Origin of the sequence: Kitasatospora sp. NPDC056273 (assembly GCF_042268845.1) — a bacterium.
GTDB lineage: Bacteria > Actinomycetota > Actinomycetes > Streptomycetales > Streptomycetaceae > Kitasatospora.
The window spans coordinates 1-57,671 of sequence record NZ_JBHJSJ010000025.1 but is presented as its reverse complement, the minus strand read 5'-3'; the positions used below and the strand labels follow the sequence as shown (position 1 = coordinate 57,671).

Here is a 57,671-nt window from a genome sequence, read left to right as displayed (position 1 = left end):
AGGTTCTGTGACTGGTGACACTGGGTGACGGGTCATGGGTGCTGGCGGGGGATGGAGATCGTCCGGAACTGGTCGTCCGAGTCGCCTGGACGGCTGACAGTCGGCGGGTGTGTCGCAATCGTGGTCGTGGCTCGGTGAGTTGCTGTCCCCGTCGCTACCTCAGGTGGAGGTCGTCGGTGTCGAAGCGTCCGGTGCGGTGGTGCGGGTCGCGGCCCGCGTGGCTGCTCCGGGTGCGTCTTGCCCGGACTGCGGGGCGTGGTCGGAGCGGGTCCACGGCTCCTACCTGCGCTACCCGTCGGATCTGCCCAGTTGCGGGCGGCCCGTGACAGTTGTCTTGCGGGTGCGCCGCTTCGCCTGCCCGGCCCCGGTGTGCCGACGGCGGACGTTCGTCGAACAGGTCGGCGGACTGACACGTCGCCACGGGCAGGTCACCGAGCGGCAGCGTTCGTCGGTCGCCGGACTGGGTCTGGCGCTTGCCGGGCGGGCCGGAGCGCGGATGGCCTCGCTGCTGGGCATCTGGGCGAGCCGGAGCACGCTGCTGCGGCGGGTGATGGACCTGCCCGACCCGGCCGTCGGGGCCCCGGTGGCGGTCGGGGTCGACGACTTCGCACTGCGCAAGGGCCAGACCTACGGGACGGTGATCACGAATGCGGTCACCCACAAGGTCCTGGACCTGCTGCCCGAGCGCGACGCGGCGACGCTCGCCCCGTGGCTGACCGGGCACCCGCAGATCGAGGTGATCGCACGTGACCGTGCCAGCGCCTACGCGGAGGCGGCCGACCGTGCGGCACCGCAGGCCCTGCAAGTGGCAGACCGCTATCACCTGTGGGCGAACCTGGTCCGCGCCGTGGAGCGCGTCGTCACCGACCACCGCGCCTGCCTGCGCGTTCCCGAGTCCGAGCCGGAGCCCGAACCCCGGTGGGAGAACCCGTTACCCGCCGAGGCCGGCAACGCCGATGATGCCCAGCCGGTGAACCCGGCCGGGCGCGTCGCCGAACGGCGGCGCGCCAACCACGCCCTCGCCCACGGGCTCCTGAACAGCGGCATGAGCCAGCGCGCCGTCGCGAAGCACCTGGGCTGGAGCCGCAATACCGTGCGCCGCTACGCGGAGGCCGAGAAGTGGCAGGACCTGATGAAGGGCCCGCAGGCCCCGCGCACCGTCAAGCTCGACCCCTACAAGCCCTACATGCTGCGGCGCTGGGAGGAGACGAGCGGCAAAATCAGCGGCATGGCGCTGCTCGGTGAGATCACCGCCCGGGGCTACCGCGGCGGATACACCCAGCTCGCCACATGGAAGCAGTGCGAACTGCTCCCGGACGGCCCGCCACCACCGCGCCCGCCCACGGTCCGCGAGGCCACCGACTGGCTCACCCGCCACCCCGACGGCCTCACCGCCGACGATGCCCTCCGGCGCAAGGCCCTCCTGGCTCACTGCCCCGAACTGGACACCACCGCCCACCTGGTCACCGCGTTCGCCGAGATGCTCACCCTCCTCGACGGCGACCGCCTGCCCGAGTGGATCACCGAAGCCAAAGCTGCCGGCCTGCCCGGGATCAGCACCTTCGCCAACGGCCTGAACAGCGACTACGCCGCCGTCCACGCCGGACTGACCACGCACTGGAACTCCGGACACGTCGAGGGCGCCGTGAACAGGATCAAGATGCTCAAGCGCCAGATGTACGGGCGCGCCAGCTTCCCGCTCCTACGAAAGCGGGTCCTGCTCGCCTAGTCGCTTCGAGCAACCGACATCCTTCTCACCGACCGATCCGGCTTGAGAGAATTCAGACATGTCGAGTCGACTTGGGACCCTCAGCGCAGGCCCGATGAGTTCGGACGGCCGTCACCTAATGATCTTGCCCGGAGATGCAACCGAACTTGTTGACCCGAGCCTCACGCCAGAGGATCTCGCTGAACGCTACGGGCTTGATGAAGTTGTGCGCGCTCCCAAGATCAACTTCTGTTCGGCGGTCTATCTCGATGGGCCTTTGGCTGGTAGCACGACCCGTTACGCCATCAATCAGATCGGATCCAGGATCGACTGCGCTCTGTCACCGCGGCCGGGCGGTCCACGGGGGACCTACAAACTCGTCAAGCTCGCGGAAGGCGATCGACCTGCCGAGCTCCGCCTCGTCCTCGAACTCGACGAGGACGAGACCTTAGCCAATCAGCCTGCATCTACGTAGCGTGACTGTTCCACAGAAGTTGGGTCAGAACCTACTTCACCCCGATGAAAACAGCGGGTGCGTCGGCTCGCTGGGGCCAAACTGCCGCCTGGCTGACCCCCGCGCTTGCGGGGATTGCTCCGCGGCGTCGCACGGGAAGCCGTCCAACCGAGTCTTGGAGCGACGGGGGTGTTCCCATGGACTCCGACTGGCCGGAGGCGGCCGTGCCGGGGGTGTGGCACGGCTTCCCTACCTGCCGGCCCAGAACGACTGTGGTGAGGCCGCCTTGGCGCAGACGCTACGGTCCGTTCGGCGGGAGCTGGCCGGCGCAACCGGGGCGAGCCAGTGGGCGTAGTGGCGGGGCGGGCCTGCCCCGCCGCCGCCCGGGTCACCGGTGGTTGCAGTGTCGCCCTCAGACGGTCTGGTCGATGACGGCCCGGGCTGCGCGCAGCAGTGCATCGTCGTCCTTGACGCTCCCGAAGAAGCCGCCGCTTCGGCGGGCGAGGGCGAGTTCGGCGTGGATCCGTGGAAGGGCAGGTGCGGCGGCGGGTCCCATCCGCTGGAGGCAGTCCACGACGGGGCCTGCGGTCGAGTCGTTCTCCTCCCATGCCTCCAGCAGCACAGGCAGGACGGCCTCGGCCGGGCCGCCGATGTCGTGGATCGCAGCGACGGAGTGGACCCGGATCCCGATATGGCCGGCTTCGTACAACTGCCGCAGGCAGGGCAGTGCTGCGGCCGCAGGCCCTCCCATCCGGCCGAGGACGTCGGCGGTCCTGGTCCTTGCTGGTGTCGAGCAGGGCGATCAGCCGCGGCACGGCATCTGCAGGGTCGCACTCGATGTCCCACAGGGCCTTCACGGCCGCGAAACGTAGGTCCGTGTCCTGGGCGTCGACGAGCGGCCGGACCGTCGCGGGACTCTGACGGCACTTCTCGACTATGGCTTCCGCTGGTTCCGCTTCGACGGATGAAACCGGCACCACGTTCCCGGGCAATCGGCCGGCCCGCCCGAAGACTCGGCGGGCCGATACTTGCTGCCACGCGCAGGTGTCGAGCTTCTCGACGAGCGCGGCCCTCTCGGATGTGGTGGTGCTGAGGCCGTAGAGATACTTGTCGACCCACGGGAGTAGGTACACCAGTACGACCGGAGCGGCGGCCGCCTGGCGGCCGGCCCCTTGTCGGCCTTCGCACGTCTCCCGGAGGTGGCCCGTGTCACCGGCCTGGTCAACGCCGGCTGTCTCCGCGGTCACGGTGGCTGGAGCGCACCCCCACCATGATGTCTATAGATCGTTTATATGCGTCTTTTGTGTTCTCGGCATTGCCTGCGAAAGTCGCTCGACGTGAAATTCCAGGATCACCTGAGGTCATTCCTCCCGGGTCGGTCCTCGCACGCCGTCGAAGAGCCACCACCGGTCGCTGGAAGCCCCTCGCGCGCAGGCACCGGCCTGACAGCATGTCGGCGTGACTGAAGAAGTGCACAACCACACCCACAACCACAACGAGGGATCGCCTCAGTACCTGCTCCAAGCACACAACGTCTACGGCGTCCATCTGGGCTCTGCCCCTGCCTCTCGGGACAGATGGTCGGCCTCCACCGACGCCGAGAGCGACGCCCTGGACCGATTGGCCCGCGAGGTTCTGGATCAGTGGCGCGACGAGGCCAGTGTCCGTGGTCTGCACCACCGAGTTCCGATGACGATCCCCTGGGAGCTGGAGCAGGCTCACTGGAGCACTCCGAACGCAGAGCGCCCCGAACTGGCCGGGCTTGAGGATCTGGTTGCCTGGGTCCGGTCGCTCACGCCACGCCAGCTGGTGGTCACCGGTCCCCGCGAAGCGGGGAAGTCGTCCTTGGCCGTCCTGTTGGTGGTCGAGCTGTTGAAAGCCAGACCCCCCGGCTCCCGGGAGAGCGTGCCGCTCATCCTGTCGATGCCGGACTGGGAGCCGGGCGGCAGCATCAAGGAGTGGGTCATCAGTCGCATCGTCAAGGAGTACGGGGGCCGCGTCAAAGGTCTGGACCGGCCGACCGTGGAGTCGCTGGTGCAGGATCGACGGATTGTTCCCGTGCTCGACGGTCTCGACGAAATGCCACCGTTGGCTCGCGAGGACGCGGTGAAGGAGCTGGAGCACGCACTCGGCGCGACGGACCCCGTGATTCTGACCTCCCGGCCGGAGGCCTATCAGCCTTTCGCGGACGAGTTGCCGGTGCTGCGCAATGTGCCCGTTCTGCGTCTCTGCCCGGTGCCTCCCGAGGCCGGAAGGGCTTACCTCGCCCAGATGTGCCACCCGGATCGCCTCGGCCCCTGGCAGTCGCTCTTCGATGCGATAGAGGAAGATCCCGAAGGCCCGGTCGCCGCCACCCTCTCCTCGCCCCTGATGCTCTGGCTCGCGGCAACGGTGTACGCACCGAAGAACGCCGATCCTCGGGAACTGCTCGATGCGACACGGCTGCCCACCCGGACGGACATCGAGCGCCACCTCCTCGACAAGCTGATCCCGACCGTCTGTACACGGGGACCCCGACGGCCCGACCCCGCCAGGCCGGTGCGCCGTTGGAAGTCCAACAGAGCACCCGGATACTTCCAGTTCCTGGCCGGCGAGCTTCACCGCCGACGCACCCAGGACATCGCGTGGTGGCAGCTGCGGAGCCGACTGACCGAGCCGGGTATCTGGGGAACCGTCGTCATCGTCGCCGTCGGCGTCTACGGCACGTCGGTGAGCTATGCGATCGCCGAGCTGGCCGCCCTCGCGGGAGTCGCTCCCCCGCGGCCCGGGCTCGGGGTCCAGGGAGTCGGCCAGGTGCTCGGGGCCGTCGCCGCAGTCGCCATCATCGCAACGGCATTCGGGAGGACGCTCACACGGCACCTGTTCAGCGGCTTCGACGATCGCCCACGACGGCCGGCGCCCGGAAACAGTGGCTGGCTGTTCCTGGCAATGGCGGCCGCGGCCACGACAGCCGTCGGCATGGCCCTGCCTGGCAGCACGTCGGCGAGCGTGTGTCTCTTCCTTCTTCCTCTGCTCTCCGGTGTGCTCCTGACCCGGGCGGCAGATTCCGACATGGCGGCCGAGCCGAGGCAGTTGCTGCGCGACGAGCGCAGGATCGCGCTTGTCGAATCCGCAGTGGTCGCACCGGCCGTCGCGGGAACCTCGCTGGCGTTCTTCCACTGGCTCAACGGCAATCCACTCCTCATCGCGGGCGGTCTCGTCATCAGCTGGTCATGCTCGGCTGCGGTGCTGATCGCCCTCAGCCGATGGGGTCGTTGGACGGCCGCACGCCTCATCCTGGCGAAGCGTCGATGCCTGCCACGCGATGTCCTCGGATTCCTTGAGGACGGCCGCCGACTGGGCGTACTCCGGCGGTTCGGCGGGGTCTACCAGTTCCGGCACGCCGCATTGCGGTCGCGGCTCATCGGTGAGGTTCCAGCCGGGCCGCCGGAAGGTGCCCCAGGACCACGCGAAGTGGTGCTCAGGAGCAGCGTGCGGAGCATCGGGGCCCTGCGGACCTTGGCATTCGATCTGTGGGGGCTGACCGCCGTGTTCCTCCTGGTGGTCTCCCCGGTGTCCTCGGGATCGGGCTTCCAAGGCGACTTGCGCCAGACCTGGCTGCTGACGGTGCGCTGGTGGCCCCTGCTGCTGGGCGTGCTCGGCGTGCTTCTCCTCGGGTCACTGGCCTTGCGGGCGGTCGCGACGCGGCTGCGCGTCGACAGCGAGGGCATGCAGATCAACGAGGGCCGCAAGCTACGGCTGCGGTGGGAAGACGTGGCGAAGGTACAGGTGATCAGAGTCGGATCCCATAGGGACGGAGGAACCGGCTCCCCTGGGTTGAACGTCTCGTACTGTCTCGCGATCACGCGGGTGGCCGAACAGGAGACCGGCCGTTCCCTCACCGGCTCGGACGACTGGATCCGGGTATGGGACCTGGGCCCCACCGAGGTGGTGCCACTCGATCTGGAGGTCGCGCTGACCCGGTTCGCCGGCGATCGCTGGCGCCGTGACGTCTGAGGTCTGAGGTCTGAAGGCTGTGGCCCGCGCCAGGAGTGCGCCGGCCCGCCTTGATCGGACGCCCCGCGGAACCGACGGCGGCGGAACTCCCGCAGCTCAACCCTGACCGTCCGCACAGCGTTCTGCGGCTGCTCGGGCCGTCTTGCCTCGCCGCCCTCCGGATGCCTCAGGATTTTCCGCGGAAAATTCTGAGGCATCCGGAGGGGCCCGGGCAGCACCGGGCTGTCGGGGTCCCGGTTCACGCGCCCGTGCGGGGGAGGCTGGACACGTCACTGCCGTGGTCGCACCGGGCACGAGGAATTTTCCGCGGAAAATCGTGCCCGCCTGCCGAGAGCCGCCCGGCAGGGCGATCCGTTCGGTACGGCTTGAGCAGCTGTTGCCGCGTGGCTCTGTCGTACGGTCGGCGTCTGCGAGGGCTGGCGCTTGGACGGCCGATCGCTAAGGGCCGGGGCATTCGGCGGACGTGTACTCGTCCGCGATGTTGAACACGCTGGCACAGCGTGGGCATTCAGCACGGCCGAAGAGATACCTGATCCCGGCCGCGAGTGCCTCCTGCCCGTCCCGGACGGCAGTGTCGTGCATCCATCGACCGCTCCCCGAGAGTTCCTCACCAGCCGCTGGCCGCAGGGCGCGTCGCTCCACGTCGCCCAGGTTCCAGTCCCGGATCGCCGAGTAGCGCCCGTGGTCACCGATGGCGATCGTCACCTCCGCACCGCAGTGGGGGCAGGCCAGGTGGTAGAAGTCGTCCGTGAAGTCCCCCAGGGCGGCGCTCCAGTGGTACTGCGCATTGACCGCCAGCAGGTCACGGAACGCCGCGAGGTAGTCGTCCGGCCGCGACCTCAGATACAGGTCCAGCAGCACACGGAACTCGGCGACAGCCTCGGCACAGTCGGCGAACAGATCGTCGCAGCCGTGGTGCCCTGCCGCGCGCCGAACGATCGTGCCGGCCAGTGCGCGCGCCCGCGGATCGCTCGACGCGAGCCGCACGAGGCGGGGAAGGGCTGCGAAGCTCGCGGGGAAGACGAGGTCGCCTTCCAGGCACAGCCGGTATCCGAGTTCCGTCCACGCCTCGGCATCGCCATCCTGTTCCACGCGGTCCAGAAGCTCGGGAACGCGATCAGCGTCCCCATAGCAGTCGTACATCCGTGTCCAGTTCGCCACCCGGGCATTCAATCGTCTGAAGGCCCGAGATGAATCCCCCGGGTACCGGCCGGCTCTCCTGGTAGCCGATCGGCGGGCCGACCGATGACAGGGACGGACAGCTTCGACCGAGCAAGAGCCGCAGAATTTTCTGCGGAAAATCGGTGAGGCCACGAAACGGCCGACCCCTCGGCGCCGGGAGTGGAACCGCGTCCTGCCGATCCGGGCCGGGCACGCATCGCGGCCTGCGGGCACTGTCCGTGCCCGTCCTTAGAGTGGGCTGATGTGAGATCACCTGAAGAGCTGCACACGATCGACTGGCCATCTCTGGGGCACTTCTTCGGCGACGGCCGTGACGTCCCCGGCTGGATACGCGCCCTGTACTCCGACGACGGGCACCTGGCGGACAGGGCGCTGTCCGAGTTCTTCGGCCGGGCGTTGCACCAGGGGTCGGTGTCCTCGGCCGCCGTGGCGGCCGTTCCCTTCCTCGCGCACGCGGCGGTGCACGCCCGCCACGAACGGGCGGACGTGCTGGCGGCCCTGGCCGGATGCGGGGGCACCGAGGCGGAGCCGGTGCACGAGGACGAGGTGCGGGGGTGTGCCCGGGTCGCCGCGGAGGTGGCGGGGCTGCTGCACCTGTTGCGCGACGAGGACCCGCTGGTGCGCCGCAACACGGTGCGTGTTGCCCGCCGGGCCACCGGCGAGACCGTCCCCGTGGTGCTGCGTGAGCTGACCGCCTGCTCCGTGTCCGACCCGGCCGCCGCTGTCCGCGCCGAGGCGCTCACCGTCCTGACGCTGCTCGACCCGGACGGCGGCGCGGCCCGCCGCCGTCTCCGGTCGGCCCTGACGGATCCGGTGCCGGCTGTCCGCGCCGCCGCCGCTCTGGCTCTGCTGGAACGTTCGGAGGAGCCCTACCCGGTCGACGTGGTCGCCGTCCTGGCCGAGGCCGGAGGCGACCCCGGATTCGACCTCGGCAGCCACGAGTTCGCGCCGGGCATCGGCAGCACCGACGAACGCATCTGGATCCTGACCGAGGACGCGGACGCCCTGGCGACCGTGGCCCGTGGCTGGATCGCCCAGGGGGACCACCAGCGCCGGGGCACGCGCCGCGCCCGACACCTGTCGGAGATGTGGCGCGACCGCGAGGACGAGACCATCAGCCTACTCACCGAGGCCCTCCGCCACGGGCACGACCTCCGGGACCTCGGCAGTCTGCTCGACGTGATCTCCCAGTGCCTGTTCGGGGTTTCCCGCCCCGACCCGGCGCTCGCCGACAACCTCCTCCCCCACGTCCACACCGACACCCTCACCGGCCGCCGCGCCCAGATGATCCTCGGTCAGCTCGGCGATCCGCGCCTCCTCACCGATGTCCCCGAGCCGGTCCCGGAGGCGCTGGCCGCGCTGGCGGTCCGTACCCGCGACCCTGAGCATCAGCGCCTCGCCCTACGGCACCGGGACGCCACCCACCTGGACAGCCTCTACACCGCTCTCTCCGCCGAGGAGGCCCGCACCCACCTGCCCGACCTCACCCGCCTGCTGCGCGACCGCCCCACCCAGACCCTCGTCCGCCGGTTCGGCGACTGGGCGATCCGGGACGCCGGACTCCTCGACCGCCTGGAAGCCCTCACCCGCGCAACCGATGACGAGCTCGCAGTCGCGGCAGCCGTCACCACCGCCCTCCTCACCGACGACCCCGCCACCGTCCTGCGCCTGCTGGCGCACCGGCTCGCCGAGAACAGCCGACAGCTGGAGGAGGCCGGACGCCTGGGTGATGCGGCCGCTCCCCTGCTGCCGCTGATCGAGTGCTACCTCGACGACGGCTACGACTGGACCCGGCTGCACGCCGCCGAGGCCCACTGGCAGATCACCGGCGACCCGTCCGTCGCGCTCCCCGTCCTGACCGCGCTGGTCGACCCGTCCCGCCCCGTGGGCGTACGGGCCCTCCAGGCACTCCACCGGATCGGACCGCCCTACCCATCCGACCTGCGACCGCAACTGCCGCACTGGGCGGCCAGTGAGCGCCGGCTGCTGCGCGAGTACGGCACCGGCTTCCCGGCCCAGAGGCACCGCGACGACCAGCTGCGCGAGACGGCGCGCCGGATGCTCGACTGACACCGGCACCAGGGGAGACCGAGCCCGACTCCCCGAGGGAAAGCCTGAACACCGGGGACGCCCTCCGCATCCGCCCGGGTCCGCCGGGAGTGCCCTCGACCCGCACGGAGAATTTTCCGCGGAAAATCCGCGACCGCCGGTAGTCGCACCTGAGGACGTACGTCCTGCGGAGAGGCGGCACACTGCGGACGGCCAGTCGTACCGAGTTCCTCACAGCTCTCCGCCCCACGGAATTTTCCGCGGAAAATCGGAGGCCCTTCCCTGAGATCGCCGCCGCGCCGGTACGCGACTGTTGTCGTTCGCGGAAGCTGACGGCCCGCCGTGGCGGGAAGGACAAGGGAGGGACGGCGCGGGGGAGGCGCAGTGATGCGGACGGCGCGGGTGGCGGGGCAGGCGGCAGCAGCGGTGGTGTTGGCCCTGGGAGCTGCGGCCTGTACGGGGCATGACGATGGAGGCGGCGTCGGTTGGGGTTACGGCACGGTGCACTTGCCGGCCGTCGTCGTGCTGCCGACGCCGACGGGGCACGGGGTGACACTGTCGGAGCCGGCCCCGGCGTCGGCGCAGTGGATCGTGGACGCCACGGTCGAACCGGGTGCCAGCCCGGAGGACTGTCCGGTGCCGTCCCTGGCGGACATGATCGTGCTCGACGACGAAGCGGGACACAGCCGCGCGGCCGCGGTGTGGCTGGGGGACGGCGGCGTCGAGTGCCTGGTCACGATCAGCGATCGCGACGGCATCAACCAGATCGTCCTCGCGACATCGCTCGACTCCCTGGCGGACAGACCGGTCCCGCTGTGGCTCGGAGGATGGGCGATCTTCACCGTCTTCCCCGGTGACGCGGGACGAGTCGTGGTCAAGGACGACGACGACCGCGTCTTCGGCCCGCTGCACCAGCGGCTGGTGGACTTCGGTGGCGGCCGGGAGTTCACGGTCGTCGAGTACGCCTACCTCCGCACGGGCCTGCAACCGGACGATCCGGCCCTCTCCGCCCGGGCGCGGGTGTGCCCGGACGGCACCGGCCCGTGCCTCCCGGCGCGCTGGATCGCCCCGTCGGCCTCACCGCTGCCGCTCCGGTCCACTTCCGAGGACGCCCGCGACGGCACGTAGGGGCGGCGGTCCTCATGCGGAATGTTCACGGTGGACCGTGCCGGTGAACGGGTTCCGAGAGCGCGGTCCACTCGAAGGTGGGGAACCATCGGGCTGCGGAGTGACGCCGTTGACGACGGCACGGCCGTCCGGAGTGGCGGACGGCGGTGGGGGTGAGCTGCCGGTCGATTCGACGCTGGCGGTGACGGCCGGTCGCCGGCGGCGCACCGCTCTGCCGGGTGGCCGGTCCACTCCTTCGTCGATTCCGGCGAACAGGGCAACCACCGGATCCCAAGGGTGACAGGATGACCGTCCACATCACGTTCTGGGAGGGGAAAGTGACACTACGTTCGGACGAGTGGGCAGTACTCGAGTCCCTCGCTCGGAAGAAGCAGGGCTGGACGATCGGCGAGCAGCCGTTGGAGGCCCGGTACCGGCCGAGCAGTATCGTGCGGACCCTGTCGGAGAAGGGCTTGTCCAAGCTCGCCACCGACCGCCGTCTCGACGCCCTTGCCAGGGACGGCGTCCGGCCCCCCTGGGCCGCGCGCATCACCCGGCTGGGCCGCAGCGTCCTGGAGTATCGGGCCCATCAGGCGAGCCCGCCCGAGCCGGTGCCGCCCGCCCCGACCTCCGCACCGGGTTCGGAGATCAACGTTCGCACCGTCGACATGGACTTGCTCCGGACCACCCTCGCGGCCGCCGAAGCCGGCTCTCTCACCGACATCGACGTCACCGCGCTGCAGAGCGTCGTGTCCAAGGCCCGGCCGGTGCCGGGAACCCACCGCCATGCCCTGGCCCCGGACAAGGCCGAGCTGGCGGTGGTTCTTCACGTGCTCTTCCTGGAGTCCCTGTACCGGGATGCCTCGGGTTACCACCAGCTGCTGCGGGAGCTACCCATGTCGTGGCGTAGAGGGAGGCGGCAGGTCGTGATTCGGACGCCGCTCGACCGTTCCGCCGCGATCACGGCCCTCTGATGGAATCAGGAAGCGCATGACCTTCCGGGGCACAGGTACCTCATCCGCCTTGGGCGCCCAGGCGGCTACCCGGCAGACGAAAGCGCGGTGGCCGTCAGGTCGCGACCGGCCGACCACAATCGCGCCGCCTCCGCCTGGACGGACGGGCGGGCCAGGAACGGGCGTCCTTGTGCGGACCGACGACGCTGTCTCCCTGAGGCAGTGGAATTTTCCGCGGAAAATCATCCGCCCCCAGCCTCAAAGCACCATCTGCAGCACGTTGCCGGGCTGGAAGTCCCACTGCAGGAACCGCCCTTCGTAGCGCGGCGCGGGCCTGCGGATCACGTCGATCGCGGTGGCCCAGACCGCGGCGTCGGCGCCCTCGGGGTCACGACCGTGTCGGCGGTCGTCAGCGCCACGTACTCCCGGGGCCGGACGGCCGGCCGCACCACGTGGATCGCCACGAGCTGACGGGCCAGCAGGGGCAGTCGTGTCGCCAGCCCTCCGTCATCGAGGACCATCCGGCCCGGCAGGTGGGTCATGAGGAGCGAGGGGTACTCGCAGTGCGCGGCGGTCGGATCGACGGCGACGAGTCCGGGAGCCGGCACGCCGGTTCCGGCGAGCGTGGTCAGGGCGTCGGCCTCCCTGTGTAGGAGTTCCTCGGCCGGGCCCTGCCGGGTCGGGTCGACGAAGGAGCGCAGTACCAGGTACCGGGTGCCCCCGTCCCGCGTGCCGACGGTCAGCCTCCGCATGTCGGCGGTGGCGCCGCCGTGCAGCACCTCGGCTCCGACGATCCGCTCGCCGGACTCCAGGTGTCGGCGCACCCAGGCCAGTGCCAACGGCCGGACGGTCGCCGCCTCGTCATGATCGGTCACCGTGCCACCTCAACATCCGGACGGCGGCACGCGCGAACCCTTCTGGGCCCGTCCGCACGTCAGTGCCGGTGGTGGGTGGGAACGTCAGGCGAACAGGACTGTCCGCACCCGCAGCGAGGGGTGGGGAACCTCAGGGCTGTCCACACATTTCGTGAAGGTCACGGGGGTGAGGGCGAAGAGGTGATCGAGGGTCGTCCAGGCCGCCGGTTCGGAGCCCCGGGGCTGCTCAGACCTCCGCACTGTGTACCGTCCATCGGGTGAATCGTCATCTTGCCGATGCGCCTGATGGGCTCTCCCGCCGGGCTCGATCCTTCGTCTCCGCGCACGGCCTCCGAGTCGGCAGCACGGGGGTCGAGCAGTATCGGAGCCACTGGCTGGAGTGCGGGATTCCGGCAGCGGAAGTCGACCGGGCCAGGGCCTTCGAGGAACGTTGGGGTGGCATGCTGCTTCCCCCGGCGCCGATGTATGACGGCGGACCGAGAATCCTCCGCCCGGACACGCCGGAGCGGACGCCGACGGACGGGTGGTGGTTCGAGGCTGGAGACCAGCGGACCGCGGTGCCCTTCTCCTTCATGATCGGCCCCCGTGGCGAGTTCGGAATCCACGCCGAGAGATGGGTGCCGCTGCATGCGAGCGTCGAAGGATGGGTCGAGTCGGTCGCGCTCGCACATCACGCCGCCATGTGGGCCATGCAGATCACCAAGGTCACCGGCGAGGACGTCGACGCCCTTCGACTCGGGCTCTACGAACCGGTTCCGGAGGTAGGAGCACTGGCCGATGGATGGTGGCGAGGCACGGACTCACTGATCGCGGTCTACACGGGCGAGGCCGAGTGCTTCGCCGAACCCGGGTACCGGACCGCCGTCATCTACTCCGGCCTCGACAAGTGGGGCCTACACGGCTGAGCTTGTGACTTATCCGGTGCGGCGTGGTTTGGTGCCGACCTTGTGGTGCGCCGGTCGGCGGTAGGACTCGCCGGTGGCCAGGAGCAGGCCCACGTCGTAGCGGTTTGCGGGGCGGTGGTTCTTGGAGCCGGGCGGGCGCCCGGGGCCGGGGCGAGCGGGTTTCGGCACTGCGGCCGGCGTTGAGGTTCTGGCGTGCAGGTGTCGGAACCCGCGTCGGACTCGGGCTGGGGTGAGCTTGTTCGGTTCGGCCGGCTTCTCCCACGGCCGTCGCAGGTCGGTGGTCAGAGAGCGGACGAGGCGGAGCTGGGTGCAGGCGGTGATGATCAGCCAGGTCCATCGGTCCGCCGCCTCGGCTTCCCGCAGTCTCGGAGCGGTCCAGCCGAGTGTCTGCTTGATCATCCTGAAGAAGTGCTCGATGTCGAAGCGCCGCAGGAAGGTCTGCCAAGCCAGATCGGTCTCCGCTGGGTCGGCCGCGGGCCGTGACCACCACAACCACAGCGGCTTGGGGTCGCCGCCACTGGGCAGGTGGTCGACCTTCAGGCGGATGACGGTGCCCTCGATGACCGGGAGCGGGCTGGGGTGGTCGCGCCAGGCGGCGCGCCCTTGCAGCTCGGGGTGGAGCCGGTCCCAACTCTGGGCGTGGGCGGTGCCGTAGCGAGTGGTCGCCGTCTTCGTCTCCGCGTCCGGGGCGCCCCAGGACCTGGCGTCCTTGAAGATGAACTCGCTGCCGTGCTTGGGCGGCCGCCCACCAGCCGGGTTGGCCCGGGCGAACTCCGCGCGGGCGGTGCCGGGCGGAGCATCACCCGGTCCGAGCGCAGGCGTCCCAGGATCTCCACGGGCAGGTCGCGCAGCAGGTAGGCCAGCCGCATCACGTCGTAGCCGGCGTCGGCCGCGATCAGCACCGACGGGTCACCTGGGCTCCACTGGTCGACGGCGACCAGGCGCTCGACCAGGTCCCGCAGCTGTGCGGCGGTGACCGCGGCGAGATCGTCGCCCGGCCTCAGCCGCACCGCGTCCAGCGGGGCGACCCACAAGGTCCGGCCCGACTCCAGAGCGACAACCCACGAGTACGGCCAGCCCGGGATCATCTGGTGCCTGGCGTCGCCCCACCCGTAGGTGTGGCAGAACGAGCGGGCGTCGCTCGTGTCGGCGTCGGGCCGAAGCCACGGCAAGACGTCCACCGCCAGCACCAGGCGGCCACCGGCGGCACGGGGCAGCGGCAGACTGGCCAGCTCGGCCCGCAGCCGTTCAACGTCCAGGCGGCCCCGGTTCAGCGCGCCGTACAGGGCCCCGTGGCCGCGGCGGTGCTCGGGAGCCAATGCCAGGCCGACCAGGGTCTTCACCGGGCCGTCGGTGCACAGCACCGCGTCGGTGAGCTCGAACAGCGCGTCACGCCGCCCGGTCAGGCAGTCGTAGAAGACCCCCCGGAAGCGCGACAGCTCCGCAAACGACTCGTACTGCACGCCCTGTTCCACCACGGTCACCAGCACGGCCTTCGCGTCGAGCCTCTGAACCTCTTGGAGGTCCAGAATTAGGCGGGGCCGGGTCCGCTGTCCTGGAAATCCCCATGTGGGTGACCTGCGCTCGCCGTCGGACCGCTACCGCGGCAGGTAAGGATCCTCGACCGTCGGCCTTCTCCGATCACCCTCGGGGGTGAAGGTCAACGATCCACGGAACGAGCCGGCGCCGAAACGCACTGCGAGAAGCAACGGTTGCGCATGCTCGGGCGGCCACGGTTCGCTCCCCGGTTCGCTGCCGTTCCACAGATGGAAGACCACCATCGGCTGCTGCGGATCCCCCGAGAGGTAGCCAAGCGTCTTCCCGTACAAGGGATTGTTCCCTCCGAACAGCACAGAGGGAGGGCCGAACTCCGCCGTCACGTCAGCCCAGGTGCGGTCAGCCGCGGCCCACCCTCGCACCCGGTCTGTGACAGCCTCGTACTCCTCGGCTGTGAGAACCCGATCGGGCCCGAGCCAACCGCGTCGCTGCGCGAACTCCGCGTATACCGAGGCGACTTCGTAGCAGTCACCCTGCGCGGGGAAGACCTCCTGGAAGGCCCCGCTGGGGCCGATGGAGGTCCAGAGCCCCTGCTCTTCCCAGCTCTGCTTCAGCTGATTCCACGCCTCGGGCTGGCGCTCGACGAACAGCAGGTGGTCAATCAGGATCCGGAACGCCACCTCACCCCCGTACATCCCGGGCCGGCGCAGGGCGAGGTTGAGCTGATCAATGAGGTGATCACGGATCTCCTCAGCAGCGGCAAGCGAAGTAGGAAGGGTCACGCACACAGTCTTCCGCAGGAAGATCAGCTCGATCACCCGTTCCGCCGACGAAGACGAGTGGATAAATCACAAGCTGAGCAGTTGCGATCGAGCCCTTGGTTCTGTTGCCGGACTCCGTGGCTGGTTGACGGTCAGTCACTTTCGATCATTGTTCCGGGAGGTCTCCGCAGAACTGCAAGCGTTGGCTGCGCGTGGGACGTATGCGAGATCCGGAGCCTGGTCTGGCCCGAGGTCGAAGACCTGGTGGTCGTGGTGCGTAGATACGTCGCGACCCTGCGGGCCGGGACCGCCGTCGAAGAACCGCGTCCGATCCCGCGACCGCACCGGATCGCGGCCTGGATCATGCGTCTTCCCGATTCCCTGGCCACTGGCGAGCGCACCCGGCTCGACCGGGTCCTGGACGCCTGTCCAGGACCCGGTCGTGGCCGCCGAGCGGGCCGCGACTTCGCCGCCATCACACGTGAACGACGCGACACCGAGCTGCCGATCTGTATGGCGGTGCCCCGGCCACTGCTGTCCAGGGCACCGGAGCTGATCGTCAGCAGCGGGTTCACGACCGGCCGCACGCGGTACTGCCGACCTGTCGTACACGGGCCCGGCCCCGCGCCGAGTGGGGATCGGCCCGAACGAGGCCCTACACACGGCGCGCCGGCAGACCCTCTCGGGCTCGCCAGAAGTCTGCGTCGCGAGGGTCGGCCAGCCAGGCCGTCATGCGCTCGGCGCAGGCTTCGAAGGCCTGGGGCAGCGAGATCTCGTCACCGACGGCGAGGGCGAGGACGTCGGCGTCATGGGTGCCGTGGTCGGTCTCGCACCAGCAGCCCACGTTGACCGAGGCGCTCACCTCGTGCTGGCCCTGGTCCGTCCAGCCCACCTGAAGCTGGAACTCCGGCGAGTCGCTTCCACTCACCGGCTGGACAACGCACAGGAGGAGGATCACGCAGGCCCGGGACTGCGGGCCTGCGAAGACCGCGTGGTCCGGCTTCCAGTCCCACGTCGCGGCGGCGGCCTCGGACCGAGCCTCGCCGACGCTGCGAGCCGCGCGCCGCAGTGATCCGACGCCGGCGGCGGACAGCCGGGGGAACAGCGTGCTCAGGGGGACATCGTCGAAGGTGCCTCGGCTCATGGGCATGAGCTGATCATCAGGTCTCTCCAGCAGGAGAACAAGGGCTCTCCGCTCTCAGCGCGCCAGGAGACATGCGCCCTGACACATCACGCGGCTGAGCACGCTCATCTGTACCGCCCGAGTGCTTCAACGAGTACGCCGGAGCCTGGTCAGCTGGTGTCGGTGAACAGGCCGTTGAGCTCCGGGTAGTCGATGGTCCGCCGGAGGGAGTCGTAGCCGCCGGCGCGGTGCAGGTCGAGTGCCGCCTGCCGTGCGGCGGCGTAGGCGGCCTGTGCCACCCCCGAGCCGAGGCTGACCCGGGCCACGCCCAGGGCCCCCCAGTTCGTCCACGGGCGCGGTGCCCGGCCCCGCCATGATGTTGAGGGGCACCGTCAGACCCGCGGCCAGGTCCTCGATGACGCCGGGGTCCGTGACACCGGGGACGAAGGTCCCGTCCGCGCCGGCGTCCACGTAGCGGCGCGCCCGTCCCAGCGTCTCCCGCAGCCGGGTGGCGGGGGCCCCAGCACCGGGCCCCGGGGGACGCGGTCCCCGTCCGGGGCGCCGAGCGACCAGGCCACCCCGGCACTGGTGGTGGCGATCGCGGCCGCCCCCGCGGCCTCGATGACACGGGCGCTGGCCACGTCCCAGGCGTTCGCGAGCGCGAGCGGACGGACGGGGGTGTGGAGGGAACGGAAGACCGATGACTTGCTGGCGTTGGACATGCTCCCCAAGGCAATCAGCGGGTGGCCGTTGTCCGGCGGGAAAACGACACGAACGTGCGCAAGCCCGGGCCGCATCGGACCGACAGGCTTCGTGGCCACGAGACGCCGTCCGTCCCCGTGAGCAGAGCCGCCGAGTCTCATCCGCCGGGTCTCACTGCGGTTCATGGGAGAGGGGCGGCTCGTTTCCGATCCGCCCCTCTCCCATGAACCGCGTCCCCCGGGCTGTCAGGCCTTCGGAAGCGTTATCCCCAGTTCGAGCATGGCGGGGGAGGCCGGGCCGCCTTCGGAGCGCTCGGTCTTGTAGCCCTTGACGCCCGGGGCGACGGTGCGCGGGTCCACGGCCTCGGAGGGGGCGCCGGTGGTGTAGAGGCCTTCGGGGTCCTGGTCGCGGTCGTGCGGCAGGAGCCAGAAGACGCGCCGGCGGAAGGTGCCGGAGGCGCGCGAGGACTTGGCGTCGGGGCCGAGGATCGCGTAGCCGACCATGCGGCCGTCGCGGTGGTAGGCCGGGCGGCCGCGGCGGGTGGTGAGGCGGTCCAGCGACTGACGGACGTAGTCGAGGTCGGAGGTGTCCTCCAGCCAGACGAGGTCGGTTTCGTGGGCGAGCTCGGCCGGGTCGATCAGCGCGCTCACGCGTGGTGCTCCTCTGTGTCGTCGGTGATCAGGCCGATGCCCGGGTAGTACTTGCGGCTGTTGGACAGGACCATCTCCTTGGGAGATGTCATACCCAGTGTCTCCCGAACTCGTGCGGCGAAGGCACGCCCGGATACGGGATTGGCCCCCTCGAAGCCGCACCAACGGGTGTAGGCGCCGAAGAGCTGGGACTGTTCGGCCCGCATGCCCTCGCCTGTGACGCACGCCTCCTTGAGGAAGCGGCCCACGTGGTCCTCGGTCTCGGCGTAGGCCGTGGTCGCGGTCTGGACGGCCTGGGGGCCGGCGAGGTCCTTCTCCCCGGCGAAGTAGCGGCGGGCGCCCTCGATGAGCCAGGCCAGGATCCCGGGCCCCTCCTCGGCGACGAGGACGTGGGCCAGGTTGTCGATCTTGCGCTCCTCGGGCACGACCCGCTCGAACGGGATCAGGCGCATGCGCCGCCAGAAGGCGAAGCCGCCGGTGCCGACCTCGGGGCGGTGGTTGCCGAGCAGCCAGAGCTTGTGGGTGGGCTCGAAGGAGAAGAAGTCCTGGCGCATCCGGCGGGCCTTGATCTTGTCCCCGCCGGTGAGCAGCTTGACCCGGGCCTCGTCGAAGCGGTCGCCGGGCTTGAGCTCGGAGCAGACGATGATCCGGCGGCCGTGGAGCTCGGCGAGGTCGGTGGGGTGGCCGTCGAAGGTCTTGGCCATGAGGAAGCCGGGCGGGGCCGCGTCGGCGTAGTCGCCGAGGAGCTGGATCATGACGTCGAGCAGGACGGACTTGCCGTTCTTGCCCTGGCCGTAGAGGAAGGGCATGACCTGGGCGCCGACGTCGCCGCTGATGGAGTAGCCGAGCAGCAGGTGGAGGAAGTCGCGGGTCTGGCGGCCTTCCTTGTCGTCGCCGAAGGTGTCGGTGAGGAAGCGGTCCCAGCGCGGGGTGGGCATCCGGGCGGGGGCCAGGGTGGTGGAGCGGGAGTGGTGGTGGACCTTCGGGTCGGGCGGCACGATGGCGCCGGTGCGCAGGTCGACCACGCCGCTCGGGGTGCACAGGGCGTACGCGTCGGCGTCCAGGAGAGCCGCGTTGAGGACCATCCCCGGGGCGGACTTGGCCTGGGCGAGCATGGCGTTCATACCCGAGGTGGACAGGGCACGGCGGCGGTGCCGACGCAGGTCGGTGTTGGTGTAGACGCCGCGGGGGTCGTGGGTGGCGATGCTCTCGGCCATCTCGCCGGCGGCCCACAGGACGGTGTCGTCCTCGTCGAGCTGCCAACGGTGGGCGGCCCAGCGGTACCAGCCGAGTCCCGGGACGTGGCGGTAGTCGCGTCCGTAGAGGTGGACGAAGAGCTTGGCGTTTCCGCGGTCCGACAGGGAGTCCGGCAGGAGGCCCTGCGGGCTCGCCTGTGGGCCTGCGGGGGCGGGGGTGGACCGAATGACCGGTGAGGCCGTCGAGGGGCCCTGGACGGCCTGAACAGGCGTCTGCTGGGCCGCCACGGGGGCAGGTTCCTCCAAGAGGCTCTCCTGCACGGCGGTGCCGTGCCAGGGGGCCTGCGAGGGACCCGGGACCGGCGGGTACTCCAGGATCTGCTGCGCTGCGGCCACGGGGTCGAAGACCGTCCTCTTACGGGTGCTGTCGCTCATCCGCGCGCCTTCCCGATGTGCAGGGGCTGCCGGGCTCCGGCGGCGAGGCCGGAGCGGATGACGGCGGAGCTGTGCCGGTCCTGGGAGGGGCGGGCGGTGTGTGCGGCATCGGTGAGCAGCCGCTCGGCGGCCGCGTGGGTGAGGTGCCCGGCGGCGACCAGGCCTCCGGCGGTGAAGGCGGCGCGGTTGAGCTTGCCGGTGAACCCGACCCCTTCGGCCGTGCCCGCGCAGTCGGTGACGTCCTGCAGAACGGTGTCGAGGACCCGATCGGCACCCCGCTTGCCGCCGCCGGCGGCCACGACGGCCTGACGTCCCCGGTGGGGGACGGCCTGCTGGGGGACGCTGTGCGTACCGGGCTGGTCCTTGAGGTGGCCGGTGCGGATGAGTTCTTCGGCGAGCCACCTGGGGAGCGGCGCGGGGACCGTGGCACCGGGCAGCGGGGTGTAGACACCGTTGGCGGTCGCCGTGACGGGAGCGACGATGTAGCCGCCGTGGGCACGGACGTCGACCTGCCAGGCGAGGGCCCGGCCGGCGGAGGAGCCCGCGGAGCAGGCGAACCGGTGGTGGGCCTGGTCGCGGTACCAGATGTGCAGGCCCCCGGAGGGGGTTCGCACCCTCAGGGTCGCGGTGTCCCCGGCCGGGTCGGGGGCTCCGCGCAGAGCTGCCAGCAGGGCGAGGGTGTGGTAGCCGTTCTCCAGGCCGTCGAGGTTGACGTGCTCGTGGATCGGGATGCCTGGCAGGATCCGGTCCCGGGAGGGGACAGGGCCCGGGTGGCTGTCGACATCGATGACGACCAGGCCCGCGGGGCCGCAGGCGACGCCCGTACCGAAGTCCGGGTTGACTCGCCACCAGGCGGTGATGACGTCCTGGTCGACGGTGGCGGCGTGGAAGCCGTGGCACCAGCGACCCACCCGGGGGCAGATGCACTCGGTGGGGGAGTGCGGGGAGTCCTGGCAGGCCTGACAGTTGGCCGGCGGGGTCTTGCGTCCGGGAGCCAGCGGATGGACGGGCCACCCCTGGGCGGCACACCAGCGAGCGACGGCGAGCGCCTCCGGCTGACGCTCCGCTCGGTCGCTCCCCACGGCCTTCGGCGCCGTCACGCTGGTCCCTTCCCCTTGGTTCGGTAGCTGATCGGTAGCTCGGTAGCTGCCCGGACTTGAGTCGCCGGCTGAGTCGCTGAAGGCAAAAAGCCAGGTCAGAGCACTGGCGGATGCCGGATCAGCGACTGAAGCGACCGAAGTCCAGAAGATAGCTCACACAGACTAGCCGAGCGAGGACATACGAGCCCGAACCGGCGGAGCCCGTGGGAAGACTGAGCGACCGAACCGTTGGCCAGCGACCGAGTCGCTTCGGTCGCTGGTTCCGGTGCTCCGACGTTTCCGCAGGTAGAAGCCGTTTTCCAAGCCCATCAGCGACTGAAGCGACTCAAGCCCGGGTCTATAACGCGCACACGCACACGGGAATGTCTTTATATACCCGAGCCTGAGTCGCTTCAGTCGCTGATCGGGTGAGTATATGGGTTCTGACCTGGGGTTTTGTCCAGCGACTGAAGCTCAGCGACTGAAAGCGACTGAGCCTCTCCGGACAGAACGGCGGCGTGTCGCGCGTGTCAGGCACGGCTGAAGGTGCCGGGTTCGGTCGCTTGGGTCGCTTCAGTAGCTCCGCCGAGGACGAAGGGGAGCCGGCGGACTGCCCAGGAGTTCCGCTGCCGCGGGTTGCCGAGCCGCCGGCACCGGAACCGGTGAAGCCCCGTGGGCAGCGACCGAGCGACCGAAGCGACTCTGGTACCGACTTGCCGCAGGATCCGGTTCCGGCTGCCCTGCCTCAGTCGAGGGGAACGAGTCGGTACCGGCCCGAGACGTCCTCCGGACCCTGCACCGCCAGCACAGGCCGTCGTTCGCCGCGGGCCGGTCGCAGCGTGCGCTGCCGTCGCCGGTGCAGCGTTCGGCCGGGACTGCCGTGGGGGTGGTGGCCTTCGGGGTATGCCGGCAACCGCCGCACAGACCTGACGTTCCCACCGGGCGGGGGCGTTCACAGCCGGGACAGCACTGGCCGAGCCTCGGGAGGCGGTCAGGCCCGGTGGGGGCGGTGCCGGCGGGTGCTGAGGGCACCACCGGTGGGCGGGACGCGGCCCGGCGGTCGGTGATGACTTCCCGGCACGTCCGGCACGCAGTACCGGAGGACCACAGCACTCCGGTCTCGCAGTCGGGGTCAGGGCACCCCCAGCGGGGCAGTGCGACGCCCAGCAGCCAGCGGCCGACGTCCCGGATGTCCGATGGCGTCGTGGCGGCCAGGCGGGCCGTCAGGCGGGCTCGAAGCCTCGCGTCGTCGGTGCCCGCGCGCAGCTGGCGGCCGGCCTCGCGGCCGATGAGCCGCTGGGTGAAGGTGTTGGCCCGGGGCAGGAGCCAGCGGACGGGTTCGAGGGCAGCGTGGACGCGGGGGCTGTAGGTGAGTTCGGGGGCGTTGCTGTCGGGGTGCTCCCCCGCGCGGAGCGCGAGACGCGGGCTCGGCAGTCGAGCCGCCACCGGCTCACCCGGGGGCACCGGTTCCGTGTGCACGGCCGGGCGGCCAGGCACCGACCCACCTACCGGTATCTCGCCTCCGGCGGGTGGGACAAGCGGACGTTCGTCCTCGGGTCGGTCAGTCATAGGGTCTTCTCTGTACGCGAGCGATCCGTCATCAACGCGGGGACCCGATCCGTCACCAACAACAGGAGACGCGGGTGTGGCGAAGAGGTCGAACGGGTCGCCGGGGCGGGGTTCCGGTTCGACCGTGGCGAGGGTGAAGAGGTGCCGGCCCTGGGTGCCGGCGCGGCGCTCGACGGTGATCCAGCCGGTGGCCTCCAGGCCGTCGATCACCTTCCCGGCGGCTTCCGTGGTGATCGGGCTGCCCGCGCGGCTGCCCGTGTGGTGGCGCAGGTAGCCGGCGAGCTCGGCCTCGGTCAGGGCGATCTTCAGGGCCACGGCGTAGGCGATGGCGGCGTACGCGCGCAGTTGGCGCGGTGTGAGGTCCTCGCAGGCGGCGACGGGCAGCCAGACGAAGCGCTCCGAGGACGTCATCGGCCGCACCCGGCGCAGGCAGGTGGTGCCCCAGCCGCCGGGCATGGAGCGGCGGGTGTTCTCCGGCAGTTCGATCACGCCGTCGGGCGCGCTGGAGCGGAGCTGGGAGATGCCGCGTTCGACGGTGGACTTCGACAGCCCGAGGTAGGACGCGAGGGTGCGGGCGCCGGCGGTGCAGCCTTCGGGGCGCTGGGCGAGTGCCTTGATCTTGACGTAGACGCTGAGCGCCGCGTCCGCGTAGAACGGGGACTCCACGATGCGGATGGGGACTTTGACCCGTTGCCGGCGCTGTCGCGGGGGCAGCCCGTTCCAGGCGGCGATATCGTGCGACGGCTGGAAATCGCGTGGATTTTGCTTCATTATATTGCCTGTACATGTGGCATGTCTGGCCCGTACGGGAGTTGGATCACTCCAGTCGGGCGGCACGGTCCCTGTGTTCGTGTCATGTGGATGTCTCCGTATCGGGAGGCAGAAGCCTTCATCGGCTTCGGTTCGGCAGAACCTCGTTGTTGTCCGGGTTGGCGCCCGGACGGGCTCGGCCCACTGAGTTGGCGCTCGGTGGGCGGTTTGATCTCTGGACCGCGTTCCAGGTGCCTGGCAGCGCCTGAAACGCGGTCGTCGGGGCGGCGGCCACCCGTGGCGGGGGCCGCCGCCGCCCCGTTTCTGCGGACTGTCAGGCGAGCGGGGCGGTCGCGACCTTGGCGAAGAACGCGAGACGCTCGTTCTGCCAGGCCGTGACGTTCACACAGCGCCCTTCGCCGGAATGCGGGGCGTTGGAGGTGGTCTTGATCCAGCAGGGGCTGTCGAACTCGACGTAGCGGTGGAACACGGCGTCCATCGAGACGGGGACGGTTCCGCTCCTGCCCGGCTCCAGTGAGTGGAGGGCCTGGCGTGCGGCCTCCAGCAGGACCATGCCGGGAACGTGGTCGACGGGGTGGTCGAACAGCACGGGGTGCGCGGTGTCGACCCTGAGCTGCCACCTGCCGGACTGGTCGGTGGGGGTGAGCACGACGTCCCGGGCCCGGTCGCGGCCGACGGTGCTCGGGGTGACGGGCGTGGTGGGGGCGGGCGCGTCGGCGAACATGCGCTCGACGTCACCGCGGCCGGTGCGCAACCGCTGGTAGAGCGCGGGCGCGTGGGTGCCGAAACGGGTGCTGGCCGTGGCCAGCGGGACGCCGTCGCGAAGGACCTGGAAGTCCATGGTCATGGCCACCGGGACCGAGCGGCGGTAGCTGATCTCCGAGGCCGTCACGTGGAGTTCGATCTCGGCGGGGGCGTTCGTGATGGACATGGCCGGGGCGCCGGGGCTGAGCTCGTAGGAGAAGTGCGACCAGCTCATCTGGTGTCCGAAGGGGACGCCGTAGGCGGTGTGCGTCAGGAGCAGCAGGGTCTGCCGGACCGTCTCGCAGAGCATCAGCGGATCGTGCAGTCCGTGCTCCGAGAGGTAGAAGCTGTGGCTGCGCGGCCACTGGGCGGTGACGACGAAGGTGTCCTGGCCGGTGCTGCGCCAGCCGCTGAGGAACACCTCGGAGAACGCGGCACGGTGGACGTACTCGCGGGCCACCGTGGTCGTGAGGACGGGACCTGTGGCCGTGACCGGACGCACCTGTTCGAGCAGCATGATTGCCTCCCCCTAAGCAAACCAAGGCCTCCGGACGGCAATGACCGGGGCCGGATGTAAAATAAAGGGTGTTCGTTATGTTTGTCGACCGAGGGCGGGAGGACTGATGGCGGAACCCAAGCAGGAACGGGCGCTGAGGACGCGGGAGGTGATCCTGCGTTCGGCGGCGGAGGTGTTCGACGAGTGCGGCTTCAGCGGTGCGAGCATCAGCAAGATCATGGATCGCGCCGGCGTGACCCAGGGCGGGATGTACTTCCACTTCAAGTCGAAGCAGGGCCTCGCCCTGGCCGTGATGAACAGCCAGCAGGACCACGTGGAGATCCCGGCGGGGGAGGAGGGGCTGCAGCGGATCATCGACATCACCTTCCACGTCGCCCGGGAGCTGCGGCGCAACGTCGTGTTCCGGGCCGGTGTCCGGCTCGCCGTCGAGCAGGGGGAGATCGGCCTGCAGGACGCGACCCCGTACGAGCAGTGGGTGGACCAGTTCCACGAGCAGCTGCTGGTGGCGCGAGGCCGCGGCGAGCTGCTGCCCGACGTGGACGAGAAGGAGTTCGCCCAGGTGGTCGTGGGCTCCTACAGCGGCACCCAGCTCTTCTCGCAGATCGCGACCGGGCGGGAGGACCTCGCCCACCGCGTGGCCGCGCTGTGGCGCTACCTGCTGCCGGCGGTCGCCACCCCGGAGGCGCATGCGCGCCTTCGGGCCCGGGTGGAGGAGGCCGAGTGGGCCAAGGCGTAACGGCGCGTCGCGTCGTGCTGACCGGTGCCACCGGCTTCGTCGGTTCGGCGGTGCTGCGCGAACTCCGGGGCCGGCGTGCGGGGGACCGGTCGGATGCCGCCGCGTCACGGACGGTCGTCCGGACGGTCGGCAGGCGCCCTGCGGCCGAGGCCGACGGCGAGTGGTTCGCCGCGGACCTGGCGGACCCGGCCTCGCTGCGCGGGGCCTGCGAGGGGGCGGACGTGCTGCTGCACCTGGCCGCGTCGCTGAGCCCGGACGAGTCCGAGTGCGCCGCGGTCAACGTCGCCGGGACCGAGGCGCTGATGGCCGAGGCCGTACGGGCCGGGGTGGGGCGGATCGTGCACCTCTCCACGGCGGCGGTCTACGGGCCGGGGCCGCACCGGGGCGCCGCGATCGGTGAACTCGATCCCGCTCCGGTCTCGGCGGCCAGCCGGACCCGACTCGCCGCCGAGCGGCCCGCGTTGGCGGCCGGGGCGACGGTGCTGCGGCCGGGACTGATCGTGGGCCCGGGGGACCGCTGGGTGGTGGCCGCGCTGGCCGAGCTCGTCGAGCGGGTGCCCGCGCGCTGGGACGGCGGGCGGGGCCTGCTGTCGATGGTCGGCGTGACCGACCTCGCCCGGCTGGTCACCGACCTCGCCGCCCGGCCCGCCCCAGGGGCCGGCGAGGTGTTCCACGCCAGTCATCCGGTGCCGGTGCGCAACCGGGACCTGATGGCGGTGCTGGCCGGACACGGGGTCCTGCCGGGGGTCGAGCGGGACCTCGGCTGGGCCGAGTGCGTGCGGCGCCTGGAGGAGGTACCCGGGCGCGTGAGCGAGCGTCAGTTCGCGCTGCTGGCAAGCGATCACTGGTACCGGTCCGAGGAGGTGTGGACCACGGCCGGATGCCGGCCGGGCCCGGGCCCCCTGGTCCGGATCGGGGAGGCGGCGCGGTGGTACCGCTCGCACCTGGCGGCGCTCCGGTCTGGCTGATCCCGTCCTCCCGGGTACCCGGGAGGACGCCTCACCGGCCGGGGTCGGAGATCCGCGGCCGGACGAGGCGCCACACCCGCGTCAGCTCGGCGGTGACGGCCTCGGGGGACGCGTCGGGCCCGTCGTCCCGGATCAGGGTCTCGGCGCCCGCGACGAGCATCCGGGCCAGGGCCGTGACGTCGTCGGGCGCCGCGGGAGGGAGCAACTCCACGTTCTCGTGCGCCAGTTCGGCCAGCCGCTTGATCTCGGGAAGCCAGAACGTCGACCAGTTGGGCGAGTCCGACCGCTCGCGTCCCAGCCGCGCCGTCGCCTGGACGAAGACGTCCTTCTCCAGGAGGCGGGACAGTTCGACCGTCAGGTTGGTGAGCAGGTCCAGCGGCGGGGCCGGCAGCGCTGTCACCCGCTCCAGAGTGCCCTGCACCGCGAACCTGCCTCTCTCCGCCACCGCGTCGGCCAGTTCGCCCTTGGTCTTGAAGTGGAACGTCAGCGCTCCCATCGACAGGTCGGCCGCCTGCTTGATCTGCACCAGGGACGTGCCCTCGTAACCGTTGTGGGCGAACCGCGACGCCGCCGCCCGTACAAGGACGTTGCGGGTACGCATCGCCCTCTCCTGCTTCACCATGCTCTCTCCGAGCCCAAGACCGTTAGCCAGTAGCAAGACTGCGCAGCGCACGAGCCTCCCGGCAAGCGCGAGTTGCCGAAGATGCGCCGGGTTCGATGGAAACCCGGCCGGTTCGGCCGACCGCTGCTGCCCGCGGAGGCGCGCTCCACCCGACGATGCGTCAGTACGACAAGGTACCCCCAACAAAAAAAAGAGGGTGTTCGCTATTATTTTGCCGTGCGCGCCAGTCTAGTGCGAGCACGGGGAGGTCATGTCATGCTCACAACCGCACTGCCGGGCTCCGGTGTCTCGGTCCTGGGGTTCGCCGAGAGGATCTTCGACGCGCTGCCGCGCGTGGACCAGCGCCGCTGGGCGCACGTCTACCTGCGCGGCATGCTCGAGACCCCGGGGCGCAAGTCGGTGCGGCGCCTCGCGGCCGGGGCCGAGGACGCGCCCAGGGTGCTCCAGTCGCTGCACCAGTTCATCAACGGCAGCCCCTGGGAATGGGCCCCGGTTCGTGCGGAACTGGCCAGGTGGACGGGGCAGGGCCTTGCCGCCCGGGCGCTGGTGATCGACACCGCCGTGCTCCGCAAGCGGGGCGAGCACTCCTGCGGAGTGCACCGCCGCTTCGTGCCCGCCAGCGGCCGCTCGGTCACCTGCCAGGTCGGCCTCGGGGCCTTCCTGGCAACGCTCGACGAGGCCGTTCCGGTCGACTGGAGACTGCTGCTGCCGTCCTCGTGGACCGAGGACGCCGAGCGCAGGGAGCGCACGAGGATCCCCGACGACGTGGGCCGCTGCTCGGCGGCGCGGCAGGCGCTCGAACTGGTCGACGCGGTGGCGGCGGCCGGGGCCGCTCCCGTGCCGGTGGTGGCCGACTTCAGCGGCGAGGGCGGGGCCGAGGCGCTGGTGCACGGACTCGGGCTGCGCAAGCGGGACTTCGTGGTCGCGGTCCCGGCCGGCCTGCGGGTCACGGTCGGCGGCCGCAGTGGCGTCCAGTCGCAGCGTGCGGGCGCGGCGCAGCCCGCCGTGGCGGAGGTCCGCTCCCTGCCGTTCGGCGGGTGGGCGGACGCGGCGGGGCGCAGCGCCGTGGTCTCCCCGGCCGGGCAGGCCCGCGTGGTGACCGTCCTGGGCGGCACAGTCGGACTGGCCGACGCACCCGGGAGCCCGCGGCAGTACCGGCTCTTCAGCGTCCGCACCCCCGGCTCGCGCGGCCCGGCACGGCTGTGGCTGACCAACCTGACCCACGCCCGGCCGGAGAACCTCTGCGACCTGACGCTCCATCACGCGGTGGCGCAGCGCACGACGGCCCGGCTGGAGGCCGACTTCGGGCTGACCGACTTCGAGGGGCGCTCGTTCCCGGGCTGGCACCACCACATGACGATGGTGTCCGCCTCCTACGCCTACCAGCGGCTCGGCCGGGGCGTCGCCGCGCAGGCGCTGGCAGCGGCAGGGTGAGCCGGCGGGTGCGGCCGGGGCCCGGTGACTTCCCGAAGTCGCGGGATGTGCGCCTCCGGGCTCTGAAAACATAGCGAATGTTCTTTATGATTTGAGGGTCGGGCGCACGATCGCCCGGTCAGGATCACGGGTCCACGAGACCCGTCGCTACGGCATGGGGGACGTTGCGTGTCAACGGCAGTGGAATTCCGCATCCTGGGACCAGTGGGCGTCCGCGTCGGCGGGCAGGAGGTCCATCTCGGAGGGACCAAGCCCAAGACGGTGCTCAGCGCGCTGTTGCTGGCGGGGGAGCAGGTCGTCAGCGATGACAGACTGAGCTACGTGCTGTGGCGCGACCGGCCGCCGAGAACCAGCGACGCGCAGATCTACACGTACATTTCGCGGTTGCGGAAGGCCTTCGCCGGACACGCCAACATCGCCCGCCAGGGCCAGGGTTACGCGATGTCCATCGGCGCGGCGATGTTCGACTGGAAGCAGTTCACCCAGCTCTCCGCACAGGGGCGGTCCGCCCTTGCCAACCGCCGGTACCGGCTGGCCTCGCGGTACTTCACCGATGCCCTCGACCTGCAGAGCGGACCGGTGCTCACCGACACCACCGAGTACCTGCTCAGCGAGGAGGCCGCCGCGCTGACGGAGGCGAGGGTGGTGAGCATGGAGGGGCAGATCGAGGCGAACCTGGCCCTGGGACTCTACGAGGACGTGGTGCCCGACCTGTTCCGGCTGGTGGCCAAGTACCCGTTCCGAGAACGGGTGAGGGCGCAGCTGATGCTCGTCCTGCACCGCTGCGGCCGCCAGTCGGAAGCCATCGCCCTCTACCACCAGGGACGCCGGCTCCTGGCCGAGGAACTCGGCGTGGACCCGGGCATCCAACTGCGCGAGGTCTACCAGGGGATCCTGATGGGCCGCCCCGAACTCGGCGACGCGGCCTGATGACCGCCTACCGCCACGAACCGTACGGCCGGCAGACGTGCGCCTGGCAGGCGCAGATGACTGCGGCCGCCACCCACATCGCCGCCAGCGGGCCGGGGCTGTCCACCAGTGCCACGGACAGCCCGGACACGATCGCGACCAGCACGACCATCAGCAGCCAGGACCGGCGGCGGTACCGGCCGAGCCGCCCGGCGACCGCCGCGTCGAGGCTGTCGTCGAGCAGCGCGTCGACCGCCTCCGCGACGCGGTCGTCGATCAGGTCGCCGAACTTGTCGTTGAGATCACCACGCGACGTCTGAGCGGTCGTCATCATCGGCCTGTTTCCCGTTCTCGGCTGGTTGGTCGGTACGTCCACAACTCTGCCGGTCGCGGTCACCGCGGGCAGTCATGGAGACCCACGGGCCCGCGGTGGGTTTTCCCTACCCCATGTCCGTGGGTTGCCCTTGTGCCGCCGACGCGGCCCCCACACCTACTGTTTCCCGGAGTTCAGCAGATGGATGAGCAAGGAGTGTGGGCCGGCCGTGGACGAGCAGAAGCGCCGATGGGCCGGCCCCGACGGACGACGGGGCTGAGAACTGATGATGGACAACCCGAGGCCGACGGCCGTACCCGGGAGCCGGGGCCTGTCGCACAACCCCCTCAGGGCACTGCGCACCCCCGAACTGTGGCTGGCGTCCGCGCACCTGGCCACCGACGGGGTCATGGCGCTGGCCGGCTTCGCCGTCCTGGCGCTGCTGGCGACCGGCATCGTGCTGCTGCCCGTCGCCCTCACCGGAATCCCCCTCGTGGTCGGCGCCGGATGGGCGCTGCACCGGTTGGCGCGGGTCGAACGCGGCAGGTTCGCCATGCTCACCGGAGTGGAGATCGCCGGGCAGCAGGCCCCCGAGCTGTCGATGCGTCCGCTGCATTCCACGGCCTCGGTCCTCGGCAGCGAGCCGGTCTGGCGGCAGGCCGCGTACTTCACCCTGCTGATGCCGGTGTCGCTGCTGAACTTCTTCGCGGTGGCGCTCCTGTGGGCCGGCCCGGTGATGCTGGCGCTGCTGCCCTTCTACTACTTCGGCCTGCCGAACGGACAGGCGGCGATCGGCCCGCTGGTCGTCGACAATCCGCTGACCGCCCTGGCGGTCGCGATGGCGGGCCTGATCCTCGGTGCTACGGTGTCACCGGTCGCGGTGCGCGCCCTGCTGGCCATGGACACGGGCATCGCCCGGTCCCTGCTCGCCCCGGGGCGGGACGTGGAGCTCACCCGCCGGGTCGAGTACCTGACGCAGAGCCGGGCCAGGGCCATGGACGCGGCGGAGGCCGAACGCCGGCGCATCGAGCGGGATCTGCACGACGGTGCGCAGCAGCGGCTGGTCGCCATGGCGATGACCCTGGGACGGGTCAGCTCCCGGCTCAAGGGTTCCGGCCAGGAGGCCACTGCGGAACTGGTCGACAGTGCTCGCGACGAGGCCCGCCAGGCCATCGTCGAGCTGCGGGACCTGACCCGGGGCCTGCACCCGCCGGTGCTCACCGACCGGGGCCTGGACGCCGCGCTCTCCGCGGTGGCCGCCCGCTCGCCGATCCCGGTGACGGTCGACGTCGAGGTGGAGCCGAGGCCGTCCGCCACCGTCGAGGGAGCCGCGTACTTCGTGGTGACCGAGGCACTGGCCAACGTCGGCAAGCACTCCGCGGCGACCAGCGCCTGGGTGCTGGTGCGGCGGATCGGCGACCGGCTGATGGTCGCGATCGGCGACGACGGGATCGGTGGTGCCGATCCCGCCCGGGGCAGCGGCCTCACCGGTCTGGCGGACCGGGTGGCCGGGCTGGACGGAAAGCTGACGGTCACGAGCCCGGTGGGCGGACCGACCACGATCGAGGTGGAAATGCAATGCGTGTAGTGATCGCCGAGGATTCCGCACTGCTGCGGCAGGGCATGGTGCTCCTCCTCGAGGAACAGGGCATCGAGGTCCTGGCGGCGGTCGGTGACGGAGAGGGCCTGCTGCGGGCGGTGGCCACACACCGGCCCGACGTGTGCGTGGTCGACGTGCGGATGCCGCCGACCTTCGTGGACGAGGGCCTGCGCGCCGCGCTGGTGATCCGCAACCGGTGGCCGGATGTCGGGGTGCTCGTGCTGTCCGCGTACGTCGAGCAGAGCTACGCCGTCGACCTGATCGGCGACGACGGGCAGGGAGTCGGCTACCTCCTGAAGGACCGCGTCTCGGACGTCGACGAGTTCGTCGGCGCGCTGAAGCGGGTGCTGTCGGGGGACACCGTGCTGGACCCCGAGGTCGTCAAGCAGATGCTGGCCCGCAGCCGCAGGAAGGACCCGCTGAGCTCGCTGTCCCCCCGGGAGAAGGACGTGCTGTCCGCCATGGCGGAAGGCCGCTCCAACTCGGGGATCGCCGCCCAGCTGGTCGTCGGGCCCGCCGCAGTCGAAAAGCACATCAGCAACATCTTCACGAAGTTCGGCCTGCACCCGGAGGACGGCGAGAACCGCCGGGTCCTGGCTGTCCTACGCTACTTGGGAGCTTGAAAGCATGTCCTCTGGCAAGAACAACAAGTCACTCATCACGGGTACCGCGCTGCTCGTCCTGCTCGTCGTCATCGGGGCGGGCGCCTGGACGATGCTCAAGGTGCTGCCCGGTCAAAAGGACTTTTCCCAGACCGACCAGGCCGACGCCGCCTCCGTCACGCTGCTGACCGTCAACGCGGCCAACGCGGGTGTCTCACTGAGCCCCAGCAACGACTCCGCGGTGCACGTCACGGCGACCGGCAAGTACACCGACAGCCCGCCGACCGTCACCACCAGTACGTCCGGCGGGACCATCACCGTCTCGCAGTCGTGCTCGGGCGACTGCGACATCAAGCTCGACATCACGCTGCCCGCCCAGCTCGCGGCGAAGGTGTCCTCCGGTGACTCCTGGACCACCGGGCACGACCTGGCCGGCAGCCTCGACATCACCACCCGCTCGGGCGCCATCGACCTCACCAACCCCTCCGGCCCGCTGACCCTGAAGAGCGGCAGCGGCCAGATCAAGGTGGCAGGCGCGGGCTCGGACACGATGGACGCGACGTCGAAGGACGGCGAGGTCCGGGCCGCCTTCCGCGCCGCCCCGACCACGGCGAACGTGACCACCCACGACGGTGGCGTGGACATCACCCTGCCGTCCTCGGACTACTACATCCAGGCGCAGAGCGCGAACAGCTCCCCGAAGATCGACCTGCCGATCGACCGGAACTCCAAGCACAGCGTCATGGTGAAGACCAACAGCGGCGGTATCGACATCCACCGCTGAGAGACCGCCGCCACCGGTGAGCAGCACGGCGACCGCCGTTCTCGCGGCCGCCGGAGCCGGTGGCGGTCCGGACGGAGCCCAGACCATTACCCCCGGTGGTCTGGGCTCCGTCACCACCCTTCCCGGGGACACACGGACGCCCCCGGTCCGCGCGGGGAGCGGCGGCCGGAGGCGTCGTGACGGGCAGGGTGTCGAGCAGTGGGTGTCGAGCAGTGGGTGTTCAACCGCTCCCGGCGAGTGCCGGGTCGGCGGGGACGGTGACCGCCGTCACCAGGAGTCCGCGGCAGGCGGACCAGGCCCCCTCGAAGCCGGCCAGCCGCACACCCGACACGACGGGGCCCGGTACCAGCAGACGGGCCGTGAAGACCGGGGAGTCGGCCTCGAAGGTGATGACGGCCTGGTCGAAGTCCAGCCAGTTGCCGGTCAGTGGGTACCAGGCCTTGTAGACGCTCTCCTTGGCGCTGAACAGCAGTCGGTCCCAGCGCACGTCGGGGCGGCGGTCGAGGAGGGCCGCCACCATCGACCGCTCCTCCTCGACCGCCACCATCCCCAGCTTGAAGGGCAGCGGTTCGTCGGGTTCGGCGTCCAGGCCCAGGGAGGCCACCGTGGCCGCGGGTGCCACCGCGGCGGCCCGGTACCCGGGGCAGTGGGTCATGGAGCCGACAAAGCCGGGCGGCCAGGACGGGGCGCCGGACGGCCCCGGCACCAGAGCCGCCGGGGGCGTCCCCAGCCGTGCCAGCGCGGTTCGGGCGCAGGCGCGGACGGTGGCGAACTCCCGGCGCCGGCGCCGCACGGCGTGCGTGAGCACCGCCCGCTCCTCGGGGAAGAGCGGGACCCCGTCGAGGTCGGCGAACGCCTCCGCGACCTCGACCGGCGGGGAGAACAGGTCCGCGACCAGCGCGCCGCCGCTCACACCAGGACGCTGCCGTTGCCGGGCCGCCGTCCGCGGGTGCGGCGGTTGTCCAGGTTCACGAAGGTGCGGTGCAGCCAGCGGTCGAAGCCGTCGTAGCTCGGCTCGAACGCGGTGCGTCCGTGGAGGGTGACCCGGTTGTCGACGAAGGCCATCTCGCCCTGCTGGAGGACGAGCGTGCGCGCGGTCCGCAGGAAGGCGTCGCGCAGCGCGGTCAGGGCGGACCCGGCCTCCTCGTCCAGCGCCTCGGTGGCGTGGAAGTCGACGCGGACGTTGGGGTCCGCGGGGCTGCCGCTGAACACCGGGTGCACCGGGCCGGAGTCCCCGCTGCCGAAGGACGGCGGCGGGGACGTGCGGAAGCGCGGCTGGCCCAGCACCTCGACGACGTGCTCGGGCAGCAGGCCCAGGGTGTTGCGCACCGAGGTGACGAGCGTGCCGGCGGTGCGGGTGCGGTCGTTGCGCAGGCACAGCAGTCCGACGAAGTCGGGGCGGTGCGGGTGGAACGCGTTCTCCACGTGGAGTTCGAGCGGGACGGAGCCGGCGTTGCTCTGCGAGGTCTCCCGGCCGGGAACGGGCACGACGTTCTGGACGAGGGCGCCGAACTTCTCCTCGCGGTAGGCGACGATCTCCCCGAGGTTGAGCGCGACGAGTGCGGCGATCGCGGCCGGCACGGCTGCCTCGCGCTCGACCGAGTCCGGTACGGCCGGGGTGAACGGCAGCTCCTCCTCGACGACCGGCAGGTTGCGCAGCGCGAGGATGCCGTCCTCGCCGGGGTCGTGGCGGTAGGCGCGGATCACCTCCTGCAGGCGGTGCGGCAGCCGGCACGAGAGCTCCCGTGCCGCCTCCACCCACACGGGGTCGTCGATCAGCCGCGGCGCGGTGTAGGCCAGTTGCGTCGCCAGCAGCGCGACCTCGCGCCGCTCCTGCTCGGACAGCGTCAGCGTGAGCCGGTTGTCGGCGGGCGCCAGAACCGGTTCAGGCAGCAGTGTGGTCATGGGGTTTCCTCTTCTCCCGATCTTCTAGGGGCCGTACGGGCGGTCAGGGCCTCAGCTGGACATCGCCACCAGGACGCGCCGGTCGCCGGTGAAGGGCCGGCGGCCGTGGGCGACCAGGAGGTTGTCGATCAGCAGCAGGTCGCCGGTGCGCCAGTCCACGTCGACCGCGGCCTCCAGACCGCGGTCGCGGATCTGCGTGACGTACTCGGGCGGGATGGCGCCGCCGTCGGCGAAGCTCACCGACTGCGGCAGCTCGTCGGCGGGCATCACCCTGGCCAGGGCGGCGGCGTCCGCGCCGAGCATCGCCGGGTGCCACTGGTCGGCCTGGTTGAACCAGACCTCCGCGCCGGTGACCGGGTGCCTCACGGTGGCGGGGCGGTTCTGGACCACGCGCAGGGCGTTGCCGGGACGCCACTGCCACTCGGCCTCGGCGCCGGCCAGGAACCGCTCGACCTCCGCCGGGTCGTCGGTCTCGAAGGTCTCCTGCCAGCTCTTGCCGAGACCGCGGCCGCCGTGCAGGTTCTGGGTGTAGCGGACGCCGCCCGCGAAGGCCTCGCGCACCTCGGCGTCCAGCGACTCCAGCCACAGCGCGGCGTCGACCACCGGGGTGGCCCCGCCGGTCCCGGGCTGGACGGCGCAGAAGAACAGCAGCCGCTCCGGCCAGGCATGGGCGTACGAGAGCTCGTTGTGCATCGAGATGACGAACTCGGCCGGGTACTCCGTCGAGGTGTACACGTTCCGGCCGACCTTGGTCCGCGGTGAGTTCCCGTGGACGTAGGCCGCCCGGTTCGGCAGCAGTTCGTCCATGACGGTGCCGAGCGTCTCCTCGGTGATGCCGAAGCCCCGGAACACCAGTGCCTTCCGTTCGGTCAGCAGCGCGGCGACATCCGTTCGCCGGAGCTCGGCGAGGAGCCCCTCCGCGTCGCCGGCCACGCCCGAACTCTCCGGGCCGATCTCCAGGGGCTTCCACGCCAGGCGATCCGTCATCACAGCCTTTTCCCTTTCTCCGCCATCGGCGGCACCTCCGCCGCGAGCAGCGCACGGAATCACTGAGTAGAGAGGATCTTTCGCTTTTCTATATTCCGTCTACAAAATTCAATCCGTTGAATATAGGGCCGATCCAATCGCTCTGACCTGGGCATATGCGTAAATTCCGAGTGTCCATGTCACATATCTGGAGGCTCGTCCGCGCCGCTCGGGGTGAGATATAGACCACCTATAGGGCCACTCGGAGAGTAGGTATTCAAGCATTGCCGCCGTCCGTCACCAGGCGGACGAAGACACGTATTGGGAGCGAAATGTCCGAGCAGAACGCGCAGGAGTACCTGGTCGTGCTCAACGACGAGGAGCAGTACTCGATCTGGCGGGCCGAGCGCGAGCTGCCCGCCGGCTGGCGCGCCGAAGGTACCCGCGGCACCAAGGAGGAATGCCTGTCCCACATCGGCACGGTGTGGACCGACATGCGCCCGCTGAGCCTGCGTCAGCGCATGGCCGAGAACGCCGCCTGACCCTCCCCCCTCCCCACCCCCTTTCCCCGTCCCTCCTGACCACGCTCGGAGCACTCGTGGCACGTCAGACGCCCCTCACCCGTCTCATCGCGGACCTGGCAGCCCAGGCTCCGGACACGGTCGCCGTTCGCCACGGCAACCAGGAGATCACCTACGCGGCGCTCGACGAGGCGGCCAACCGGCTCGCGCACTACCTGCGCGACGCCGGTGTCCGCCCGGAGAGCCTGGTCGGCACCCATCTGCCGCACAGTGCCGAGCTGCCGTCGGCCGTCCTCGGCGTCTGGCGGGCCGGCGCGGTCGCCGTGCCGCTGGACGCCGACGGGCCGGCCGCGCACCTGCGCCGGATCCAGCAGGGCAGCGCCGTCGGCGTCGTCCTCACCCTGGAGCGGTTCGCGGCCGAGGTGGCGGGCGAGGGCGTGCGGGTGGTGCTCCTGGACGCGGACGAGGAGGACATCTCGTTCTTCCCGGCGACCGACCCCGGGGCGACCTCGGAGAGCGCCTGGGTGAGCCGGGGCCCGGACGGCACGGCTCTGGTCGTCGAGCACGCGGCCCTGGCCAACCAGGTCCGTTGGACGGCGCGCCGGCACGGGATCGGCGCCGCCGACCGGATCCTCCACCTGGACCGCGCCGTCGACGCCCCGTGGCCGGTGTTCACCGCACTGGCCGCCGGCGCGACCGCGGTGCTGGCGACGCCGGAGGAGGCCGCCGATCCGGGACGGCTGGCGCACCTCGTCGCCGGACAGGCGGTGACCGTCCTGCCGGCCACTCCCGACCTGCTCGCCGACCTGGTGGGCGGCCAGGAGACGGCGGACCGCTCCGCCGTCAGGCTCGTGCTCGCCGTGGGCACCCCGCTGGAGGCGGACCTCGGCCGGTCGGTTCTCAAGGCCCTGCCCGGGGCCGCGCTCTGGCACGTCTACGGACCGGGCGCCCTCGCCGTCACCGCCCACCCCTTCGACGCCGGGCAGGACGCGCCCCACGCCGTCCTCGGGCGTCCGATCGACAACGTCCGCGTCCTCGTCCTGGACGAGGAGGGCAGCCCGGTCCCGCCGGGTGTCCCCGGCGAGATCCACGTCGCCGGCCTCGGTGCCCCCCACGGCTACCTGGGCGCCCCCGCCCTGACCGCGGCGGCCCTCGTCCCCGCCCAGTACGGTCCCCCCGGCTCCCGCCTCCACCGCACCGGCGACCTGGCCCGCTGGCGCACCGACGGCGCCCTGGAGTACCTGGGCCGCACCGGAGAGGTCACCGCCACCGCCGGCGACGACCGGCAGGCACCGCGCACCGCGGGGCGCCCGCCCTACACGGCCCCCGCCACCGAGGCCGAGCAGATCGTCGCCCAGGCGTGGTCCCGCCTCCTGGAGGTGGAGCGGGTCGGCGCCGACGACAACTTCTTCCAGCTCGGCGGCTACTCGCTGGTCATCACCCAGCTCGCCGAGCAGCTGCGCGCGGCGACCGGCCGTCAGATCGCCCTCACCGACCTGTTCACCGCGGTGACCGTGCGCGAGCAGGCCCGCCTGATCGATCCCGACGGCGGCGCCGACCGGGCGACCCCGCCCGCCGTCACCGCCGTGCCGCGCGACACCGCGCTGCCGCTGTCCTACGGCCAGCGCCGCCTGTGGTTCATGGACTCGATGCAGCCGCAGAGCCCGGAATGGGTCTCCTCGCTGTCCCTGCGCGTGGCCGCGGACACCGGGCCGGAGGCCGTCCGGGCCGCCCTCGACGCCCTCGGCGAGCGCCACGAGGCCCTGCGCACCCGCTACCTGAGCCAGGACGGCGAGCCGCTGCAGGTCGTCGAGGCCCACCGGCCGATCGAGCTGAAGGTCGTCGAGGGCACCCGCGAGGAGCTGCTCACGGCCTGCCAGGAGCAGTTCGACACCGGCTTCGACCTCTCCTCCGGGCGCCTGTGGCGGGCCCTGCTCTGCGGTGAGGGCGACGGCGACCAGCTGCTCCTGATCACCTTCCACCACATCGCCTGCGACGGCTGGTCCACCGCGGTCCTGGAGAGCGAGTTCCGCGAGCTGGTCGAGGCGCACCGCGCGGGCCGCAGCGCCGAGCTGCCCGAACTCCACCTGCAGTACGCCGACTTCGCCGCCTGGCAGCAGGAGTGGCGCAGCAAGGAGAGGCTCGCCGAGAGCCTCGACCACTGGCGGACCGCCCTGGCCGGGGCCGCCCCGCTGGAACTGCCCGTCGACCACCCCCGCCCGGCCGAGCGCGACGGGCGCGGCGGCGTCGTCACCTTCACCGTCCCCGGCCCGCTGGCCGCCGCGGCCAAGGCGTTCGGCCGCCGGCACGAGGCCACCCCGTTCATGACCCTGCTCACCACCTTCGGCACCCTGCTCGCCCGGCACACCGGGCAGTGGGACGTCGTGGTGGGCGCGCCGGTCGCCGGCCGCACCCGCGCCGAGACCGAGCCCATGGTCGGCTTCTTCCTCAACTCCCTGGTGCTGCGCTGCCGCCTCGACGACCGGCAGTCCTTCGCCACCGCCCTGCAGGACGTCCGCACCTCCTGCCTGTCCGCCTTCGCCCACCAGGACCTGCCGTTCGAGCACCTGGTCGAGGAGCTGCGGCCCGAGCGCGACCTCTCCCGGACCCCGCTGTACCAGGTCGCGTTCAACATGCACGACGAGCAGCTGGCCGCGGGCATGCCCGACCGCGAGGACATCGGCTTCCTGCGCGACGCCCGCCGGGTCGCCAAGACCGACCTGACCCTGTACGTCCGCGCGGAGGCCGACGGCAGCTGGACCGGCGCCTTCGAATACGCCAGTTCGCTGTTCGAGCACGCCACGATCGAGCGGCTGGCCGACCACTTCCTGCGGCTGCTGGAGTCCGCCGTCACCGACCCCGGTTCGGCGCTCGCCGAGCTGGACATCCTCACCGACGCCGAGCGCGAGGAGCTGTCGACCGGCTGGAACGACACCCGGCAGACGTGGGAGCCCGGCTCGGTCATCGACCTGTTCGAGGCCCGTGCCGCCGAGACCCCCGACGCCCCCGCCCTGATCAGCGGCGGACAGGTGCTCACCTACCGGGAGCTCGACGAGCAGGCCAACCGGATGGCCCACCACCTCATCGCCAACGGTGCCCGCCCGGACACCCTGGTCGGCGTCTGCCTGGAGCGGGGCCCCGGGCTGGTCACCGCCCTGCTCGGCGTCTGGAAGGCCGGGGCCGGCTACGTCCCGCTGGACCCGGCCAACCCGGCCGAGCGGCTGAGCCATGTCCTGGCCGACTGCGGCGCCCCCGTCCTGGTCACCGAGTCCCCGCTCACCGCCCTCACCGAGTCCTTCGCCGGCGCCCGGGTCTTCGTCGACCGGGACGAGCAGGCCATCGCGGCCCGCCGCGCCGACGCCCCGGCGCGCCCCGGCGACCCGGACCACCTCGCCTACGTCATCTACACCTCGGGCTCGACCGGCAAGCCCAAGGGCGTCATGGTCACCCAGCACGGCCTGGTCAACCACCTGCGCTGGGCGGCCCGCGACCTGGTCACCGGCGAGGGCGGCGCCCCGCTGTTCTCCTCCGTCGCCTTCGACCTCCCGGCGACCAATCTCTATGTCCCCCTGATCACGGGGCAGCCGGTGCACGTCCTGCCGGCCGACCTGGACCTGTCCGGCCTCGGCCCCGCCCTCGCGGCGGCCGGCCCGTTCAGCTTCGTCAAGCTCACCCCCGGCCACCTGGAACTGCTCAGCCACCAGCTCACCGCCGAACAGTGCGAGCGGCTCGCCCGGCTGATCCTGGTCGCCGGTGAGGCGCTGACCGCCCGCACCGCCAACCACTGGCGGGAGATCCTCGGCGCAGGCCGGCTCATCAACGAGTACGGGCCGACCGAGGCGTCGATCGGCTCCACCGCCCACCCGGTGGTCACCGCCTACGACCAGCCGGTGCCGCTGGGCGGCTCCCTGCCCAACACCACCGGCTACGTCCTGGACGGCAACGGCCGGCTCGCCCCGGTCGGGGTCGCCGGCGAGCTCCACATCGGCGGCGACGGAGTGGCCCGCGGCTACCTCGGCCGGCCGGACCTGACCGCGGAGAAGTTCGTTCCGGACCCGTTCGGCCCGGCCGGCTCCCGGCTGTACCGCACCGGCGACCTGACCCGCCGGCTCCCCGACGGCGCCATCGAGTTCCTCGGCCGCATCGACGATCAGGTCAAGCTGCGCGGCTACCGGATCGAACTCGGCGAGATCCAGGCCCAGTTGACCGCGATCCCGGGCATCAGGGACGCCGTGGTCGTACTGCGCACGGACGACCGGGGGGAGAAGTCCCTCGCCGCCTACGTCGTCCCCGAGAGCGGCACCGCCGACCCTCAGGCCATCCGCGCCCACCTGGCCGGGGCGCTGCCGGAGTACATGGTCCCCGCCACCGTCGCGGAGCTGCTGGCCATCCCGCTGACCTCGAACGGGAAGCTGGACCACCGGGCCCTGCCCGCCGTCGAGGCTCCGGTCGGCGACCACTGCGCGCCGGCCACCCCCACCGAGGAGCGCATCGCCGAGATCTGGGCGGACATCCTCGGCCTGGAACGGGTCAGCGTCCTGGACAGCTTCTTCGAGATCGGCGGCCACTCGATCCTCGCGATCCGCATGACCGCGCAGCTCCAGGACGAGTTCGACGTCAACCTCACCATTCGAACGGTGTTCGACATGCCTACGGTCCGCGGACTGGCCGAGGCGATCGAGAACGAGATCAAGGCGGAGATCGAGCGGCTTGCCGACTCCGAGCTCATCGACAACTAGCGCTGGCGGGAGACCAGGGATCATGAACACCGGCGACAAGTCGTCCACCAAGCAGAACGCGGCCAACCTGCGGGAGGAGCTGCTGCGCCGCCGCCTGGCGGGCAAGCGCGGCAACCACCGGCCGGCCATCACCGCCGCCGACCGCGAGCAGCCGCTGCCGCTCTCGTTCGGTCAGGAGCAGATGTGGGTCCTCAACCGGATGGACCCCGAGAGCCCTGAGTACCTCGTCCCGCTGGCGCTGCGGCTGACCGGCGCGCTGGACGTCGGCGCCCTGCGCACCGCCTGGGACCGGATCGTGGCACGGCACGAGATCCTGCGCACCCGGTACGCGCTGGTGGGCGAGCGCCCGGTGCAGCGGGTCGACGCGGCCCGGCCGCTGGACATCGCCGTCGTCGACCTGTCGCACCTCCCGGCCGACGACCGGGAGGTGCGGGCCCGCGCCCTGGCGGAGGAGGAGGCCACCGCCCCCTTCGACCTGGAGCGCGAGTGGCCGGTGCGGGCGAAGCTGTTCACCCTGGCCGACGACGACCACCTGCTCGTCGTCACCCTCCACCACATCGCCTGCGACGCCTGGTCGGTGGGCATCGTCACGCGGGAGCTGGACCGGTTCTACCGCGCGGCCGTCACCGGCCAGGACGACCAGCCGGCCCCGCTGCCCCTCCAGTACGCCGACTATGCGGCCTGGCAGCGCGGCGAACTGAGCGGCCCCGCCCTGGAGCGCCAGCTCTCCTACTGGCGCGAGCAGCTCGCCGGTCTGCCGGTACTGGACCTGCCCACCGACCGTCAGCGGCCCGCCCTGCGCGACCCGAGCGGCGCCTCGGTGCCGTTCAGCATCCCGGCCGACCTGGCCGGGCGCGTCGGCGAACTCGCCCGCCGGCACGGCGTCACCCGCTTCGTCGTCCTGCTCACCGCCTACCAGGTGCTGCTCTCCCGCTACACCCGCAGCACCGACATCCCGGTCGGCGTGACCGTCTCCGGACGCAACCGCCCCGAGCTGCAGGAACTCGTCGGCTACGGCATCAACGTCCTGGTGGCCCGCGCCGCCTGGACCGGCGACCCGTCCTTCGCCGAACTGGTCACCGCTGGCCGCGGCACCGTCCTCGACGCGTACGAACACCAGGCCGTGCCGTTCGCCCGCCTCGTGGACGAGCTGCAGCCCGAGCGCGACCTCTCCCGCACCCCGCTCTACCAGGTCGACTTCATCATGCGCGAGCAGCGTGACGCCGGCCTGGAGCTGCCCGGCGTCTCCGTGCGGCGCGAATCCGGTGAGGGCATCGCCAAGGTCGACCTCACCCTGGACGTCGAGGACGTCCAGGACGGCCCGCTCAACGCCCGGCTGGACTTCGCCACCGCGCTGTTCGACCGGACCACCGCCGAGCGCTTCGCCCGCCAGTACGTCCAGGTGCTGGAGAGCGCCACCGCCGACCCCGGGGCGCCGCTGTCCACCTTGGAGATCCTCCCCGAGGAGGAGCGCCGCCTGGTGCTCGGCACCTGGGCCGACGGCGGAGCCGCCGAGCGGCCGCAGCTCACCGTCGACCTGATCCGCGCCCAGGCCGTCGCCACCCCCGACGCGGTCGCCGTCGTCGTCGGCGAGGAGCACCTCACCTACCGCGAGCTGGACGAGCAGTCCAACCGGATCGCCCGGTGCGTGCTCGAACTGGGCGCCCGCCCCGACATGCTCATCGGCGTCTGCCTGAACCGCGACGTCCACCTCGTCCCCACCCTGGTCGGCATCTGGAAGGCCGGCGCCGCCTACCTCCCGCTGGACCCGAGCGTCCCCATCGACCGCCTCCGCTTCATGCTGGAGGACACCCAGGCGTCGATCGTGGTCACCACCGGTCAGCACATCCCCACCCTGGCCGGCATCCACTACGGCACCTTCCTCGTGCTCGACCAGGACCAGTACCTCGTCGACGAGCAGCCGGACACCGACCCCCTCGTCCCGCTCGACCCGCAGGCGCTGGCCTACGTCATCTACACCTCCGGCTCCACCGGGCGCCCCAAGGGCGTCATGATCCACCAGCACGGCCTCGCCAACTACCTGCGGTGGACCGTCGGTTCGTACGCCGCCCACGGGAACGCCGGCGCGCCGCTGTTCTCCTCCATCTCCTTCGACCTCGGCATCCCCGACCTCTTCACCCCGCTGATCACCGGCCAGTCGGTCCACCTCATGCCGATGGACCTCGACACCGCCACCCTCGGCCCCGCCCTCGCGGCGGCCGGCCCGTTCAGCTTCATCAAGCTCACCCCCGGCCACCTCGACCTGCTCACCCACCAGCTCACCCCCGAGCAGGCCCACGGCCTCGCCGGCCTGGTGATCGCGGCCGGCGACACCTTCCCCACCTCGCTCGCCGACCGCTGGCAGCGGCTCGCCGGCCCCGGCGGCACCATGGTCGGCTCGGAGTACGGCCCGACCGAGATCACCATCGGCAACTCCGGCAGCCCGATCACCGACCTGCCCGCGGCCGAGCTCATCCCGCTCGGGGAGCCCATCCCCAACAGCACCATGTACGTCCTCACCGACGACCTCGCCCCCGTCCCCGTCGGGGTGCCGGGCGAGATCTACATCGGCGGCGACGGTCTGGCCCGCGGGTACCTGGGCCGCCCGGACCTGACGGCGGAGAAGTTCGTCCCCAACCCCTTCGGCCCGGCCGGGTCCCGCCTCTACCGCGCCGGCGACCTGGCCCGCTGGCTCGCGGACGGCTCGCTGGACTTCCTCGGCCGCATCGACAACCAGGTCAAGATCCGCGGCTACCGCATCGAACTCGGCGAGATCGAGGCCCGCCTGCGCCTGCACCCGACCGTCGGGGACACCGTCGTCAGCGTGCGCGAACCCAGCCCCGGCAACAAGCGGCTCACCGCCTATGTGGTCGCCGCCGACGGCGACGCCTTCGACCCGGAGGTGCTGCGCGCCCACTTGGCCGCCGCGCTGCCCGAGTACATGGTGCCGACCGCCTTCGTCGCCATCGACAGCATCCCGCTGACCGGAAACGGCAAGGTCGACCACCGCGCGCTGCCCGCCCCGGGCGAAGCGGCCGCCGGCGGCCACCGCGCGCCGGCCACCGCCCTCGAGGAGGAGCTGACCGGGATCTGGGGCGAGGTGCTCGGCCTGCAGCGCATCAGCGTCCTCGACAGCTTCTTCGAGCTCGGCGGCGACTCCATCGGCGTCGTCCGCCTGGTCGGCGCCCTGCGCACCGCCGGCTACGACCTCACCGTCCGGGACGTCTTCCAGCACCGCACCGTCGCGTCCCTCGCCGAGCACCTCGCCGGCCAGGCCGCCGACGGGTCGCTGGTCACCGCCGTGGAGCCGTTCGCGCTGATCGGCGACGAGGACCGCGTCGCGCTGCCCGAGGGCGTCGTGGACGCCTACCCGCTGTCGCAGATCCAGACCGGCATGCTGGCCGAGATGCTGGCCGCCCAGGACGACGGCGCGGGCAAGGACGTCTACCACAACGTCAACCTCTTCCGGATGGCCGACGGTCGCCCGCTCGACCAGGACGCGCTGCGCGGAGCCCTGCGGGAGGTCCTGAACCGTCACCAGGTGCTGCGCACGTCCATCCACCTCAACGGCTACTCCCAGCCGCTCCAGCTCGTCCACGCCGAGACCGGTGACCTCCCGCTGCGCGTCGAGGACCTGCGCGGCCTGGACACCGCGGAGCAGGAACGCCGCGAGGCCGCCGGCCTCGCCCACGAGCGCGACAGCGCCTTCGACCTGACCGTCGCCCCGCTGCTGCGCGTCGGCGTGAACATCGAGTCGGACGACGCCTGGTCGCTCACCCTCAGCCACTGCCACGCCGTCACCGACGGCTGGACCCTGAACACGCTGCTGATGGAGCTGGTGGAGTGCTACCGGGAGCTGCGCGACGGCCGTGAGCTGCCCGCCTACGAGGCGCCGGCCGTCCGGTTCGCGGACTTCGTCGCGGCGGAGCTGGAGTCGCTGGCCTCCGAGGAGGACCGCGCCTTCTGGCAGGACGTGGTGGCGGAGCACGCGCCGCTGCGGCTGCCGGAGCCGTGGGCCGACCCGCAGGGCGGTACGCGCGACCGGCACGGCGTACGGGTGCCCTTCCTCGACCTGGAGGAGGAGCTGCACCGGCTCGCCAACGACGCCAAGGCCTCGGTGAAGAGCGTGCTGCTGGCGGCGCACCTGAAGGTGCTGGGCATGCTCAGTGCGGAGGAGGCCATTCACGCGGGTGTGGTCTACCACGGGCGTCTGGAGGCGCCGGGTGCGGAGCGGGTGCTGGGCATGCACCTGAACACGCTGCCGTTCCCCGCCACCCGCGCGTCCGGGACGTGGCGTGAGCTGGTGGAGCGGGTCTTCGCGCAGGAGTCGGAGATCTGGGCCCACCGCCGCTACCCGCTGCCCGCCATCCAGCGCGACAGCGGCACCCGCGAGCGGCTCGTCTCCGTCCTCTTCGAGTACCAGGACTTCGGCCAGCTCGGCACCGCGAGCGTCGGCACCTCGGTCCAGCAGGACATCGGCGGCAACGAGTTCGTGCTCAACGTGACCGCCTCCGACGGGCACATCGCCCTCAACACGACGTCGGACGTCGTGAGCCGGGCCGCACTCGAGCGGCTGGGTGCGCTGTACCGGCTGGTGCTGGAGGCGATGGCGGCGGATCCGGACGGGGATGCGTCGGGTGTGGTGTTGCCGGAGGCGGAGCGTGCTGTTCTGCTGCGTGGTGGTTCGGTGGTGGAGTGGGGCGCGGGTTCGGCTCTGGAGTTGTTCCGGGCTTGTGCGGTTGCTTCGCCGGATGCGGTTGCGGTGGTGTTCGGTGGGGAGCGGGTGTCGTACGGCGAGCTGGACGCGTGGTCCTCGCGGATCGCGGGCCGGCTGCGTGGGCGGGGGGTCGGGTCCGGATCGGTTGTGGGTCTGTTTGTGGACCGTGGTCCGGGTGTTGTGGCGGCGATGCTGGGTGTGTGGAAGGCGGGGGCTGCGTATGTTCCGGTCGATCCGTCGCTTCCGGCCGAGCGGGTGGGCTACATGCTCACCGACTCGGGTGCCGCACTCGTCCTGACCGACGCCGACCCGACGGACCGGCTCGGTGAGTACGCGGGTCCGTGGCTGGCGCTGGACGGTGCGGGTGATGACGCCTGGGACGGGGTCGTTCCCGCTTCGGACGACCTTGCCTACGTGCTCTACACCTCCGGATCCACCGGTCGCCCCAAGGGTGTGATGATCGGCCACGGTGCGCTGGTGAACCTGCTGGGTTCGATCCGTGACGACGTGACGGGCGAAAGCGCGGGTACGTGGCTGGCCTCGACGTCGGTGTCGTTCGACATCTCCGGCCTGGAGCTGCACCTGCCGCTGATCACCGGCGGGACGATCGTGCTGGCCTCGGCAGAGCAGGCCAAGGACGCGACGGCGCTGGTGGAGCTGGTGGCCCGTAACGAGGTCACGCATGTCCAGGCGACTCCGTCGGGCTGGCGTCTGCTGCTCGCGGCGGGCTTCGAGGGCGTGTCGGTGACCGCGCTCGTCGGCGGCGAGGCGCTGACCGCCGACCTGGCGCGGGAGCTGTTGCCGCAGGTCGGCCGGCTGGTGAACGTCTACGGTCCGACCGAGACGACGATCTGGTCCGCTCAGGGCGAGGTCCCGGAGGGGGTGGAGCGGGTCTCGATCGGTGGTCCGCTGGCCAACACCCGGCTGCATGTCCTGGACGGTGGCCTTCAGCTGGTGCCGCAGGGTGTGACGGGTGAGCTGTTCATCGGTGGTGACGGTCTGGCCCGTGGTTACCTGGGCCGTCCGGAGCTGACGGCGGAGAAGTTCGTTCCGAACCCCTTCGGGCTGGCCGGCTCCCGCCTGTACGCGACGGGTGACCTGGCCCGCGTCCTCGCGGACGGCACCCTGGAGTGCCTGGGCCGTGTCGACGGTCAGGTGAAGGTGCGCGGCTACCGCATCGAGCTCGGCGAGATCGAGAGCGCCCTGCGCGAGCACGCCTGGGTTCGTGACGCCGTTGTGACGGCCCAGGAGGACGCGCACGGGGACAAGTCCCTGGTCGCCTATGTCGTCAGTGCCGACGACTCGGCTCCGGACACGGCCGCGCTGCGGGAGTTCCTGGCCCGCTCGCTGCCCGAGTACATGGTCCCCACGGCCTTCGTCGCCCTGGACGTCATCCCGCTGACCAACAGCGGCAAGGTCGACCACAAGGCCCTTCCGGTTGTCGACCAGACCGCTTTCGCCAGTGCCGAGATCGTCGCCCCGCGCACCCCGCTGGAGGAGCGTCTGGCCGCCATCTGGTCGGACGTGCTCGGCATCGCCCGGGTCGGTGTCGAGGACAGCTTCTTCGAGCTCGGCGGCGACTCCATCCGCGTCGTCCGTCTGGTCGGCGCCCTGCGGGCCGCCGGCTACGAGGCTTCCATCCGGACGGTCTTCACCCACACCACCATCGCCGGCCTCGCCGGTGTTCTCGCCGGGAACGGCGGCGCATCGCTGGTCACCGCGGTGGAGCCGTTCGCGCTGATCAGTGACGGGGACCGGGCCGCGCTGCCCGAGGGCGTCGTGGACGCCTACCCGCTGTCGCAGATCCAGACCGGCATGCTCGTCGAGATGATGGCCGCCCAGGGCCGGGGCGAGTCCGCCTACCTGAACATCAACTCCTTCCGCATCCCGGACACCACGCCCTTCGACCTCGACGCCCTCACGAAGGCCGCCGCCGTCGTGACCGGCCGCCACGAGGCCCTGCGCACCTCGCTGGACTTCGAGACGTACAGCCAGCCCCTGCAACTGGTGCATGCGGAGGCGACGATCCCCGTCCGCATCGAGGACCTGCGGGGTCTGACGGCCGACGAGCAGCGTGCCGCACTACTGGCCTTCACCGCCCGGGAGGAGGCCGAGTCGTTCGACCTCGGGACCGCTCCGCTGCTGCGGATCGCGATCCACCTGGAGTCGGACGAGGCCTGGCGACTGACCTTCACCTACAACCACGCCATCGCCGAGGGCTGGAGCTACCACTCGCTGCTCATGGAGCTGCTGGCGTCCTACCAGCACCTGCGCGACGGCCGTGAGCTGCCCGCCTACGAGGCGCCGGCCGTCCGGTACGCGGACTTCGTCGCGGCCGAGCTGGAGTCGCTGGCCTCCGAGGAGGACCGCGCCTTCTGGCGGAACGTCGTCGCCGACCACACGCCGTTCGAGCTGCCGTCGGGGTGGCGCGCCCAGGGCGGTGCGAAGGAGCCCTACCGCCTGGAGGTCGACTACCGCGACCTGGAGGACGGGCTGCGCCGGCTGGCGCGCCGCACGAGCACCTCGCTGAAGAGCGTGCTGCTGGCCGCCCACCTCAAGGTGCTGAGCATGCTCAGCCCGGAGCGGGCCTTTCATACCGGTGTGGTCTACCACGGGCGTCTGGAGGCGCCGGGTGCGGAGCGGGTGCTGGGCATGCACCTGAACACGCTGCCGTTCCCGGCCACCCGTCCGTCCGGCACCTGGCGCCAGCTGGTGGAGCAGGTCTTCGCGCAGGAGGCGGAGACCTGGGCCCACCGCCGCTACCCGCTGCCCGCCGTCCAGCGCGACAGCGGCACCTCCCAGCGCCTGCTCACGGTGATGTTCGACCACCAGAACTTCCACCAGGTCGACACCGGCACCGTGGACGCCGGCGCGGGGCTGGGCGTCGGCGTCAACGAGTTCGCGCTCGCGGTCATCGCCACCGGCGGTGTCCTCGCGATCAAGTCCAGCACGGACGAGCTCGGCCGGGATCGCGCCGAACAGCTCTCCGCCATGTACCGGCTCGTACTCGAAGCCATGGCCTCGGACCCCGAAGGCGACGCCACCGCCGCCTACATACCCCACTTGGAGCAGACCGCAGTGCCTCGGATGCGTACGGAACCAGACCAGCGCGAGCTGTCCCTCGACCTCTTCCGCGCTCGTGCGGTTGCTTCGCCGGATGCGGTTGCGGTGGTGTTCGGCGGGGAGCGGGTGTCGTACGGTGAGCTGGACGCGTGGTCCTCGCGGATCGCGGGCCGGCTGCGCGGGCAGGGGGTCGGGTCCGGATCGGTGGTCGGTCTGTACCTCGACCGCGGTCCGGGTGTCCTGGCGGCGATGCTGGGCGTCTGGAAGGCGGGTGCCGCCTACCTCCCGGTCGATCCGTCGCTTCCGGCCGAGCGGGTGGGTTACATGCTCACCGACTCGGGTGCCGCGCTCGTCCTGACCGACGCCGACCCGGCCGGCCGGCTCGGTGAGTACGCGGGTCCGTGGCTGGAGCTGGACGGCGGTTCCGAGGAGAGCTGGGACGGCGTCACCCCGGCCGCCGACGAACTGGCGTACGTCCTCTACACCTCCGGATCCACCGGTCGTCCCAAGGGTGTGATGATCGGCCACGGTGCGCTGGTGAACCTGCTGGGTTCGATCCGCGACGACGTGACCCCCGGCCGCCCGGGCACCTGGCTGGCCTCGACCTCGGTGTCGTTCGACATCTCGGGTCTGGAGCTGCACCTGCCGCTGATCACCGGCGGGAAGATCGTCCTGGCCTCGGCCGAACAGGCCAAGGACGCCGCCGCGCTCGTCGAGCTGGTGGCCCGAAACCGGGTCACCCACGTCCAGGCGACTCCGTCGGGCTGGCGCCTGCTGCTCGAGGCCGGCTTCGACAACTACGCCGTCACCGCGCTCGTCGGCGGCGAGGCGCTGACCGCCGGCCTGGCGCGGGAGCTGCTGCCGCAGGTCGGCCGCCTGGTGAACGTCTACGGTCCGACCGAGACGACGATCTGGTCCGCTCAGGGCGAGGTCCCGGACGGCGTCGAGCAGGTCTCGATCGGCGGCCCGCTGGCCAACACCCGGCTCCATGTCCTGGACGTGGACCTGAACCCGGTGCCGCAGGGTGTGACCGGCGAGCTGTTCATCGGTGGTGACGGTCTGGCCCGCGGGTACCTGGGCCGCCCGGACCTGACGGCGGAGAAGTTCGTCCCCGACCCCTTCGGGCCGGCCGGCTCCCGCCTCTACGCGACCGGTGACCTGGCCCGTGTCCTCCCGGACGGCACCCTGGAGTGCCTGGGCCGCATCGACGGCCAGGTGAAGGTCCGCGGCTACCGCATCGAGCTGGGCGAGATCGAGAGCGCCCTGCGCGAGCACACCTCCGTCCGCGACGCCGTCGTGGCCGCGCACGAGGACGCCCAGGGTGACAAGTCCCTGGTCGCCTACCTGGTCCCGGCTGACGACTCGGCTCCGGACACGGCCGCGCTGCGGGAGTTCCTGGCCCGCTCGCTGCCCGAGTACATGGTGCCGACCGCCTTCGTCGCCCTGGACGTCATCCCGCTGACCAACAGCGGCAAGGTCGACCACAAGGCCCTGCCCGCCCCGGACGCCGACGCGTTCGCGCAGTCCGCGTACGTGGCGCCGCGTACCCCGGTGGAGGAGAGGCTGGCGGCCGTCTGGTCGGACGTCCTGAGCGTCACCCGGGTCGGCATCGAGGACAGCTTCTTCGACCTCGGCGGCGACTCCATCCGCGTCGTCCGCCTGGTCGGCGCCCTGCGCGCCACCGGCTACGACGTGACGGTGCAGGACGTCTTCGAGCTGCGGACCGTCGCCCGCCTGGCTCAGAAGCTGAGCGGTCAGGAGGCCGGCGCATCGCTGGTCACCACGGTGGAGCCGTTCGCGCTGATCGGCGACGAGGACCGGGCCGCGCTGCCCGAGGGCGTCGTGGACGCCTACCCGCTGTCGCAGGTCCAGACCGGCATGCTCGTCGAGATGATGGCGAACCCGGGCACCGCCGTCTACCACAACCTCAACTCCTTCCTGATCCCGGACACCCGGCCCTTCCAGCTGGAGACGCTGCGCGCCGCCCTCGCGCACGTCGTGCAGCGGCACGACATCCTGCGCACCTCGGTCGAGATGACCGGCTACTCGCAGCCGCTCCAGTTCGTCCATGCCATTGCCGAGCTGCCGCTCTCGCTGCACGACCTGCGCGAGCTCGACGCGGCCGGGCTCGATGCCGCCCGCGCGGAGTTCGCCGCGCTGGACCGCGCCACCCCGTTCGACGTGACCGCCGCCCCGCTGGTCCGGCTCGCCGTCCACCTGGAGTCGGACGAGGCCTGGCGCCTGGTCCTCAGCCACTGCCACGCGGTGACCGAGGGCTGGACCGCCAACTCCCTGATGACCGAGATCGTGGCCGCCTACCAGCAGCTGCGCGACCGGGGCGAGGCCACTGACGAGGAGGCGCCGGCCGTCCGGTACGCCGACTTCATCGCGGCCGAGCTGGAGTCGCTGGCCTCCGAGCAGGACCGCGCCTTCTGGCGGGACGTCATCGGCCGGCACGCGCCCATGCTCGTGCCCGCCGGCTGGGGCGAGAGCACCGGCACCGTCGAGCGGCACTGGGCCCACGCACCGTTCGCGGACCTGGAGGAGGACCTGCGCCGACTCGCCGCCCGCGCGCGCACCTCGCTGAAGAGTGTGCTGCTGGCCGCGCACCTGAAGGTGCTGGGTTCGCTGACCTCGGAGGAGGCCTTCCACACCGGTGTGGTCTACCACGGGCGTCTGGAGGCGCCGGGTGCGGAGCGGGTGCTGGGCATGCACCTGAACACCCTGCCGTTCCCGGCCACCCGTCCGTCCGGCACCTGGCGTGAACTGGTGGAGGGCGTGTACGCCCGCGAGTCGGAGATCTGGGCCCACCGCCGCTACCCGCTGCCCGCCATCCAGCGCGACAGCGGCACCGGCGAGCGCCTGATCACGATGCTCTTCGACCACCAGGACTTCCACCAGGTCGACACCGACACCGTCGACGTCGACGCCAACATCGGCGACGGCGTGAACGAGTTCGCGGTCAACGTCACCGCGGCCCGCGGCCGGATCTCCATCGGCAGCACCACCGAGGTGCTGAGCGGGTGGAACCTGGCGCGGCTGGCGGAGATGTACCGGTTGGTGCTGGAGGCGATGGTCGCGGACTTCGACGGGGATGCCTCGGTGGCGTGCCTGCCGGGGGCGGAGCGGGCCTCGCTGGTGGGTGAGTGGAACGCTGTGGTGGAGGTGCCGGTCGACGGTTGCCTGCACGAGGTGTTCGCGGAGCAGGCGGTCCGTACTCCGGGCGCGGTCGCGGTGGTCTTCGGCGCCGAGTCGTTGACGTACGCCGAGGTGGACGAGCGGGCCAACAGGCTGGCGCAGCGCCTGGTCGCGCTGGGTGCCGGCCCGGACGACCTCGTGGGTGTCTCGCTGGAGCGCGGTCTGGACCTGGTTCCGACCCTGCTGGGTGTGATGAAGTCGGGTGCGGCCTACCTGCCGCTGGACCCGGTGAACCCGGACGAGCGTCTGTCCTACATCCTCCAGGACGCGGGTGCCCGGATCCTGGTGACCGAGTCCTCGTTGGCCGGTCGGCTGACGGGTTCGTTCGAGGGCCGGGTCGTGGTGCTGGACGACGAGGCGGAGCAGGCGCTGATCGCCGGGCTTCCGGCCGTCGCGCCGGTCACCGCGGTCACCCCGGACAACCTGATCTACGTCATCTACACCTCCGGCTCGACCGGAAAGCCCAAGGGCGTCGCCCTCAGCCACGCCAACGTCCTGCGCCTGTTCACCAGCAGTGAGCGTCACTACCACTTCGACGCCCAGGACGTCTGGCCGCTCTTCCACTCCTACGCCTTCGACGTGTCGGTGTGGGAGATGTGGGGTGCCCTGCTGCACGGCGGCCGCCTGGTGGTCGTCCCCGCGACGGTCACCCGCTCGCCCGACGAGTTCCTGAGCCTGCTGGTCGGGACCAGGGCGACCATCCTGTGCCAGACCCCGACCGCGTTCCGCTCGCTGGTGGCCATGGCCGCCGAGGGTGACCCGCGCATCGACCGGCTCAACCTGCGCGCCGTCGTCTTCGCGGGTGAGCGGCTCGACCTCGCCCAGCTGCTGCCGTGGACCGACCGGGTCGGTGCGCAGCGCCCCGCGCTGATCAACATGTACGGCATCACCGAGACCACGGTGCACTCCACCTTCCGCCAGATCACCGAGGAGGACCTGGCGCACCCGGCGGACAGCCCGGTCGGCATCCCGCTCGACGACACCGTGATCCACGTCCTGGACGCGGCGGGGCAGCTCGTCCCGGTCGGCGTCCCCGGTGAGATCTTCGTCGGCGGGCCCGCCGTCGCCCGCGGCTACCTGGACCGCCCCGAGCTGACCGCCGAGCGGTTCACCCCCGACCCGTTCGGCCCGGCCGGCTCGCGCCTGTACCGCAGTGGCGACCTGGCCCGCCGGCTGGCCGACGGCACCCTGGAATCGCTCGGCCGCATCGACGGCCAGGTGAAGATCCGCGGCTACCGCATCGAGCTCGGCGAGATCGAGACCGCGCTGCGCGCCCACCCGAGCGTCGGCAGCGCCGCCGTGATCGCCCGCACCTCCGAGGACGGCGAGAAGGTCCTGGTCGCCTACGTGGTCCCGGCCGAGGAGAGCGGATCGGACGCCGCCGACCTGCGGGCCCACCTGCGCGGTTCGCTGCCGGACTACATGGTCCCGGCCGCCTACGTCGCGGTCCAGGCGATCCCGCTGACCCCCAACGGCAAGCTCGACCACCGCGCGCTGCCCGCGCCGGACCGCTCGGCGTTCGCGGCCTCGCGGCACGTGGCGCCGCGCACTCCGGTGGAGGAGCGCTTCGCCGAGGTGTGGGGTGAGGTGCTGGGCCTGGAGAAGGTCAGCGTCGAGGACAGCTTCTTCGACCTCGGCGGCGACTCCATCCGCGCCGTCCGCCTGGTCGGCGCGCTGCGCACCGCCGGGTACGACGTCTCGATCCGCGACGTGTTCCAGTCGCGCACCATCGCCGCGATGGCGGCCGGCGTCACCGGCCAGGCCACCGACGGGTCGCTGGTCACCGCCGTGGAGCCGTTCGCGCTGATCGGTGACGGGGACCGGGCCGCGCTGCCCGAGGGCGTCGTGGACGCCTACCCGCTGTCGCAGGTGCAGACCGGCATGCTGGTCGAGATGCTGGCCGCCCAGGAGCGCGGCGAGTCGGCCTACCACAACATCAACTCCTTCCGGATCCCGGACGAGCAGGCCTTCTCCCCGGAGGCGCTGCGCGAAGCCGTGGCCGTGGTGTCGCAGCGGCACGAACTGCTGCGCACCTCCGTGGCTCTCAGCGGCTACTCCCAGCCGCTCCAGCTGGTGCACGCCGAGGCCGAGTTCGCGTTCACCGTCCACGACTGGCGCGGACTGGACGAGCAGCAGCGCGAGGAGCACGGCCGTGCGTTCGCCGAGCAGGACCGGGCCGAGGGCTTCGACCTGGCCGTGGCGCCGCTGATGCGGCTCGCCGTCCACCTGGAGTCGGACGAGGCCTGGCGCCTGACCCTCAGCCACTGCCACGCCGTCACCGAGGGCTGGACGGTCAACAGCCTCCTCATGGAGCTGCTGGCGTCCTACCGGGAGCTGCGCGACGGCCGTGAGCTGCCCGCCTACGAGGCGCCGTCGGTCCGCTACGCCGACTTCATCGCGGCCGAGCTGGAGTCGCTGGCCTCCGAGCAGGACCGCGCCTACTGGCAGGACATCGTCGCCGGCCACGCCCCGGCCCAGCTCCCGGCCACCTGGGCCGACGACACCGGCCTGGCGGCCGAGCGGCACTGGGCCCACACCTCCTTCGCCGACCTGACGGAGGAGCTGCGGGAGCTGGCTGCCCGGACGCGTACGTCGCTCAAGAGTGTGCTGCTGGCCGCGCACCTGAAGGTGCTGGGTTCGCTGACCTCGGAAGAGGCCTTCCACACCGGTGTGGTCTACCACGGGCGTCTGGAGGCGCCGGGTGCGGAGCGGGTGCTCGGTATGCACCTGAACACCCTGCCGTTCCCGGCGCAGCGCGCCTCGGGCACCTGGCGTGAGGTGGTGGAGCAGGTCTACGCCCGTGAGTCGGAGATCTGGGCCCACCGCCGCTACCCGCTGCCCGCCATCCAGCGCGACAGCGGCACCGGCGAGCGCCTGGTCACCACCCTGTTCGACTTCCAGGACTTCCACCAGGTCGACACCGGCACCGTGGACACCGAGTCCAGCCTGGACACCGGCAGCAACGAGTTCGGCCTGACCGTGATCGCCACGCACGAGCGCGTCAACCTGGCCGCCTCCACCGAGGTGCTGAGCGGGCGGAACTTGGCGCGGCTGGCGGAGATGTACCGGCTGGTGCTGGAGGCGATGGTCGCGGACTTCGACGGGGACGCCTCGGTGGCGTGCCTGCCGGGGGCGGAGCGGGCCTCGCTGGTGGGTGAGTGGAACGCTGTGGTGGAGGTGCCGGTCGACGGTTGCCTGCACGAGGTGTTCGCGGAGCAGGCGGTCCGTACTCCGGACGCGGTCGCGGTGGTCTTCGGCGCCGAGTCGCTGACGTACGCCGAGGTGGACGAGCGGGCCAACAGGCTGGCGCAGCGCCTGGTCGCGCTGGGTGCCGGCCCGGACGACCTCGTGGGTGTCTCGCTGGAGCGCGGTCTGGACCTGGTTCCGACCCTGCTGGGCGTGATGAAGTCGGGTGCGGCCTACCTGCCGCTGGACCCGGTGAACCCGGACGAGCGCCTGTCCTACATCCTTCAGGACGCGGGTGCCCGGATCCTGGTGACCGAGTCCTCGCTGGCCGGCCGGCTGACGGGCTCGTTCGAGGGCCGGGTCGTGGTGCTGGACGACGAGGCGGAGCAGGCGCTGATCGCCGGGCTTCCGGCCGTCGCGCCGGCCACCGCGGTCACCCCGGACAACCTGATCTACGTCATCTACACCTCCGGCTCCACCGGCAAGCCCAAGGGCGTCGCCCTCAGCCACGCCAACGTCCTGCGCCTGTTCGGCGCCACCCGTGAGCAGTTCGGCTTCGGTGCCGACGACGTCTTCACGCACTCGCACTCCTACGCCTTCGACTTCTCGGTGTGGGAGATCTACGGTGCGCTGCTGCACGGCGGCCGCGTCGTCGTCGTCCCTTCCTCGGTGATCCGTTCGCCGGAGGAGTTCGTGGACCTGCTGGTCGGGACCGGGGCCACCATCCTGTGCCAGACCCCGACCGCGTTCCGCTCGCTGGTGGCCATGGCCGCCGACGGCGACCCGCGCATCGACCGGCTCAACCTGCGCGCCATCGTGTTCGGCGGCGAGCGGCTCGACCTCCTGGAGGTGCTGCCCTGGACGCGCCGCGTCGGGACGGACCGCCCCGCGCTGATCAACATGTACGGCATCACCGAGACCACGGTGCACTCCACCTACCACCGGGTCGGCGACGCCGACCTGGCGCACCCGGCGGACAGCCCGATCGGCACGCCGCTCGCCGACATGACCATCCACCTGCTGGACGCGGCGGGGCAGCTCGTCCCGGTCGGCGTCCCCGGTGAGATCTTCGTCGGCGGGCCCGCCGTGGCCCGCGGCTACCTGGACCGGCCGGAGCTGACCGCCGAGCGGTTCACCCCGGACCCGTTCGGTCCGGCCGGCTCGCGGCTGTACCGCAGTGGCGACCTGGCCCGCCGGCTGGCCGACGGCACCCTGCAGTCGCTCGGCCGCATCGACGGCCAGGTGAAGATCCGCGGCTACCGCATCGAGCTCGGCGAGATCGAGGCGACCCTGCGCCGGCACCCGCTGGTGCGGGACGCCGCGGTCACCGTCCACACCACCGCCCTCGGCGAGAAGTCCCTGGTCGCCTACCTGATCCTGACGGAGCAGGGTGCCGACCTGAGCGACCTGCGGGCCCACCTGCGCACCTCGCTGCCGGACTACATGGTCCCGGCCGCCTACGTGCCGCTGGCGGAGATCCCGCTGACCCCCAACGGCAAGCTCGACCACCGCGCGCTGCCCGCGCCCGACCAGGCGTCCTTCGCCACGGTCGAGCACGTGGCGCCGCGCACCCCGGTGGAGGAGCGGCTCGCGGCGATCTGGTCGGACGTCCTGGGCGTCGCCCGGGTCGGTGTCGAGGACAGCTTCTTCGACCTCGGCGGCGACTCCATCCGTGCCGTCCGGCTGGTCGGCGCGCTGCGCACCGCCGGGTACGACGTCTCGATCCGCGACGTGTTCCAGTCGCGCACCATCGCCGCGATGGCGGCCGGCCTCACCGGCCAGGGCGGCGAGTCCCTCGTCAAGGCCGTGGAGCCGTTCGCGCTGATCGGCGACGGGGACCGGGCCCTGCTGCCGGCGGGCGTCGTGGACGCCTACCCGCTGTCGCAGGTCCAGACCGGCATCCTGGTCGAGATGCTCCGGGCCGACGGCCTGGGCACCTACCACAACCTCACCTCCTTCCGGATTCCCGACGAGCGCCCGTTCGACGAGCCCGCGATGCTCCGGGCCGTCGAGGCCGTCGTCGAGCGGCACGACATCCTGCGCACCTCGATGCACCTGAGCGGCTACTCCCAGCCGCTGCAGCTGGTGCACGCCACCGCGCAGCTGCCGGTGACCGTGCACGACTGGCGCGGCCTGGACGAGCAGCAGCGCGAGGAGCGCGGCCGTGCGTTCGCCGAGCGGGACCGGGCCGAGGGCTTCGACCTGGCCGTGGGGCCGCTGATGCGCGTCGCGGTGCACCTGGAGTCGGACGAGGCCTGGCGGCTGACCCTCAGCCACAACCACGCCGTCACCGAGGGCTGGAGCTACCACTCGCTGCTCATGGAGCTGCTGGCGTCCTACCAGTACCTGCGCGACGGCCGTGAGCTGCCCGCCTACGAGGCGCCGTCGGTCCGCTACGCGGACTTCATCGCGGCCGAGCTGGAGTCGCTGGCCTCCGAGGAGGACCGCGCCTTCTGGCAGGACGTCGTCGCCGGCCACGCCCCGGCCCGGCTCCCCGAGACCTGGGCCGACGACCAGGGCAGCGCCGAGGACGTCCACCGGGTGTACGTCCGGTACCAGGACCTGGAGGAGGACCTGCGCCGACTGGCGACCCGGGCCCGGACCTCGCTGAAGAGCGTGCTGCTGGCCGCGCACCTGAAGGTGCTGGGCTCGCTGACCTCGGAGGAGGCCTTCCACACCGGTGTGGTCTACCACGGCCGTCTGGAGGCGCCGGGCGCCGAGCGGGTGCTGGGCATGCACCTGAACACCCTGCCGTTCCCGGCCACCCGTCCGTCCGGCACCTGGCGCCAGCTGGTGGAGCAGGTCTACGCCCAGGAAGCGGAGATCTGGGCCCACCGCCGCTACCCGCTGCCCGCCGTCCAGCGCGACAGCGGCACCGGCGAGCGCCTGATCACGATGCTCTTCGAGCACCAGGACTTCCACCAGGTCGACACCGACACCGTCGACGTCGACGCCAACCTGACGTCCGCGACCAACGAGTTCGCACTCAGCGTCGTGGCCTCGGGCGGGCGCGTCAACATCGGGACCTCCACGGCCGTCGTCGGCCGTGCGGCCCTGGATCGCTTCGGTGCGATGTACCGGTTGGTGCTGGAGGCGATGGCGGCCGACCCGGAGGGGGACGCTTCGGTGGTCCTG

The 57,671-nt window shown here is 71.4% G+C and carries 31 protein-coding genes and 3 pseudogenes; 17 read left to right on the top strand and 17 right to left on the bottom strand.

What is annotated here, in order from left to right:
* Window positions 1-109 precede the first annotated feature (109 nt).
* Both ACFCY1_RS22740 and ACFCY1_RS22735 read left to right on the top strand, forming a co-directional pair.
* Window positions 110-1,729, top strand: coding sequence for an ISL3 family transposase (locus ACFCY1_RS22740; RefSeq protein ID WP_375875798.1), 1,620 nt, complete (start codon window positions 110-112; stop codon window positions 1,727-1,729).
* 58 nt (window positions 1,730-1,787) lie between these two features.
* Complete coding sequence (locus ACFCY1_RS22735) at window positions 1,788-2,183, top strand: hypothetical protein (RefSeq protein WP_375875797.1); 396 nt, start codon at window positions 1,788-1,790, stop codon at window positions 2,181-2,183.
* A gap of 391 nt (window positions 2,184-2,574) precedes the next feature.
* Here the strand turns inward: ACFCY1_RS22735 and ACFCY1_RS22730 are convergent, their stop codons facing one another.
* Window positions 2,575-2,913, bottom strand: coding sequence for a hypothetical protein (locus tag ACFCY1_RS22730; RefSeq protein ID WP_375875796.1), 339 nt, complete (start codon window positions 2,911-2,913; stop codon window positions 2,575-2,577).
* 707 nt (window positions 2,914-3,620) lie between these two features.
* On the opposite strand from ACFCY1_RS22730, the gene ACFCY1_RS22725 reads away from it, so the two are divergent.
* On the top strand, window positions 3,621-6,158 hold the full coding sequence (locus tag ACFCY1_RS22725; protein ID WP_375875795.1) for an NACHT domain-containing protein: 2,538 nt from the start codon (window positions 3,621-3,623) through the stop codon (window positions 6,156-6,158).
* Window positions 6,159-6,596: 438 nt separating this feature from the next.
* On the opposite strand, the gene ACFCY1_RS22720 is transcribed toward ACFCY1_RS22725, so the two are convergent.
* Window positions 6,597-7,319 carry a hypothetical protein gene (locus ACFCY1_RS22720; protein WP_375875794.1) on the bottom strand — a complete coding sequence of 241 codons (723 nt, stop codon included), beginning with the start codon at window positions 7,317-7,319 and terminating at the stop codon, window positions 6,597-6,599.
* Window positions 7,320-7,583: 264 nt separating this feature from the next.
* Here ACFCY1_RS22720 and ACFCY1_RS22715 point away from each other — a divergent pair, with 264 nt between their 5' ends.
* The 3 genes from ACFCY1_RS22715 to ACFCY1_RS22705 all read left to right on the top strand — a co-directional run bounded on the left by ACFCY1_RS22715 (window position 7,584) and on the right by ACFCY1_RS22705 (window position 11,470).
* Window positions 7,584-9,410: a hypothetical protein gene (locus tag ACFCY1_RS22715; RefSeq protein ID WP_375875793.1), complete on the top strand. Its 1,827-nt coding sequence runs from the start codon at window positions 7,584-7,586 to the stop codon at window positions 9,408-9,410.
* Between the two features lie 528 nt (window positions 9,411-9,938).
* On the top strand, window positions 9,939-10,517 hold the full coding sequence (locus tag ACFCY1_RS22710; RefSeq protein ID WP_375875792.1) for a hypothetical protein: 579 nt from the start codon (window positions 9,939-9,941) through the stop codon (window positions 10,515-10,517).
* A 284-nt stretch (window positions 10,518-10,801) separates the two neighbouring features.
* Entirely contained in the window at window positions 10,802-11,470 is a 669-nt protein-coding gene (locus ACFCY1_RS22705; protein WP_375875791.1) for a hypothetical protein, read from the top strand.
* A gap of 252 nt (window positions 11,471-11,722) precedes the next feature.
* On the opposite strand, the pseudogene ACFCY1_RS22700 reads toward ACFCY1_RS22705, so the two are convergent.
* Window positions 11,723-12,324, bottom strand: a pseudogene (locus ACFCY1_RS22700) (phosphotransferase family protein); the annotation flags it as partial.
* Between the two features lie 440 nt (window positions 12,325-12,764).
* On the opposite strand from ACFCY1_RS22700, the gene ACFCY1_RS22695 reads away from it, so the two are divergent.
* Window positions 12,765-13,229: a hypothetical protein gene (locus ACFCY1_RS22695; protein ID WP_375875790.1), complete on the top strand. Its 465-nt coding sequence runs from the start codon at window positions 12,765-12,767 to the stop codon at window positions 13,227-13,229.
* A gap of 9 nt (window positions 13,230-13,238) precedes the next feature.
* Here ACFCY1_RS22695 and ACFCY1_RS22690 read toward each other — a convergent pair.
* From ACFCY1_RS22690 to ACFCY1_RS22650, 9 genes and pseudogenes are all read right to left on the bottom strand, one after another.
* A pseudogene (locus ACFCY1_RS22690) lies at window positions 13,239-14,713 on the bottom strand (NF041680 family putative transposase).
* A 114-nt stretch (window positions 14,714-14,827) separates the two neighbouring features.
* On the bottom strand, window positions 14,828-15,544 hold the full coding sequence (locus ACFCY1_RS22685; RefSeq protein WP_375875789.1) for a hypothetical protein: 717 nt from the start codon (window positions 15,542-15,544) through the stop codon (window positions 14,828-14,830).
* A 598-nt stretch (window positions 15,545-16,142) separates the two neighbouring features.
* Complete coding sequence (locus ACFCY1_RS22680; RefSeq protein WP_375875788.1) at window positions 16,143-16,637, bottom strand: hypothetical protein; 495 nt, start codon at window positions 16,635-16,637, stop codon at window positions 16,143-16,145.
* 143 nt (window positions 16,638-16,780) lie between these two features.
* Window positions 16,781-17,332: pseudogene (locus tag ACFCY1_RS22675) on the bottom strand (isocitrate lyase/phosphoenolpyruvate mutase family protein).
* 225 nt (window positions 17,333-17,557) lie between these two features.
* Window positions 17,558-17,962 (bottom strand): DUF6009 family protein, encoded by a 405-nt coding sequence (locus tag ACFCY1_RS22670; protein WP_331768794.1) that lies wholly within the window; start codon window positions 17,960-17,962, stop codon window positions 17,558-17,560.
* Window positions 17,959-19,593, bottom strand: a complete 1,635-nt coding sequence (locus tag ACFCY1_RS22665) for a phage/plasmid primase, P4 family (RefSeq protein ID WP_375875787.1) — start codon at window positions 19,591-19,593, stop codon at window positions 17,959-17,961. Before ACFCY1_RS22665 ends, ACFCY1_RS22670 begins: the two co-directional genes overlap by 4 nt.
* Window positions 19,590-20,693 (bottom strand): bifunctional DNA primase/polymerase, encoded by a 1,104-nt coding sequence (locus ACFCY1_RS22660; RefSeq protein WP_375875786.1) that lies wholly within the window; start codon window positions 20,691-20,693, stop codon window positions 19,590-19,592. Before ACFCY1_RS22660 ends, ACFCY1_RS22665 begins: the two co-directional genes overlap by 4 nt.
* A gap of 552 nt (window positions 20,694-21,245) precedes the next feature.
* On the bottom strand, window positions 21,246-23,012 hold the full coding sequence (locus ACFCY1_RS22655; protein ID WP_375875785.1) for a hypothetical protein: 1,767 nt from the start codon (window positions 23,010-23,012) through the stop codon (window positions 21,246-21,248).
* 313 nt (window positions 23,013-23,325) lie between these two features.
* Window positions 23,326-24,273 (bottom strand): ScbA/BarX family gamma-butyrolactone biosynthesis protein, encoded by a 948-nt coding sequence (locus ACFCY1_RS22650; protein WP_375875784.1) that lies wholly within the window; start codon window positions 24,271-24,273, stop codon window positions 23,326-23,328.
* 106 nt (window positions 24,274-24,379) lie between these two features.
* On the opposite strand from ACFCY1_RS22650, the gene ACFCY1_RS22645 reads away from it, so the two are divergent.
* Window positions 24,380-25,009 carry a ScbR family autoregulator-binding transcription factor gene (locus ACFCY1_RS22645; RefSeq protein WP_375875783.1) on the top strand — a complete coding sequence of 210 codons (630 nt, stop codon included), beginning with the start codon at window positions 24,380-24,382 and terminating at the stop codon, window positions 25,007-25,009.
* Entirely contained in the window at window positions 24,994-25,977 is a 984-nt protein-coding gene (locus tag ACFCY1_RS22640; protein ID WP_375875782.1) for an NAD-dependent epimerase/dehydratase family protein, read from the top strand. Before ACFCY1_RS22645 ends, ACFCY1_RS22640 begins: the two co-directional genes overlap by 16 nt.
* A 31-nt stretch (window positions 25,978-26,008) precedes the next feature.
* Here ACFCY1_RS22640 and ACFCY1_RS22635 read toward each other — a convergent pair whose 3' ends face one another.
* Window positions 26,009-26,578, bottom strand: coding sequence for a TetR family transcriptional regulator (locus ACFCY1_RS22635; RefSeq protein WP_375875781.1), 570 nt, complete (start codon window positions 26,576-26,578; stop codon window positions 26,009-26,011).
* A 276-nt stretch (window positions 26,579-26,854) separates the two neighbouring features.
* On the opposite strand from ACFCY1_RS22635, the gene ACFCY1_RS22630 reads away from it, so the two are divergent.
* Together ACFCY1_RS22630 and ACFCY1_RS22625 are read left to right on the top strand one after the other, a co-directional pair.
* Window positions 26,855-28,033 (top strand): IS701 family transposase, encoded by a 1,179-nt coding sequence (locus tag ACFCY1_RS22630; RefSeq protein WP_375875780.1) that lies wholly within the window; start codon window positions 26,855-26,857, stop codon window positions 28,031-28,033.
* Between the two features lie 204 nt (window positions 28,034-28,237).
* A complete protein-coding gene (locus ACFCY1_RS22625; protein WP_375875779.1) occupies window positions 28,238-28,963 on the top strand; it encodes a BTAD domain-containing putative transcriptional regulator in 726 nt (241 codons plus the stop codon).
* Between the two features lie 7 nt (window positions 28,964-28,970).
* Here ACFCY1_RS22625 and ACFCY1_RS22620 read toward each other — a convergent pair whose 3' ends face one another.
* Window positions 28,971-29,276 carry a hypothetical protein gene (locus tag ACFCY1_RS22620; RefSeq protein ID WP_375875778.1) on the bottom strand — a complete coding sequence of 102 codons (306 nt, stop codon included), beginning with the start codon at window positions 29,274-29,276 and terminating at the stop codon, window positions 28,971-28,973.
* A gap of 265 nt (window positions 29,277-29,541) precedes the next feature.
* Between ACFCY1_RS22620 and ACFCY1_RS22615 the strand changes: the two genes are divergently transcribed.
* Genes ACFCY1_RS22615 through ACFCY1_RS22605 form a run of 3 tightly spaced genes read left to right on the top strand, consistent with a single transcriptional unit; the run spans window position 29,542 to window position 32,241 of the window.
* Window positions 29,542-30,843, top strand: coding sequence for a sensor histidine kinase (locus tag ACFCY1_RS22615; RefSeq protein WP_375875776.1), 1,302 nt, complete (start codon window positions 29,542-29,544; stop codon window positions 30,841-30,843).
* Window positions 30,834-31,478: a response regulator gene (locus ACFCY1_RS22610; protein WP_375875775.1), complete on the top strand. Its 645-nt coding sequence runs from the start codon at window positions 30,834-30,836 to the stop codon at window positions 31,476-31,478. Before ACFCY1_RS22615 ends, ACFCY1_RS22610 begins: the two co-directional genes overlap by 10 nt.
* Before the next feature lie 4 nt (window positions 31,479-31,482).
* Window positions 31,483-32,241, top strand: a complete 759-nt coding sequence (locus ACFCY1_RS22605) for a DUF4097 family beta strand repeat-containing protein (protein ID WP_375875774.1) — start codon at window positions 31,483-31,485, stop codon at window positions 32,239-32,241.
* 220 nt (window positions 32,242-32,461) lie between these two features.
* Here the strand turns inward: ACFCY1_RS22605 and ACFCY1_RS22600 are convergent, their stop codons facing one another.
* From ACFCY1_RS22600 to ACFCY1_RS22590, 3 genes are read right to left on the bottom strand one after another with little or no spacing between them, the layout of a single operon-like run.
* Entirely contained in the window at window positions 32,462-33,154 is a 693-nt protein-coding gene (locus tag ACFCY1_RS22600; protein WP_375875773.1) for a 4'-phosphopantetheinyl transferase, read from the bottom strand.
* Window positions 33,151-34,146 (bottom strand): TauD/TfdA family dioxygenase, encoded by a 996-nt coding sequence (locus ACFCY1_RS22595; protein WP_375875772.1) that lies wholly within the window; start codon window positions 34,144-34,146, stop codon window positions 33,151-33,153. Before ACFCY1_RS22595 ends, ACFCY1_RS22600 begins: the two co-directional genes overlap by 4 nt.
* A 51-nt stretch (window positions 34,147-34,197) precedes the next feature.
* On the bottom strand, window positions 34,198-35,133 hold the full coding sequence (locus ACFCY1_RS22590) for a TauD/TfdA family dioxygenase (RefSeq protein ID WP_375875771.1): 936 nt from the start codon (window positions 35,131-35,133) through the stop codon (window positions 34,198-34,200).
* Window positions 35,134-35,444: 311 nt separating this feature from the next.
* Between ACFCY1_RS22590 and ACFCY1_RS22585 the strand changes: the two genes are divergently transcribed.
* The 3 genes from ACFCY1_RS22585 to ACFCY1_RS22575 form a co-directional block, all read left to right on the top strand.
* On the top strand, window positions 35,445-35,654 hold the full coding sequence (locus tag ACFCY1_RS22585) for an MbtH family protein (RefSeq protein WP_375875770.1): 210 nt from the start codon (window positions 35,445-35,447) through the stop codon (window positions 35,652-35,654).
* A 56-nt stretch (window positions 35,655-35,710) separates the two neighbouring features.
* On the top strand, window positions 35,711-40,372 hold the full coding sequence (locus tag ACFCY1_RS22580) for an amino acid adenylation domain-containing protein (protein ID WP_375875769.1): 4,662 nt from the start codon (window positions 35,711-35,713) through the stop codon (window positions 40,370-40,372).
* Window positions 40,373-40,394: 22 nt separating this feature from the next.
* Window positions 40,395-57,671: amino acid adenylation domain-containing protein (locus ACFCY1_RS22575; RefSeq protein WP_375875768.1), on the top strand; the 17,277-nt coding region annotated here is incomplete at its 3' end.

Excerpts from the sequence above, each read along its gene's own strand:
- ACFCY1_RS22735 (WP_375875797.1), top strand. The coding sequence starts at position 1,788 with ATGTCGAGTCGACTTGGGACCCTCAGCGCAGGCCCGATGAGTTCGGAC.
- ACFCY1_RS22730 (WP_375875796.1), bottom strand. The coding sequence starts at position 2,913 with ATGGGAGGGCCTGCGGCCGCAGCACTGCCCTGCCTGCGGCAGTTGTAC.
- ACFCY1_RS22705 (WP_375875791.1), top strand. The coding sequence starts at position 10,802 with ATGACCGTCCACATCACGTTCTGGGAGGGGAAAGTGACACTACGTTCG.
- ACFCY1_RS22695 (WP_375875790.1), top strand. The coding sequence starts at position 12,765 with ATGCTGCTTCCCCCGGCGCCGATGTATGACGGCGGACCGAGAATCCTC.
- ACFCY1_RS22680 (WP_375875788.1), bottom strand. The coding sequence starts at position 16,637 with ATGCCCATGAGCCGAGGCACCTTCGACGATGTCCCCCTGAGCACGCTG.
- ACFCY1_RS22665 (WP_375875787.1), bottom strand. The coding sequence starts at position 19,593 with ATGAGCGACAGCACCCGTAAGAGGACGGTCTTCGACCCCGTGGCCGCA.
- ACFCY1_RS22655 (WP_375875785.1), bottom strand. The coding sequence starts at position 23,012 with ATGAAGCAAAATCCACGCGATTTCCAGCCGTCGCACGATATCGCCGCC.
- ACFCY1_RS22650 (WP_375875784.1), bottom strand. The coding sequence starts at position 24,273 with ATGCTGCTCGAACAGGTGCGTCCGGTCACGGCCACAGGTCCCGTCCTC.
- ACFCY1_RS22645 (WP_375875783.1), top strand. The coding sequence starts at position 24,380 with ATGGCGGAACCCAAGCAGGAACGGGCGCTGAGGACGCGGGAGGTGATC.
- ACFCY1_RS22635 (WP_375875781.1), bottom strand. The coding sequence starts at position 26,578 with ATGCGTACCCGCAACGTCCTTGTACGGGCGGCGGCGTCGCGGTTCGCC.
- ACFCY1_RS22630 (WP_375875780.1), top strand. The coding sequence starts at position 26,855 with ATGCTCACAACCGCACTGCCGGGCTCCGGTGTCTCGGTCCTGGGGTTC.
- ACFCY1_RS22620 (WP_375875778.1), bottom strand. The coding sequence starts at position 29,276 with ATGATGACGACCGCTCAGACGTCGCGTGGTGATCTCAACGACAAGTTC.
- ACFCY1_RS22615 (WP_375875776.1), top strand. The coding sequence starts at position 29,542 with ATGATGGACAACCCGAGGCCGACGGCCGTACCCGGGAGCCGGGGCCTG.
- ACFCY1_RS22610 (WP_375875775.1), top strand. The coding sequence starts at position 30,834 with ATGCGTGTAGTGATCGCCGAGGATTCCGCACTGCTGCGGCAGGGCATG.
- ACFCY1_RS22605 (WP_375875774.1), top strand. The coding sequence starts at position 31,483 with ATGTCCTCTGGCAAGAACAACAAGTCACTCATCACGGGTACCGCGCTG.
- ACFCY1_RS22595 (WP_375875772.1), bottom strand. The coding sequence starts at position 34,146 with ATGACCACACTGCTGCCTGAACCGGTTCTGGCGCCCGCCGACAACCGG.
- ACFCY1_RS22590 (WP_375875771.1), bottom strand. The coding sequence starts at position 35,133 with ATGACGGATCGCCTGGCGTGGAAGCCCCTGGAGATCGGCCCGGAGAGT.
- ACFCY1_RS22585 (WP_375875770.1), top strand. The coding sequence starts at position 35,445 with ATGTCCGAGCAGAACGCGCAGGAGTACCTGGTCGTGCTCAACGACGAG.